This is a genomic window from Natrarchaeobius oligotrophus (assembly GCF_003841465.1).
Taxonomy (GTDB): Archaea; Halobacteriota; Halobacteria; order Halobacteriales; family Natrialbaceae; genus Natrarchaeobius; species Natrarchaeobius oligotrophus.
In genome coordinates this window covers 1-54636 of the sequence record NZ_REFZ01000012.1, presented here as the reverse complement: position 1 = coordinate 54636, position 54636 = coordinate 1, and the positions used below count along the sequence as shown (strand labels likewise).

Here is a 54636-nt window from a genome sequence, read left to right as displayed (position 1 = left end):
TTCCGGAACGGTCCTCGGCATCGACGCCGTCGTCTGGATCGTCGTGCTGGCGTCGACGGTCGCCGTCGCCCCGTTTCTCCTGTTGATCGCGTTCGTCCTGCGGATCGCCACGATGGCCAAACGGACGCTCGCGATCGGGCCGTTCATCCTCCGCGACTCGAGCCGTGGCGAAGAGATCGACTGGGAATGATTCGTTCTCGTCGGACTCGAACGACCGAACGACCGACGGTCAGTCGAGCAGCGCCTCCGCGCGCGGGAAGAGCACGTTGTTCTCCCGGTGGACGTGCAGGTGCGTGTTGCGCTCGAGCCGTTCGAGTCGCTCGAGCATGCTGCGGTAGCTCCCGCAGGCACCCTCGGGAACCGCGTAGCCGTCGGTCAGGTCGACGATGCGCTCGAGCGCGGCCGCCGTCTCGTCGTGGTCGGTCTCGAGGGCGTCGATCTCTCCGCGGAGGCGAGACTCCTCCGCGTCGGTCAGCGGGCGGCCGGCGTCGACCTTCTTTATCAGCGGGAACGCGTCGACCTCCTCGTCGACGATGTGTTCCGACAGCTCCGCGGCGAGGTCGTCGACCGTCGTTTCGAGATCCCGAAGCTCGGGGTGACTCTCGCCGTGGACCCGGGCGACCTTCTCGACGAGCGCCCGAAGCTCCGGCAACTCGTCGCGGAGGTATCCGTGGTGATCCCGGACGATCAGGTTCGCGAGCTCGGTGAGCGAGTTCCAGTCCGGATCGCGGCTCGCCGCGTTCTCAGCCGAGAGCTCGCCAGCGACTCCGCCGTCCCCCCTCGCGCGCTCGAGCCGTTCGAGGACGAACTCGAGGTCGAGGTCGGCCTCGTCGCAAGCGTCGGCGAGCGAACGGTCGCCGCCGCAACAGTAATCGAGCCCGAGGGACTCGAACGCCCGAGCGTACGCGAGGTCGGTTTCGACGAGCGTCGCGAGTTCGGCGTCGGGATCGATTGCGGTCGATTGCATACTCGATCGGTGGACGCCGCGGGGAATGGGAATCGCCCCGAACATGTTCCTGGTGGATCGGTTTGTCTCCGGTCCGTCGCGCTCTTTCCCGTCGCCGTGAAATCGAAATCCGACGACTGTTATACGATCGGCTTCTTCGGCAGACTAGTCCCGTGATCGTCGTCATCTGCGGTCCGCCCGGCGTCGGCAAAACCACCCTCACGGGAGCCGTTCGACGGCGGCTCGAGGACCGTGGGGTCGTCGTCCGGAGCGTTCACTCCGACTCGTTCTCGAGTCGGACCTACGAGCAGCTGTACGAGGCGGTCCGGACGGCGCCGGCGGACGCGCTCGTGTTGGTCGACGGCACCTTCTACCGCCGGGAGTGGCAGCGGCGGTTTCGCGACCTGCCCGACGTCCGCTTCGTTCGCGTCGTCGCCTCGCTCGAGACCTGCCTCGAGCGTAATCGAACCCGGGAGGATCCCATCGAAACCCAGGGCGTCCACGTGGTTCACCGCGAGTTCGAACCGCCCGCGGCGGACCTCGTCCTCGATACGGACGATCTCTCCGTCGAAGCGGCCACGGACCGCTTCGAGCGCGCGCTCGAGGAGTGGGGCGAGTAGTTCGCTCTCGGCTCGCCGGAGCTACGGTCCGAGCAGCGAGAGCTCGTCGGGCGTCCGATCCGGTCTCGCATCCTCCGGCAGGACGGTCCACTCGAGGTCGTCCTCGCCGGGCGTTGCGTCGGTGTCGAAGCCGGGGTCGTCGGCGGGCGCGTCCGGGCGGAACTCGGCCGGCGGTCCGCCGTGGGCGTAGACGCCCTCCGGGTGGTCGACCGTCCAGACGTGCATCATGCAGGGCGTCCGACACGGGAACTCGAGGTCGCGCTCTTCGAAGTCGCGCTCGTACACCTGTCGATAGTACCACCACGCGAACCGTCCCGGAAAGCCGGCGTGGTAGTGCCACGGCGAGCAGCGGTCCGCGTCGCCAGGAGGATGGTCGTGGTCCGGACCGTCGTGGTGGTCGTCGGAGTGGTGTTCTCCCTCCTCCATGTCGGTCGCGTACGCGACGTCGAGTTCGTCCTCGCCGGCGTCGCCGGATTCGTCGTCGGGACCGTCCTCGCTCCGGTCGCCGTCGTCGTTCCATTCGCTCCCATCGCCGTCGTCGTACACCGGCGGCGGCTCGACCGGTTCGCCGCCTCGCGTCGCGATGAACATCACGCCGATCGACCGCCAGGTGGCGTTGTCGACCAGCACCGACTCGGGACGATCCGGGTCGAGCACCTCTCCGTCGCCGATGTACTCGGGGCTCAGCCAGTGGGACCAGCCGTCCTCGTCGGCGACGTCGAACGCGTCGAAGTACGGCTTGAACCCCGCGTCGATCAGCGCGCCGGCGTCGGGGTAGCGTTCGGTCAGCGTCTCGTCGACCGCGGCGCGCAACTCCCGCGTGACCGGGTGATCGTCCGCGCATCCCTCCACGCTCGAGCCCGCGCAGTGGCCCATGCTCGGTTGGGTCGTCGCGTCCGGACAGCGACGGTCGCTCGAGGGTCCGACCTCGAGATCGCTCCAGCGACCCGCGCTCGCCTGCCCGGTGCCGACGACCGAGAGGGTGGTCGCCGCCGCCGACGCGCGCAGCAGACGTCGACGGGAGAGCCTCGAACTGTCGTCGTCTTCGTGCATCAGGCGTCCCACACCGACGATCGTTGTAAACCCCCGGTGACGTCGCGAGGAGGGGCGTCGGCTCCGCGTCGCGACCTCCGCTCGGACCGAAGTGAAGCCCTTATGTGCGGAGGGGCGACACTCCGAGGTATGATCCCCGGGGCCGACGAGTACGGCGTCGAGATCGCGATCGACGAGGCCGACGTCGAAGCGCTGCTGTCGGTCGACCCCGACGACGTCGACGCGCCGCCGTCGCTGACGTTCGCGCGCAACGTGTTCGTTCCCCTGACGACGGCGTGTCGGTACACCTGCACCTACTGCACCTACTTCGACCCGCCGGGGCGGGCCTCGCTGCTCTCGCTCGAGGAGGTTCGCGAGATCTGCCGCCGCGGAGCCGACGCCGGCTGTACGGAGGCGCTGTTTACGTTCGGCGACGATCCCGACGACCGCTACGCCGAGATCAACGTACAGCTCGCGGAGTGGGGCCACGACTCGATTCACACCTACCTGCGCGAGGCCTGCGAGGTCGCCCTGGCGGAGGGGCTGCTCCCCCACGCCAATCCCGGCGATCAGACTCGCGAGCAGATGGCCGCCGTCGCGGACGTCAACGCCAGTATGGGCGTGATGCTCGAGACGACCGCCGAGGTCGACGCCCACGCCGGCCCGCGCAGGAAGGAGCCGGGCCAGCGCCTGCGCACGATCCGGACCGCGGGCGAACTCGACGTCGCGTTCACCACCGGCATCCTCGTCGGCATCGGGGAGACCTGGCGCGACAGAGCAGAGAGCCTGCTCGCCATCGCCGAGATGCACGACCGCTACGATCACGTCCAGGAGGTGATCGTCCAGCCGGTGGTGAACAACGAGCGCTGGTCCGGCGGTTCGCCCGACCTCGAGACGATGCGCCGCGTGACGGCGATGGCCCGCGTCGCCCTCCCCGAGGAGGTGTCGGTGCAGGTTCCCCCCAACCTCGCGCCCGCTCGAGAGCTCATCGACTGCGGGGTGGACGACCTGGGCGGCGTCTCTCCCGTCACCGACGACCACGTCAATCCCGAGTACGCCTGGCCCGCCCTGCGGGAACTCGAGGAGATCGCCGCCTCGGCCGGCCTGCCCCTGCGCGAGCGGCTGCCCGTCTACGAGCGGTTCCTTCCGCCCGATCTGCGTCCCGATGACTTCGACGGCGTCCCGGCCGACGGGGCGGGTAGCGACGAACCGGACGACGCTGCGGCCGGCGAGCGCGAGTGGATCTCGCCGCCGATTCGCGAGGCGCTCTCGGCCGACGACGACGCGGGGCGACGGTACCGGCGCGTGCTCGAGTCGACCGAGCGAGGTGTCTGATCCGAACCGCGTCGCCGAATCGAGGGACGCCCGTCGAGACCGGCATCGGGTAGGTCGAGATGGCCGTCTCAGGTATCGTAACCGGTCGAGACAGTCGTCTCCGGTATCGTGACTCGATTGAGACGGTCGCCCTCAGTCTCGTAACCGGGCGAGACGGCCCTCTCGAGGTGATATTCGCTCGCCGTCCGCTTTTCGCCCCCACTCGTTAGGGACCGTCGCTATCCCCGTTGGGAACCAAGTTCTTCTATGAAACTCGCACACCTCCAGTCGCTCGAGGAGTTCGGAACGCGCTCGCTCGTCGTCCACGGTATCATGGTCGTCGCGTTCGCGAACGCGGTTCTGGCCGGTCTCTTCGTCGCGGGAGAACTCGGCCTCGTCTCGTTCGTCGCCTTGCTCAACTTCACGGCCGGTCTGTGGGTCGCCCACTCGATCCACTCGCTCGGAAACGTCGGCCCCGACGCCGAGTACCGGGGCGTGATCAACGAACTGCTCGAAACGGACGCCGGTCACGACGGCGGGTTCGACGCCGGCCGATTCGGTCGCCTGCTTGCGCTCGTCGCCGCCGTGACGGCCATCGCGCTCCTGACGTCGGCGCAGGTGCTCTCGGGGGCGATCTTCTCGATCGCCGTCGTCGCCGTCGGCGCGGTCGCGGTCGTGACCGCGATCGTCGGCTTCCTCATCGCGCTCGGTGCGGCGTACGACGACGCGGAGGCTGCGTCGATCGTCGACGTCGTCGGCACGCGGGAGTCCGCCGATTCCGACGGCGTTCCGGTCGGCGATCGGTAGCGCATCCGTACGAGCTACTCTTCGAGGCTCGAGCACTGGTACGTCGGCCGAACGTTCTCGAGGAGATCCTCGACGATTTCCCAGAGTATCAGAGAAGGAGTCTCGTGTTCGACTGTGATACCCCATCGGTCCGCTTCATCGGCGACCGAGTACTGAAAATGCGCTCGTCCGAGATCGGGATGGTCGTCGTCCTGGTGCCAGCCAGCGTGAAAGCCCGTGTTTGGGTCGGTGTAGTTGATACGGAACCAGTCGTGCGGTTCCTGTCGATACCACTTGACGGTCAGTTCCGGTGAATTCGGTCCTGTTGGTGGGTCAAGCCGATCCGGATCGAACATCGCTCGAAGGTGCCGGGCCTCAATATCGTCCGGGACGTACTCGACCGCCGTGATCTGTGGCACACGGTCGAGGACGTCCCGCTTCAGTTGCGCGTAAAGATTCGCGTTCGGATCGCCACCCGGGTGCGGAACGGACATCCGTTAGCTGCTGGCCTCAGCGGGCTCTGTCGTTGGAGCGAGGAAGTCCCATTCGCGGATGGCGAATCCGACGATCCGGATTCGCCGCTGAAGCTGCTCCCACTCGCGTGCGACCTCACGACGACGATCTTCTTCGGTGGCGTCGAGGGTATCGTCGGTGAGCGTCCCGCGAAGTTGATTCGGCGACTCGACGTCGAACGCGCCTTTCCACTCCCGGATCTGAGCCTTCATCTCGGCGAGGCGATCCGTGAGTTCCTCGACGGTGTACCCACCGTCCCGCAGACGCATCGCCTCCTGCAACGCTTGTCGACGGTAATCGGGGTAGTACGTGGTGTGAGTGCCGCTGTCGTCACGATGGAGAATCCCGTCGTCGACGAGCCGTTCGAGAACGCGCCTGGTCGGTTCGTGTGACCAGCCCGCTTCGGAGGCGATCCAGTTTGCCGTTCGTGGCTCCGACAGCTGCCGGGCGACCATTCGCACGCGATCTTCGCCGGTGGTCTGGCGTTCCCGACAGCCCTCGTCGGCGGTCGATTCGTCTCCGGTCATACGCTTCAGTTCGCACTCTCACTTAATATATATTGAGGTCTTTCGTCTTATACCGAACTATCGTTCTCGGTGTTCCAGCGACACGACCAACCGGAGCCAGCGCAAACGTGGGCCCGGATTTCGGCGACTCTTCCTCGAGGACGTGTGATCTTTCGTACGGTAAAGGGGGCCAGCACGGCACAAACTTCCAACTACGTGAAAATGAAAATACCGGGTGTATCGCGTTCTGATAACGAGAACTGTTCGCAACTACTCTCGTTCGACGTCACTCCCGCTCGCCGGAACCCAGCGCGCTCTCGCCGACCTTCTCGTGGCCCTCGATGAGCTCCTGGTCGTCCATGTACGGCCGTAGCGCCTCGGGGATCGTCACCGTGCCGTCCTCGTTCTGGTAGTTCCCAGACACAAAAATAAAATTAAACCTAATACTATAACGGAAATATTTATTCACTTATTTCGAATATTGTTGGGAGAAGGCATGAAGAGAAGAAGTGCGCTCAAGAGTATTGTTTCGATGGGTGTAGCAGGTAGTACATTCCCCGCAGCGGCTAGTGCTGGTAATGGCGAAAATAACGACATTCCAGAAGTGATATCGATTGAAGAAGTAAGCTCATCGCAGGTTGAGGTTCAAGGTGATAAGAAGCTGTCCCAAAATGAGCAGCTCTTCGAAGTCGAATTTGAAAATGAAAGTTTAATCGCGCGCGTTGTTGGTCATGATAGTTCCACCCAAGAGGGATTTTCTAAAGGGAAGGTGTATGTCCACAAAGATGAAGTTGATATTGACGATGTTGTCAAGCATAATGCACAGTCAATGGAAGTGATAGAGGACTACAACGTGATACAGACGACGGGTCCGCAATGCAGGTATGTCGGTGATAGTGATTGGGAGGACTACAATCACAGATTAGAGGGGGTTGACGTACTGTTTACCAGATCAATTGAAGGTATCGGATCAACGGCTGCGAGCGCTGCAGTAGCAGCGCTCCTAGGGGCAGCGGGGCTTAGTTGGCCAGTGACGGTATCAGCAGCGGTTATTGTGGGTGTCTGGATTGCGCTTAGCGGACCAAGGTATTACGTTGGTAACATGGATGTTGATAGAGGATGTATTTCTGATCGCTGTGGGTTTAGAACCATTGAACCTCGTTGGGGAGATGGAAGCGTGAAAAATCCGGACTGGAATGAGTTTGATACGCTTACCACCAATGAGCCACCGTATCCGACAGGACCATTGCCTGTTGAATCATTCGCGCCTGGTCATATCGGAAGCCCATAAACACGTCTAGCTTCGTCGTTTGCTTTCTTCTCTTGGAAGTGGCCACAGAACGCCGATAAAAAAACACAATGTCGCTGCAATAGTAACAAGTGCTCTCTCCGGTGGTGGCACAGCTAAAAATTGACCGATTCCAACGATTCCGGAAACTAATAGTGGTGCGAGTACCCACTGTGGAAGCTCTATCGAAAGAACTTCTTTCTTTTCTAAGAACAGTAAAAGAACTACTACCGCTAATATTGCAGTGAACGCTACTAGATAGCTGTTCATACCTGTTTTAATGCCTTATTGATGTTAAAATTTCTCCTTCTGGCGATCGTCTTCTCCTCATATCTGGTGGAATCCCATCATACAAGTGACTTCCATCTGATTAGTCAATCTGACGTAACAGATACGACGTTGCCGTCTTCACCGGCGTCAACTCACGTCGACTAATAGCACCACAAGCGGCTGATAGTTGTTAGATATACAATCATTATTCATATATTAGATTAGTTACACAAGTCGAAAATGTCAAATTTTTAATCTATTATCACACGATCGTGGATATACAAGAGATCTGGTTGGCTGCTATACACGCTACCGTTTGATTACGGAAATTGGTAGTACCAACCCGCTCGAGGTTACTCCCGCTTGCCGGCACCCAGCGCGCTCTCGCCGACCTTCTCGTGGCCCTCGATGAGCTCCTGGTCGTCCATGTACGGCCGTAGCGCCTCTGGGATCGTCACCGTGCCGTCCTCGTTCTGGTAGTACTCGAGGATCGCGACCATCACCCGGGGGAGCGCGAGCCCGGAGGCGTTCAGGGTGTGGAGGTACTCGGCGGACTCGTGGCGCTCGGGTCGGTAGCGCAGGCCGGCGCGGCGGGCCTGGAACTCCTCGAAGTTCGAGGCGGAAGAGACCTCGAGCCAGCGTCCGCCCTCCTCGGGACCGTCGTCCATGTCGTCTGCCGGGGCCCAGACCTCGATGTCGTACGTCTTGGCGGAGGCGAAGGTGAGGTCGCCGGTGCAGAGTTCGAGGATACGGTAGGGAAGGCCGAGTCGCCGGAGAACTTCCTCGGCTTCGTCGAGCAGTCCCTCGAGGCGGTCGTAGCTCTCCTCGGGGCGAACGAAGTTGACGAGTTCGACCTTGTTGAACTGGTGGACGCGGACGATGCCGCGGGTTTCGGTGCCGTGCTCGCCGGCCTCGCGGCGGAAGTTCGGCGTGTAGGCCTGGTGTTTCAGCGGCAGGTCGTCGTCGAGGAGGATGTCGCCCGCGTACATGTTGGTGACGGGAACCTCGGCCGTGGGACAGAGCCAGAGGTCCTCGTCGTCGTAGTCCTCGTCGTTGCTGTCGCCGAGGCGGTAGGCGTCGTCGGCGAACTTCGGCAGCTGTCCGGTGCCCCGCATGGACGCGCTCTTGACCGGAACCGGCGGGAAGAGGTCGACGTAGCCCTGCTCGCGGTGGACGTCCATCATGAACTGGATCAAGGCGTGCTCGAGGCGCGCGCCATCGCCCTTGAGGAAGTAAAAGCCCGCGCCGGTCGTCTTCGCGCCCCGTTCCTCGTCGATGATGTCCATCTCCTCGCCGAGCTCGTAGTGGGGGACGACTTCGCCGGGAAGCTCGCGCAGGTCGTCGAACCCCCAGCGCCGGTCTTCGACGTTGTGGCGCTCGTCGAGCCCCAGAGGAACGCTCTCGTGGGGTACCTGGGGCACCTCGAGCAGTCGCTCCTGAAGCTCCTCCTGGAGGTCGTCCGCTTCGGCTTCGACCTCCTCGATCTCGCCTTTGAGCTCCCGCGATTGCTCGATCGCTTGCTCGCGCTTTTCCTCGTTTCCTTCGGCGACGTACGTGCCGATCTGCTGGGTGATCTGGTTGCGTTCGTGGCGCAGTTCGTCGCCGCGGGCTTTCAGCTCCCGCCACCGCTCGTCGATCGCGAGAATTTCGTCGAGGTCGACGTCCGCCCCCCGGTTCTCGAGGGCGTCGCGTACCTCGTCGGGATTCTCTCGCAAGTAGGTCCGGTCGAGCATTGGCCGTGGCTTCTTTGCGCCCGGCCAAAACCGTGTCGGAAGCCGTCGTTCAGCGCGACTCGGCGGGCTCGCCCGCCGTCGATTCTCGCGCCGCGCGGGAAACGCTTTTTTCACCGGGGCGCACTCTTTCCGAGTATGGACCCGCTCGAGGGTGAAGCGTCGTCTGCATCGGTCGAGTACGAGCCGGTCAGCGTCAAGGACGTGCTCGTCGAGATGAAAGACACCGCGGAGCTGTTGATCGATCTCTCGTACTCCGCCGTGTTACACCGTAACGAGGATCTCGCACAGGAGGTGCTTCGCCTCGAGGAACGGATGAACGTCCTCGAGCTTCGCGCCCGGATGAGCCTGATGCTGGCCGCGCGCAACCCGGCCGACGCAGAACAGCTCGCGCCGGTGTTGGGGATCGTCGCGGCGGCCGACGACATCAGCGACGCCGCCGGCGACATCGCGAAGATCGTCCTCGAGGAGATGGGGCTTCCGGACGCGATGCGGGCGGCGCTTCCGGAGGCGGCCGAAACGCTCGTCCGCGTCGTCGTCGATCCGGACTCGTCGTACGCCGACCGCACCCTCGCCGACATCGACCTCGAGTCCGAGACCGGCGTCCGCGTGATCGCGCTGCGCCGCGGCGACGAGTGGTTGCTCAACCCCGGTCCGGAGACGACGGTCACGAGCGACGACGTCGCGCTCTTGCGCGGCCCCGAAGCCGCGATCGGCGACGTCTGCGAGACGCTCACCGGCGAGCCATACGAGTCGCCGTCGATCGACTCGCCCGGCGTTCCGGATCTCGAGCGCGCGGTCGACACGATCATTCACATGAAGAACCTCTCGGAACTGGCGGTCGATCTGGCCTACAGCAGCGTCCTGTTCGACAGCGCGGCCCTGGCCGAGGAGGTCCGAAACCTCGAGGTCGAAGTCGACGCCATGCAGTCGCGCTTCGAGGCGTGGACGCTTCGGGCGGCCGCCGACGCCGAGGAGCCGATCGCTCTCCGCGGGCTCATCCGGCTGGGCGTCAGTACGGAGGTGATAAGCGACGCGGCGATCGACATCAGCGAAGGCGTACTTCGGGACTTCGACGTCCACCCGGTCGTTCAACTCGCGGTCCAGGAGAGCGACGAGATCATCACCCGCGTCGAAATCGAGCCCGGGAGCGAACTCGACGGCACGACGATGACCGGCGGCGTACCTGACGTCGACTCGACGATGTCGGTGATCGCGATCCGGCGTCCCGACGAGGGCTGGATCCTGGTCGGAACCGCCGACGCCGAGTTGCGAGCCGGCGACGTCCTCATCTCGAAGGGGACCCGAACCGCCGCGGAGGCGTTCGACGCGCTCTCGACATCGTCGTAACGCGTTAGTTTCGCTCGGTAACGTGAGGTTCGCACGCCACAGGCGATCAATTACGTACCGCTCCGCTGTGGCTCGCCGCGCCGACTCGGACGGGTCCCGATCGATCTCGCCCGCCGAACGGCGGCGGTCGGAATAAGACGCAGTTACCGGTCGCCGTGAACCCATAGCGATTTTATACTTTTAGGTTCGGTCGATGGCGTCGTCGCTATGGACCCGGAGCCGCCGACGGTGCTGGTGCTCGACGGCGATTACGATACGTCCCTCGTGATCGCGAGGGAACTCACCGAGGACCTCGAGGCGACCATCGTCGGAGCCGGAACGATGCGCCACAGCAGGCTGTTGCGTTCGACGTACTGTGATTACACCGCCGTCGTGCCTCCGCCGGACGATCCGGCCCACGCCGACGCCGTGCTCGAGGTGATCCGTTCGTGTCGTCCGGGGGTCGTCCTCCCGGTCGGCTACGAATCGATGGCCAGCGTCGACTCGATTCGGTCGGCCGTTCCGGCCGACGTCTCGCTGTGTCTCCCGCCGTCGCCGTCGTTTCGGGTGGCGGTCGACAAACGCGCGACCCTCCAGCGGGCCCGAGAACTCGACATCGACGTCCCGACGGACTACACCGGACTGGTCGCCGACCTCGAGGCCGACGGTCGACCCGACGTCGGCGACCACCTGCCGTTTCCGGTGTTTCTCAAGGCGCGCAAGGAAAACGGCGCGGCGACGACGGCACCGGTCGACGATCCCGCGGCGTTCTGGTCTGCGTACGACCGCATCGCGGCCATCGCCCCGGAGAACGACGTGCTGGTTCAGGAGTACGTCGACGGCTCTCGCTCGACCTACGGCTGTGGGCTCCTCTGTTTCGACAACGAGGTCGCACTCGCGTGCGTCCACGAGGAGCTTCGCTCCGTTCCCCGTCACGGCGGAAGCGGTACCCACCTCCGTCTGTGTGACCAGCCGCGGCTCCAGCGCCACGCGACACGGTTGCTTCGGGAGGTCGGCTGGCACGGAGTCGCGCTGGTGGAGTTCAAACGCCGGCCCGACGGCACGTTCGTTCTGATGGAGATCAATCCCAAGTTCTGGGCGTCCTACGCGCTCGCGAGCAGGTTCGGCCACCGGTTCGCCTCGACGATCGTCGCCGACCGGCTCGATCTCGAGGTGGACGTCCCCGTCGGCTCGCCCGAATCCGGCCGCGAGATGGTCTTTCCCCTGCGGGAGCTGAAGTTCCGGCTCGAGAATCGAGACCGTGATTCGCTGCCGGAGTACCTCGCGACCGTCTGCAACCCCGGCGTCGCGTGGGACGTCGATCCGCGCGACGTCGGGGCCTGGTTGACGCCCCCGCCCGCCGTCGTCGAGAAGCTCCCGGCGATCGAGACCGGAGACTCGCGCGTGAACGCTCCCTCGGGGGGTGGAACGCACGGATGACTCTGGACGACGAATCGATCGATCGACTCCGTCGGAGTACCCTCGCGTACGCGAGCGAGCGCGAGTACACCGGCTGGGACTACGCCGACGGACTCAGCAGCGCGTTCGTCCGTTCGCTGCCGATCGAGAGCAAACTCGTCAACCTCGCCGTCCAGGAGACGATCAAACGGGCTCCCGTCAACCTCCGACCGCTGTTTCTCGTCGAGCAGCGCCGCAACTACAAGGGAGCCGCGCTGTTCGCCCTCGCCACCCTCGACCTGTACGAGCGATCGGGCGAGGATCGGTACGCGCGGGAGGGCCGATCGCTACTCGAGTGGCTGCTCGAGGCCCAAAACGACTGGTGTGCCGGCTTCGGTGGCGGCGGTCATCGCCATCCCCTGCAGGACCTCTCGAGCGACGGCGCGTCGACGCCGGGGGAGGTGTCGGGCGTGGTCTCGACGTCGTACGCGGTCAGGGCGCTGCTCCGGGGAAGCGACGCCCTCTCGGAGCCGCGGTACGCGGACGTCGCGCGCACTGCCAGCGACTTCCTCTTCGAGGACCTCGCGTACGAGGAGGTCGACGAGGGCGCGCGGATCAACTACACCGCCTCGAGGGACGGGTCGACCGACCGCGAGGCGTACACGCTCAACGCGAACGCGCTGGGCGCGCGATTGCTGCTCGATCTGTTCGATCGGTTTGGCGACCGACGGTTGCGCGAAGCGGCGACGGCCATCCTCGAGTACGTGGCCAGCAAGCAGACGGCTTCGGGTGGCTGGATGTACGCCGATCCGCCGACGGCGTCGCACCTCTCGATGGACAACTTCCACAACGGCTTCATCGTCGAATCGTTCCTGCGACACCGGGACGTCACCGGAGACGATCGGTTCGAACCGACGCTCGAGCGCGCTGCGACGTTCTACCGCGAGCGACTGTTCGACGACGACGGCGCGCCGCGGTGGGACGAGTCGAGCGCGTACCCGCGTGACGTCCACGCCGCCGCCCAGGGGATCGTCGTCTTCGCCGAGCTGGGTGATCTCGCCTTCGCTCGACGAATCATCGAGTGGACGAGGGACGCACTCTACGCGGGCGGCGGACAGTTTTACTACCAGCAGCGCCGGTGGTACACGAAGCGGTTCACGCTGATGCGGTGGTGCCAGGCGTGGATGTCCTACGCGCTCTCGCGGTATCTGCGCTGCCGGCGGCTCGGCGCGTCGGGAGAGGCGGCCGCTCGCCCGCGAGTTCCGTCCACGGAGTGAGCGCGAGCCGCCGCGGCGATTCGCCGCGAGCTTCGGTGGACGCCCACTGGAGGCCGATCGTCCGGCGCTGGGACGCGAATCGGCCGTCCGAGTGTGGTCGCTCGAGCCGGCGTTCGATCAGGTTGCTCGAGTCGTCCGTCGCTGTCCATTCGTCGAGTCCCTCGAGACCGGTTGCTCGAGAGTGCCGCTCGGTTTCCGAGCGAACGTCATTCGATGCGCCGGAACGCACCTGGGCCGGGCGGTGTTCGGCCGCTTTCTGTCCGGTACGTTCGTTGTACCTCTCGAAGCCAGTTCGTAATTATGTACGGCGATATCGAACCGAGGTGTAGATGGGGCCCGACGTTCGTCACGTAGAGAGCATCCAGGACGTGAACCGGAACCAGTGGAACAACGTCGTAGACCAGTCCGATCTCAGCTGCGTCTACCACCGATACGAGTGGCTTCGCGCCGTCGAGGAGGCGCTTTCACACGAACCCAGACACCTGCTCGTCGAAAAGAGCGGCAATCCGATCGCGGCGTTTCCCAACTTCGTGACCGAACTCGGCCGGATCAATCGTCTGAGTTCGATCAGACCGGGATACGGCGGACCGATCGCCATGACCGACGAGGAGACCTCACTCGAGTTGCTCCTCGACGCTGTCGGTGATCTCTGTACCGGACGGATCCTGTTCAACGAGCTTCGGACGTACGACCAGAACTACGTCCGCTACCACGAGCTCCTCGAGCAGCGGGGGTACCGGCCGACGATCCTCTCGTGTCGATTCACGCTCGACCTCTCTCTGGGCTGGGACGAACTGTTCGCGGAGATGGACGGCGAACGACGCCGCGGAATCCGGCGGGGCCACGAGTACGACTTCGAGGTCGTCGAGGAGTCGCTCACCGACGGGACCCTCGAGACGTTCTACGCGGATTACGCGACGGTGACCGATCGGGTCGGTCTCCCGACGCTCCCGCGGTCGTTTTTCGACGAACTGCGGGAGTTTAGCGACCGCGTAACCGTGTTTTCGCTGCGGGTGAACGGTGAGACGCGAGGAATGTACATGTACCTCCGCGACGAGGAGCAGTCGACGCTTCAGCACCTCTTTACGGCCGTCACGGAGGATCACTTCGAGTATCACGCGCCCGAGCTCCTCCACGAACACGCCATCAAGTGGGGGATCGACGAGGGGTACGAGACGTACGAACTCAGGGGATCGCCGCCGGATTTCAGAAACGGCGTCTTCCGGTTCAAGGAGTACTTCGGCGCGGAGACGATCCCGCTGCTGGTTTACGAACGGGGTTTCCCCTCGCCCGCGCTGCCGGTGTTGAACGCCGGCCGGTCGATCTCGCGTCGGCTCGAGTCGTAACTCGGGGCGTTCACTCCGCGACGTCTTCGTTTTCGATCGCCTCCGCTTCCGCGACGACGAAGCTCGCGAGCGTTCGCTTTCCGTGATCTCGAAGGAGGTGGCGCTCGAGCGGTTTCCCCTGGGTCATCGGCTCGTGACAGACTGGACATTCGACGGGTGGTCTCGTCGCCATACCGACGAGAGGGTCTTCGTCAGTAAAAGGGCGTAGCTGGCACGTTCTGCGTGGACCGTGAGCGATTTCGATCGGGCCCGAAGCGGGCGCTTCGTTCTCGCGCTCACCGCCGGGCAGCGATTCCCGACGCCGCCCGGTTCGTCGGTACCAGCGTCTCGCCGACGGCTCGAGCGGCGAAGCCGAGGTTACGTCGGGCGCGGTTGAACGCCCACCGCTTCCAGCGTGGGCCGTAGGGGACGAACTCCCGGACCTCGTACTCGTCGGCGAGCGTCCGCTGTGCCGTCGGTCGAACGCCCATCAGCATCTGAATCTCGAACGCCGTCTCGTGGCGGTCGCCCAGTTCCACCGCGTGCTCGAGCATCGCCGGGTCGTGCGTCGCGACCGCGATTCCGCCGTCCAGGCGATCGAACGCCTCCGACAGCAGGGCTCGGTACGCCCGGTCGCGACGGTCGGGATCCGTGTACGCGATGGGGTCGGGACGATCGTACGCGCCGCCTTTGACGAGGCGAACGCGGACGGGTTCGTCCGCCAGTCTCCGCAGGTCCGCCCGGCTTCGCTTCAGGTCGGCCTGGATGCAGACGCCGACGCCGCCGTACTCGCGCGCGAGGTCGACCGCGACCTCGAGCGTCGGCTCGACGGTCCAGTGTTCTTCCATGTCGAGCCAGACCGCGACGTCCCGGCCGGCTGCGCGTTCACAGATGTGCTCGAGCGAAGTTCGAAAGAGCGGCTCGCCGATCTCGAGGCCGAGCTGCGTCGGCTTGACCGAGACCGCGGGATCGCCGTCGAGACGTGCGAGCTCCTCGACGAGCATGACGTACTCGTCGGCGTCGGCGCGCACGCTCGAGAGGTCCCGGTGGTGCGAGCCGAGCCGGTTGAGCATCGCGTTTGGGCCGTCGCCGGACCGGCGACGAGCGTACTCGATCGCTTCGGCCGGCGTCTCGCCGGCGACGAACCGATTCGCGACGGGCGGCAGCATACGACGGTCGACGATCGGTCCGGTGTTAGTTAGGATGTCACTTCGGCGGCGTCCGGGAGTGGAACGCGTTCCGAAACGGACGACGGGAGGCCGACGACGAGCGGGGAGTTCTCGCCTAGAGTCCGAGAACGATCGCCGAGACGCCGATGAAGATCACCATGCCGAAGACGTCGACGACGTTCGTGACGATCGGAATCGTGGTGTCGTCGGGGTCGATCCCGAGGCGGTAGGAGCCGTAGGTCGCGGCGAAGCTGAAGACGACCGCGATCACCGCGACGGACATCCCGCTGACCAGCGAGATGAGAAGCAGCGTCGGCAGCGGAATGACCGATCCGATGAGCATTCCGAGCAGGTACGCGCCGAAGGCGAGCGCCGTGAAGATAGTTACCGCGAGCGCGAGAACGGCCCCGACGTTCGCCCACAGCTCGCGGTCGCTCGGATCGAGTTCCGTCGTTCCCAGGTGAAACCGGGTCGAGAGTCGCGAACTCAAGATCGCGCCGAGATTCCCGCCCATGTCGACCATCGTGGGCACCATCACTGCGAGGATAGCGTACTGCTCAAGCATCTCCTCGGCGTTCTCGAGGGTGATCCCCGCCCAGAGGACGATGATCGAGAGCACGACGAGCAGCGGGAACATGTTCCCGACGATCCGCTTCCAGTTCCAGGTTCCGAGCGAGCCCGCCGCGCTCGGAACGACCATCAGACCACCACCTCGACGAGCGTGATCGAAAGCAGCATGAACAGCATGCCGAAGATGTCGCCGAGCGTGGTGACGATCGGGCCGACGAGGTTGTCCGGATCGTAGCCGTACTTGTAACCGGCGAAGATCAGCGCGAGGAGGCCGAAGATGAGGACGACCGACGTCAACACGCCGGCGATCAGCATGATCCCGACGAGTTCGTACAGCGCCGCGACCTCCCAGCCCAGCAGTAACAGCGCGATCCAGGTGAGCACGCCGATGACGATGGAGATGCCGATTCCGTTGACGAACGACGCGAGCACCGCGTTGACGAGCCGATCGTCCCTACTAAATCGGGGTTCGATCAACCCCTGGTGGAGCCCGCTCGAGATTCGACCGCCGAGTGCCCCGTAGACGTTCCCTCGCGTCGCCAGAAAGACTGGAACCATCACGAGGAGACCGGGGAATCGCTGGACGCTTTCGACGATCCCCTCGAGAACCAGTCCGGCGAAGAGACCGCCGCCGAGTGCGATCAACAGGATCGGAAGCGTCTCGCGGTAGATCGACCAGAACTCACGCCGAACGCTCATACACGTGAATCACTCAGTCGGTTGTTAAGCTTACCGGGACTGAACGAGGCGTGATCGGTCCGGATCGATCGCCCCACCGCTTCGACGTCGTCGACGCGAAAAACGATTTTTACTTCCGAGACGACGGGCGTACTGTTCGATCGGTGACCTGTGTGCGACGATCGACGCCGACCGATCGCGGGCGGACTCCGACTCGAGACGGCCAGTAACTCGCCACGCCAGCCGTCGGTTGACTCGACGTCCCAAACCGTCGCTGAACCCGTGTCGTCGGGCGATATTTGAGGACGGACGCCGTGGAGCGAGTATGTCCGAACACGTACTGGTTCCGGTCGACGGCTCGGCTCCGTCGCGGGCGGCGCTCGAGTACACGCTCGATCGCTTTCCCGACGGACGGCTGACGGCGTTGTACGTCGTGGATCCGATGGCGGACTACAGTCGCCAGCGCGCGTTTCCCGGCTACACGGCCGACGACGAGTACTTGAACGAACGCGAGAAAGGGGAGGCGATCCTCGACTCGCTCCGAGAGCGGATCTCCGACGACTCGTTCGAGACGGTACTCGAGGTCGGCAAGCCCGGACGAACGATCGTCGCCTACGCGGAGGACCACGACGCCGACGGAATCGTCGTCGACAATCACAGCCGCGATGGCGCAGCGCGATACCTGCTCGGGAGCGTCGCCGAACTGGTCGTTCGCCGGGCCGACGTTCCGGTCACCGTCGTCCGCGGCTCCGACTAACGCCGAACCGCCCCGGGTGGATCGGTACGCCGCGTTCGATCGATACGGCGACCACGCGGCATCTCGATGCTTTTCGACGACCCACCCTAGAACGGTCCGACCGCTACCAGTACCCACGCGAGCCCGATTCCGGCGACCGAGAGGACGAGGTTGCCCGCCGCGTTCGCGACCGCGAGCGTTCGATCGCCGCGTTCGTACAGCTGAACCGTCTCGACCGAGAACGACGAGAACGTCGTGAACGCGCCGCAGATTCCGATGCCGACGAACTGGATCGTCGACTCGCCCGCACCGGCGAAGATCGCGAGCCCGAAGAGGAAGCTTCCGATCACGTTCACGGCCAGCGTCGGCCACGGGAACCGCTCGCTCGAGAGTCCCCGGTAGACGCCGTAGCGAAGGAGAGCCCCGATCGCACCGCCGGCTCCGACCAGGTGCGCCGGTTCGGGATCGAACGTGATCCAGTCCGCGAGAAGAACGATCGCGGCGAGTCCGCCCTCGAGCGAGCCCCCGGGAGCGATCACGCCGTTTCACCTCCGGAGGGAAGCCGTGCGTCGTCTGCGACCCACCGTGCGAGCGACCGGCTCGCGAGGACGCCCGCGAACCCGAGCCCGTAGTTGCCCGCGACGACCGCGGCGAGCAACAGCGGCTCTCCCGGCCCCGCCTCGATCGCGGTGTGGACGGCGAACGTGCTGTAGGTCGTCAGCGACGAGAGGAACCCGGTGGTAAAGAGCAGTCGGGACTTCCGCCCGACGACGTCCAGGTACTCGGCCTCGTAGACGAGAAAACCGAGCAGGAAGCTGCCCACGACGTTGACGAGCAGTACCGCCACGACATCCGAAAACAGGCCGAGCGCGAAGAACCGAAGGTTCGCACCGGCGAATCCGCCGATCGCGATCAGGGCGAGCGTCTCGAGTCGAACGAGGGGATGGTCGGGTGCCATGGCGTGGTGATCGATGCTGGTGTCGGTCGCGTGCTCGAGGCGGACCGGACGCGGCGGCCCGGAACCGACGGACGCGCCGGCTCGCGGACAGCCGACGCGTCGGTACCTCGACCGGCTCCGCCGGCCGAGCCGACGACCGACCGGTCGAGACGCCCGTTCTCCCGCCGCACTCGACGAGAATTCTCAAGGAATCATGATGACGTTTTCGGAAACCCGCTCGCGGACGCCAGATCGACCCCACCTCTCGTCCGGCCGAAAGGAAAAGATCCAAGTTTAGACTGGGTCTAAATCACGTCATGGCCACCGCCGACGAGCGAGCCGGGTTCACGCGAGCGTCGGCGGTGAACGTCGTCGGGAACGCGGCCAAGATCGTCGTCGAGGGGGCCGTCGGTCTCGCGTTCGGGAGCGTCGCGCTGCTCGCCGACGCCGCCCACTCCATCGCGGACCTCGTCGCGAGCGTCGTGGTCCTGGTCTGGGGACGAAGCGCGCTCGAGGAACCCGATGCGACCCATCCGCACGGACACGATCGGATCGAACCCCTGACCGCCCTGTTCGTCGGCGCGATCATCGTGTTGCTGGGGCTGAACCTGCTGTACGAATCGGTTCAGGGCGTTCGCCACGGCGTCGAAGTCACGTTCAGCCCGCTGTTGCTCGGCGCGCTCGCGTTCGCGATCGTCGACATGTACCTCGTCTACCGCTACACCGAGTACGTCAACGAGACGCTCGAGTCGACGGCGCTCGAGGCGCTCGCGACGGACTGTCTCAACGACATCTTCACCTCGCTGGCCGCGGTCGTCGGCGTCGTCGGGGTTCTGCTGGGGCAGTCGCTGCTCGATCCCATCGCGGGCGGACTGGTTAGCATCCTGGTCGTCTACCAGGGGGTCGAGATCGCTCGCGAGAACGTCGACTACCTCGTCGGTGCGGCACCCGGGACGGAAAAGCGCGAGCAGATCACGGACGCGCTGCGGAGTCACCCGGACGTCGAAGGCGTCCACGATCTGACCGTCTTCTACGACGGCACCGTACTCGAGGTCGAGGTCCACGTCGAGGTCGACGGCGACATGCCGTTCAGGCAGGCACACGACGTGGAGTCGGATCTCGTCGCCAGCCTGCGGCGGATCGACGACGTCGGCGACGCGCACGTTCACCTCGATCCGTCGGGGATCGGCGAGTGGAAAGATCGGGACGAGACGTACTGACTTCTCCCGCGAGTTCGGTCGTGGGCTTTCGCGCTGGTTCCGCCGTGCCGTTTCGAATCTCGAGCGTCTCGCGGCGCTCGGCCTGCTGTGGCCGTAGAGCGACGATCTGGGCGACGAGCGGGACCGAGAACGAAGGGGACGAGCCTGATGGTCAGGAGCGGGAGGACGTCGGTCGACGGGCGACCGGCTGACCGACGGAGACGAGCGACCGGTCGTCCCGCAGGCTTCGAGGTGCCCGGGGTCGCCGGTTCGTCCCCACCGATTCGACCGACTCCCAGGACGGACGGCCTGCCGTCCGCCGCTGCCGGCGCAACCGCGAGCCGTCCCTGCGATTGTACCTACACTCGGATCAATCCGCATCAGGTTCCGAGGTGGCCGGGACGTCTCGCTTCGATTCGGAATCGTCCGGTCGGTTCGCCGATTCGAAATCGTCGTCGGCCCGCGGCAGCGTCACCGCGACGGTGGTGCCGTCGGGACCCGTCTCGACGAGTTCGACGTCCCCGCCGTACCTGTTCGCTAGGATACGGACGAGGTACAGTCCGAGCCCGTGGTTGCGCGACTTGCGCTGGAACAGCGACCCCCGTCGCTCTTCGGGAATCCCCGGACCGTCGTCGGTCACCCTGAGGACGACGGCGTCGGCGGTCGCCTCCACCCGAAGGTCGATCCTCGGCCGCTCGCCGTCGTGGTGTTCGACGGCGTTTTCGAGCAGATTCCAGACGATCCGTCGCACGCCGGCGTTTCCGACCACGACGGCCGACGCCGGAACGGTGGCGTCGACCGTCGCTCGGTCGTACGTCGAGCGAAACGACGCCACCGTCTCCGCGACGAGATCCGAGAGGTCGACGGCTCCGTTCTCCGTCGGACACTCGTTTGCGTCGAGCATCGTCCGCACGTCGTCGATCACGTCCTCGAGCGATTCGCTCCGGCGTTGGATCGTCTCGAGGTGAGAGCGCGTTCGGTCGTCTGGCTCCTCAGCGAGGAGCAACGATGCGTGGCCGCCGACGATCTGGGCGCTGTTTAGCACCTCGTGACGAAGGAGGTCGTTCAGGTACCGGAGCATCTCGCGTTCGTACTCGAGCTGTTCCGCGCGGACGGCTGCGGCCGTCGCCTCGACCTCCTGCTGGATTGATCGCGCCTCGACGTATCCGATCGCGAACCCGGCGACCGCGCCCATCACGATCGAAAAGTGCACCCAGCCCAACGTCCCCTCGATACCGTACCACGGAAACAGCACCATCGGAGGCACGTTGACTGCGAGAAAACCGACGCTACAGCCGGCCGTCCACGCGACGATACGCCGGTAGCGTTCGGGGGGGACGTCGCCGCGCTCGAGACGGTACCCCGCCCACACCAGCGCGAGCGACGGGACGACGATCACCGCGAACCCGAGCGCTAGCGACACGGCGTCGTCTAGCGAGAGAAACAGGGCCTTCCAGACGAACAGCGCGATCGCCGAGAGAGCGCCGAACGCGCTTACGGTCCACGGTGTCGCGATCGGGTGAGCGTCCGTCGGTTGTGCGTCACCCAGCATAGTTCGATGGGAGACCACCGGTGTACGGTTGGTCCGTCGCTACCAATCCGTCGAACGACAAAGAGCGTAACGGCCGTCACCGTACTGGAACTGTCACTTTTCGGCGCTCCTCGCTACGACGATGGCGGTCGGTAGCGGACGCGTCGAACCGACTTCGAGCGAGGAGTCGGTGGCGAGAATTTTTACTCCGGCGGCCCACCGTAGTGGTATGGGAGTCGGAGACGTCCACGAAGTGACGGCCGGAGACTGTTCGGACATCTACTACGTCGACACGGGCATGTACGACACGAGCGAGTACGGTGCCGCGTACGTCCTCGACGGCGATCGACCCGCCGTCGTCGAGATCGGTATCGGAACGAACGTCGACCTGATCCTCGAAGCGCTCGAGGAGGTCGACGTCGCTCGCGACGACCTCGCCGCGATCGCCGTAACCCACATTCACCTCGACCACGCCGGGGGCGCGGGCTTTCTCGCGGAGGCGTGTCCGAACGCAGACGTTTACGTGTCCGCGGTCGGCGCGGATCACCTGGCCGATCCGTCGGCGCTCGTCGCCGGAACGAAAGCCGCAGTCGGCGATCAGTGGGAGTTCTACACCGAACCCGAGCCGGTTCCGGAAGCCCGCATCGTCGGCGTCGAAGACGGGGACGGGATCGACCTCGGGGACCGAACGCTGCGCGTCCACGGTGCGCCGGGCCACGCGTTCCACCAGGTCGTCTTCGAAGACCCCGAGAATGACGCGGTGTTCACCGGCGACGCCGCCGGAATCTGGGTTCCCGTCCGCGACGAGATCGTCGAGACCTCCCCGCCGTCGGATTTCCACCTCGAGGAGTGCCTCGACGACGTCGAGCGCCTCCAGTCGATCGACCCCGACGTTCTCCTCTACACGCACTTCGGCCCCCGCGAGGTCGGTGACGACGCGCGAGAGGCGCTCGCGGAGTACGCGACGGTCCTCGAGGAGTGGGTCGACGCCGTCGAGGCGAAGCGGGCGGAACTCGGAGACGACGAGGCGGTGATCGACCACTTCGCCGAGTCGGCGGAGGTGGCGGACGTCTGGGGCGAGCGCAAAGCCAGCGCCGAGGCGGCGATGAACGTTCGCGGCGTGCTCGGCTACCTGGACGAGCACCGCTGACGGGTCGGACCGTCGCCGCTTTGCACCGCGACGGCGCTCGATCGTGAATAAACGACCTCGCCGATGGGACGAGTTCCATCACGTTTTATCGTCTGCGACATATTACCATGCGAACATGGACTGGCGGGAGGCCGAACGAGAGTACGACGACGAGGTGATCGGCGAGACGACGCTCGGACGACTGTTCGAGGAGTCGGCCGAACGAAACGCCAACCGACCCGCACAGCGGTACAAAGGCGGCGTCTACGATCGCTCGTTGACCGGCGACGTGGTTCCCGCCGCGGCTCCCGGCGAGTTCGGGACGCTCTCGTACGCCGAATTACGAGGGATCGTTCGCTCGCTGTCGGCCGGATTCCGCGACCTCGGCGTCGAACAGGGAGACCGGGTCGCCATCTTCGCGAACACCCGGATGGAGTGGGCCCAGTGTGACTTCGCGCTCCTCGCGGCGGGGGCGGTCGTGACGACGGTCTACCCGGGTTCGTCCACCGACCAGGTCAGGTACCTCCTCGACGATCCCGGCGCGTCCGGCGTCGTCGTCGAAAACGAGGAGCTCCTCGAGCGGGTGCGTGCCGTCGAGGACGAACTCGACCTCGAGTTCGTCGTCTCGATGGACGACCTCGACGCCGGTGGCGAGCGCGAGGACACCTTCACGCTGGGCGAACTCCACGAGCGTGGGGCGGCGGCGTTCGACCTCGAGAGCTACCAGGAGTGGGTCGACGAGCCGGCGATGGACGACCTCGCGAGCCTGATCTACACGAGCGGAACGACGGGGAAACCGAAGGGCGTCCGGCTGACCCACCGCAACTTCAGGTCGAACGTCAACCAGATCCGCAAACGGTACGGACCCCGGCCGGACAAGGACGAGGATCTCCCCGTCATCGACGAGAACGTCCGTTCGGTGTCGTACCTCCCGCTTGCGCACGTGTTCGAACGCACGGCCGGCCACTTCACCCTGTTCGCAAGCGGCGCGTGCGTCGCCTACGCGGAGGACCCGGACACGCTGCAGGAGGACTTCGCCGCGGTACAGCCGAACACGGCGACGAGCGTCCCGCGCGTCTACGAGAAGATCTACGACGCCATCCGCGAGCAGGCGAGCGAATCCGCCGTCAAACAGCGCATCTTCGAGTGGGCGACCGACGTCGGCGTCGAGTACCAGCGGGCCGATTCGCCCGGCCCGGTCCTCTCGGCGAAGCAGGCGGTCGCGGACAAACTGGTGTTCTCGACGGTTCGAGAGGCGCTCGGCGGGAACATCGACCTCCTGATCAGCGGCGGCGGGAGTCTCTCGCCGGAACTCTGTCGGCTCTACTTCGCGATGGGGCTGCCGATCTACGAGGGGTACGGGCTGACCGAGACGTCGCCGGTCGTCACGGTCAATCCGCCCGAGGAGCCGATGATCGGGACGATCGGTCCAGCCTTGCCCGGCAACGAACTGCGAATCGACGAGAGCGTGGGCGACCAGGACGCCTTCGACGATCCGGGCGAGGTCGGCGAACTGCTCGTCTCCGGTCCGAACGTCGCCGACGGCTACTGGGAGCGACCCGGCGCGACCGATCGCTCGTTCACGAGCGACGGCGACGGCCGCTGGTTTCGCACGGGCGACATCGTCCACCGGCGACCGGACGGCTACCTCGAGTTTCGCGAGCGTGCCAAGCAGATCATCGTTCTCTCGACGGGAAAGAACGTCGCGCCGGCGCCGATCGAAGATCGGTTCGCGGCCAGCGAGGTCGTCGAGCAGTGTCTGGTCGTCGGCGACGGCGAGAAGTTCGTCGGCGCGCTACTGGTGCCGAATACGAAACACGTCCGCGAGTGGGCCGACGAGGAGGGGATCGATCTCCCCGACGATCCGGAGGCGCTGTGCGACGACGAGCGCGTTCGCGAGTACGTCGGCCGGGAGGTCGACCGGATCAACGCGGACTTCGAGAGCCACGAGACGATCAAGCGGTTCGAACTCGTTCCACGGGAGTTCACCGAGGAAAACGAGATGCTCACGCCGACGATGAAGAAAAAGCGCCGCGTCATCCTCGAGCGGTTCGAAGACCGGCTCGATCGGATCTACGCCGACGCCTGAGACGGCTCCCCGTCCCGATCGCCGGTGCAATCGCGGGGTGGTTCGGGGTTTGGCCGGCAGCGACGGACGGCGGATCGGACGCGATCGACCGACGTGTGCCATCTCGGTCGTGGTCGCTCGAACCCGGCCCGACCGCCGATATCCTGCCGTCAGTATATCTCTCCCGGACTCGTAGCGGGCGCGAATGACGTTCATCGCCGAGTTCACGCTCCCGGCCGCCGAATTTTCGTTCGGATCGGTGCTCGAGAACCACGACGATCTCCTGATCGAGTTCGAGAGCGTCGTCCCGACCCACCGCGGATTGCTGCCGTTCGTCTTCATCTGGAACGGCGGCGAGTACGCCGAGATCGAAGCGGAGATTCGGGCGGAACCCGTCGTCGACCGGATCGAAGCGGTCGATCGCTTCGACGACGGTCGACTCTACCGGATCGTCTGGAGCGACTCCGTCGAAGGGGTCGCTGCCGCCCTTCGCGAATTGGACGCGACGCTACTCGAGACGGTCGGCGTCGACGGTCGCTGGACGTTCGAGATCCGATTTCGCGATCAGGACCGAATCGAACGATTTCGGGAACTGCTCGAGGAGTACGGGATCGACCTGGAACTCGAGCGGCTTTCGACCGAACTCGAGGCCGATTCCGGAATGGAGTACGGGCTGACGGACAAACAGTACGAGACGCTGGTCGCCGCCTTCGAGACGGGATTCTTCGAGCACCCCAAACGAACGACGTTCGAGGAACTCGGCGACGAACTCGGCGTTTCGGACGCGGCGGCGATCGGCCGACTGCGGCGCGGGCTGTCGACGCTGCTCTCGCGGACGGTAATGCGCCGCGAAGGCGAGATTTGAGGGTCGGTCATACGGCGAGATTTGAGGGGCGGCCATAGTCACCACAGTGTGGCTTTCCCACCGAACGCGATCGGATGGACGTTCGCCCCGTATTAGCTGAATTGAGGCGCTAAGCCCCCTTCCTCAGCGAGCGCCGACCGAAGGGAAGGCGCGAGCAGGGAGGGGATACAGCGCCGCTCAGTTTTCATACACGTTCGACGCTCGGCCCACAGGCCAACGTCTTGCCAAAACCATTATACGTGTAACGTGCATACCGTGCATTACGGTGAAACGGAAGACAATCACGATTCGAGAGGACCAAGACGAGTGGATTGAGGACCAACACCTCAACCTCTCGTCGTTCGTCCGCGAGCAGTTGGACGAACTGATTGAGGAACGAGAGTAACGGATGTACTACGCCTACAAATACCGCCTCAAACCGTCCGACGCCCACCGCGAGGAGTTGGACCGTCACCGCGATATTTGTAGGCAACTGTACAACCATACACTCTACCGCCTCAACGAGTACCAAGACGAACACGGCGAAATTCCGTCCATGACCACGCTCCGATCGGAGCTACCCGACCTCAAGAAGTGGTGGGACGGTCTCTCAGACGTGTACTCGAAAGTTCTCCAGACCGTCGTCGAACGGCTGTTCGACAACCTCAAAGGACTCTCCAAACTCAAGAAGAACGGCTACGGCGTCGGTCAGCTCAAGTGGAAGCCACCACGGGAGTTCCGCAGTTTCACGTACAGTCAGTCTGGCTTCGAGCTCGACAAGAAGGGCGGTCAGACCGTGCTGTCCCTCTCGAAACTCGCGGACATACCGATTCGACTCCACCGCGCCATCCCCGACGTTCACGAGAGCGACAGCTCTCGTGCAGCCCATCAGAAATCTCCGATTTCTGAGGACGACGCCACTCTCAAGCAGGTCACGCTCAAGAAGGAACCGACGGGCGAGTGGTTCGCCACGTTCGGTGTCAAAATGGACCGTGAACCTCCTGAACTACCCGAAACCCCCGAGAAGTGCGTCGGCATCGACGTGGGGATTCTCAAGTACGCCCACGACACCGACGGCACGGCGGTCGGGTCGCTTGACCTTTCCGACGAGCGTGAACGCTTGGAGCGCGAGCAACGGAAGCTCTCGCGGAAGGAACATGGATCGAACAACTACGAGAAGCAACGCCGTCGGGTCGCGGAGTGTCACACCGACCTCCGACGGAAGCGCCGGGACTTCCTCCACAAGCTCTCGAACTACTACGCTCGGGAGTACGACCTCGTAGCGGTCGAAGACCTGAATGTGAAGGGGATGATGGAGTCGCCGTCGAACAGCCGCAACACAGCGTCTGCCGCGTGGCGAACGTTCCTCTCGTTGCTCGAATACAAGTGTGAACGCGAGGGGACGTACTTCGTGGCGGTCAACCCGAGAGAGACGACCAAGGAGTGTGCGTCCTGCGGCGTCTCGACGGAGAAGCCGTTGTGGGTCCGTGAACACTCCTGTCCCGCCTGCGGGTTTGAGGCGGACAGGGACGCGAACGCGGCGTGGAACATTCTTTCTCGCGGCCTCGAAGATGTAGGAGTGGGATACTCCGAATCACCGCCTGTGGAGACTGCGCTCCCTGTGGATACGCCTGTATCTGCAAAGCGCGTCGTGGAAGCAGGAAGCCCTACCCTCAAGGAGCGAACGGCGTCAACCGTGAGCGAGTAGGGTAGGGTAGTTCACGCACCCAAGTCTGCTAACGGCACAGTTGAGGGCGTCTCACCGAGTACGTGTCCCGTGTTCCCGACCGTCTCCCGAGGGATTCGATGAACAGGCGTCGTTACGAACGCTCGAGCGAGGAGTGTACGGTCCGACTCGAGGTAGCCGATCACGAACGGCCATCGACGGTCGTCGTACGGGCGATCGAACGGGCGTCCGACGAGGACGCGACCGAGATACGTCCGCTGTACGAATCCGTCGCACCCGAATCGCTCGATCGGCTGTTCGCCGAGACGAACTCGACGATCCGGCGGGGAGTCGTCGCGTTTTCCGTCGACGACTACGAGATACGCGTCGTCGACGGCGAGTACGTCGAACTCACGGAGCGACCGCCGGACGCGACGTCGTAATCGAGTCGGCGGACGTCGGAGCTTCCGAACTGCGTCACGGAAAGAGCAGAAAAGCTATCCCGATCTCGGCGGAGGACCCGGTATGACCCTCCACCGACGGAACTCCCTCCGCACGACCGCCGACGCGCTCCGCCCCGGAACCACCGTCCGGTATCGCTACCGATCCGGCGACGAAGCGCACCTCCCGTCGGACGAACGGCGCGTTCTCGAGTGAACGACGCGTCGCGTCCTCCGCGACGAATCACCGGCGCTTCGTTCGGACGGCTTCCGGATCAGCGCTCGCCGGAAAGGATGTCGCTGATCGAGCCGCCGATCGCCATCGCGGTGAAGATCACCGACACCTGACAGAGGTTGACCCACGGCTCGTCCCAGGTGACCCGACCCCACAGCGTCATCATCCCCGCCGCGGTCACGAACGCGATGGCGAGCACCCAGAGCGGCCGGCGCGGCACCACCCCGAAGTACGGATCGGTGATCCTGACGTCGCGAAAGTCCGCCACGTAGAGGATGCCGACGACCAGCGCGACGGCCAGGGCGACGTTGCCCGCGAAGAAGGCCGGCGTCTCCGCCAGAAACTCCCCGATTTCGATGACGCCGTCCTCCACGAGCAGGGGCATCCCGATGACGACGCTCCCCAGAAACGCCTCGGCTTTGTCCTTCCCGGTGAACTCGGTAATGACGCGGTTGACGGTTCCGTTCCGGGAGAGTCGGCCGACCAGCGTCTTCGTCCGTCTAACCTCCGTCCGCTCGTCCGGATCGTCGACCGTCTCCTCCAGGGTCTCGAGTTGCTCGTAGAGATCGTCGATCGTGGCGTCGTTGCTCGATCCATCCATACGCTCTCTTTGTAGCCGAAAAGTAAACACCGTCGACTACTCGATCGCTAGCTCGTCGTCGAAAAATAAACAATGTGCCGAAATAACACGATAGAACGTCCGAAACCGGTACCGTTTTGCGGACGGGCGTGCCAGTGTGTGGCGTATGAAACACGTACGGGGACCGTTGTGTACGGTCGACGTCGAGGACCGGACGATCGAAACCGAATCGATCGATGACGTGCTCGAGTCGTCGATCGGCGGGCGCGCGCTCGGCACCAGGCTCGCTCACGAGCGGATTCCGTTCGACGCCGATCCGCTGGGCCCGGAGAACCGACTCTACTTCGCGACCGGTCCGCTCCAGCACTCGACGATGAGCTTCACCGGCCGGATGTCGGCGACCGGCGTCTCGCCGCTGACCGACGGGCTGCTCTCGTCGAACGCGGGCGGGTTCCTCTCTCGAAACTTCACCGCCACCGGCTACAGCGCCGTCGAGGTGGCCGGCGCGAGCGACGAGCTCGTCATCGTCCACCTCACCGACGAGGGCGTCGAGTTCGAGGCCGTCCCCGACCTCGAGGAGGCGACAGTCTCCGAGACCTGCGAGTACATCGAGGACGAACACGGGCTCGCGTCGGAACACACCGTCGTCGCCGGCCCGGCCGGCGAGAACGAGGTCCGATTCGCCTCGATCATGACCTCGAAAGAGCGGGCGTTCGGCCGCGGCGGTCTCGGCGCGGTCCTCGGCTCGAAGAACGTCAAGGCGATCACGTTCGACGGCGACTCCACCCGCGAGGTCGAGATCCCGCCGCTCCAGATGGAGGTCCACGGCGAGGCGGCACAGGCCGACCACCCGATGAAAGCTCAGGGGACGACCTCGGTCGCGGAGTACGCGAACATGGTCGAGGCGCTGCCGACGTACTACTTCTCGGAGCTGTCGTTCGAACACATCGACTCCGTCAGCGGCGACCGCGTCGAGGAGAAAAAGTACAAGAAGGGGACGTGCTCGGCCTGCGCGTTCGCCTGCAAGCTTCCGACGAGAGACGAGGAGACGGGTCTCGAGACCGAAGGCCCCGAGTACGAGACGCTGATGGCGTTCGGTCCGAACTCGGGCGTCGACGACATCGTCGACGTGATGAAAGCGAACAAACTCTGCGACGAGTTCGGCCTCGATACGATCTCGGCCGGCGACGTCGTCGCCGGCTACCTCGCGAGCGAAGACGAGTTCGGCAACGCCGAGTTGATCCACGAGACCGTCGAGAAGATCGCCTACCGCGAGGGGATCGGCGACACGCTCGCGGAGGGAATCGACCGCATCCACGACGAACTCGGCGTCGAGAACTGGTCGGTGAAGGGAATGGAGTTCTCCGCCCACGACGGCCGAACGCTGAACGGACAGGGACTCGCGTTCGCCACGTCGAACCGGGGTGCAGATCACATGTACGCGGAGTTTTACCCCTACGAGTACCCGCTCGTCGACGCCGACAAAGCGTTCGACAAGGAGGGACTCGAGGGCAAGCCGCCGAAGATCGTCGAACTCGAGAACGCGAACGCGATCAAAGACAGCGCCGTCCTCTGTAAGTTCTCGCGGGACTTCGTCGACGAGGACCGCCTCTCGACGCTGCTCGATGCGAGTTACGACGAACTAATCGAGATCGGCGGCGAGATCGTCACGCTCGAGCGTCACTTCAACAACCAGCGCGGGTTCGACCGCGACGACGACGCCCTCCCGTACGAGCTTCCGGACTTCGAGCAGGGTCTCGAGGAGTACTACGAGGAACGCGACTGGAACGACGACGGGACGGTTCCCGACGAACGGCCCGAGACCGGCGGCGTTCCGGCCGACGACTGAGGCCCTTGGTCCCGATTATCGAGTCGCGGTCCGTCCGCCGTTCGACGCGGATATCGATCGATTCGCCGACGAAACCCCTACACTTACGACGAGGGGTTGAGAACCAACGGCGACGATGACGCCGGCTGCGTTGCTCGTTGGCTTCTGTGCGATCATGGCGTTGCTCGCCGTCGGACGGCTCGTCCACGCCGACGAGCGCGATCCGGTCGACGTCGGAACGACGCTGCTCGTGTTCGCGCTCACGCTCACGGCGACGTGGTGGGTCACGCGCGACGAGCCGTGGCTGTCCGCGGACGAACGGACGCTGGCCGCGGTCGGTGCTCTCGTACTCTTCGGCGTCGGCACGTTTCTCGTCGTCCACTACTGGACGGAGCCGACCGGCTCCGCGCTCGAGCGGCGACCGGACGTATCCGGCGACGCCGATCGGAGTTCCGACCCCGACCGCGAACGGCTAGAACGACCGTGATGCGATCCCGACCGGCTATCTCTCGCGAAGGCGTTCGCCTCGCCATCCGACGAGTCCGTTCCCCGGCTCTGTCCCGGTACGATGGCACGTCGATCGATTTCAGAGGGTGACACACTCGAGAGAAATGGGAGGTCTTTTACCCCCATCGAAGCACCGTACAGACGAGATGAGCTACGAGAAGATCGACGTCCCCGAAGACGGGGAGAAGATCACGCTGAACGAAGATACCGGCGAACTCGAGGTTCCTGACGATCCGATTATCCCGATCATCTACGGCGACGGCGTCGGCAGCGACGTCGGCCCCGCGGCACAACAGGTCCTCGAGGCCGCCGCGAAGGCGACCGGCCGCGAGATCAACTGGATGCGCGTCTACGCCGGCGAATCCGCCCGCGAGCGCTACGACGAGAACCTGCCCGAGGAGACCGTCGAAGCGATCAAGGAACACCGCGTCGCGATCAAGGGACCGCTGACGACGCCGGTCGGTGCCGGCTTCCGCTCGCTGAACGTCGGTCTCCGGAAGCTGCTCGACCTCTATGCGAACGTTCGACCCACCTACCACCTCGACGGCGTGCCGTCCCCCGTCTCCGAACCCGAGAAGATGGACATGGTCACGTTCCGCGAGAATACGGAGGACGTCTACGCCGGCATCGAGTGGGAACACGGCACCGACGAGGTCCAGCAGGTCAAGGAGTTCGTCGAGGAGGACATGGGCTTCGACGACGTCATCCACGACGGCCCCGTCGGCATCGGCGTCAAGCCGATTACGGAGTTCGGCACCAAGCGCCTCGTCCGCCGCGCGATCGACTACGCCCTGGAGCACGACCGCGACTCCGTCACGCTGGTCCACAAGGGTAACATCATGAAGTTCACCGAGGGTCAGTTCCGCGACTGGGGCTACGAGGTCGCCGAAGAGGAGTACGGCGACGAGGTCATCACCGAGGACACCCTCTGGGAGGAACGCGACGGCGAACAGCCAGCGGACGCCGTCGTAGTCAACGACCGCATCGCGGACAACATGCTCCAGCAGTTGCTCACCCGCACCGAGAACTACGACGTCATCGCGACGATGAACTTAAACGGCGACTACCTCTCGGACGCCGCCGGCGCACAGATCGGCGGTCTCGGCATCGCACCCGGTGCCAACTTCGGCGACGGTCGACTGCTCGCCGAACCCGTCCACGGCTCCGCACCCAAGTACGAGGGCCAGGACAAGGTCAATCCGACCGCGATGATCCTCTCGGGTCGCATCATGCTCGAGTACCTCGGCTGGGACGACGCCGCCGACCTCGTCCGCGACGCCGTCGAGGAGACGATTTCGTCGGGCAAGGTCACCTACGACCTCGAGCGACAGCTCGACGACGCGGAGAAGCTCGCCACGAGCGAGTACGCCGACGCCGTCGTCGAGAACGTCGAGAAGCTGTCGTAACGCGTTCGCAACCGCGTCGTCTGCGACGCGATTTCCTTTCTCGAACCTCGATTCGATGCGCTCTCGAGTCCGTACCGGCAACGCGATCGGTACCGCCAGCGGTCGACGACTTCGACGAGCGGATCGCAGCTCTCCGGTCGAACCGTTGCTGGTCGCCCGCGGTTCGGTATCGCCGGTCGTAGACTCGTAACGTTCTCGGTCGCGCGTCCCGTAGCCGCCCGACGATGGTCGACGTACGGCTCGTCGCGGACGAAACCGAACGTGCTGACGCGCTGGCGGTCCGACACGAGGTGTTCGTCGAGGAACAGGGCGTCGACGCGGACCTCGAGTACGACGACCACGACGGCGACGCCGTTCACTTCGTCGCCTACGACGGCGACGAGCCCGTGGGTGCCGCCAGACTGCGGGAACTCGCGGACGACCGCGGCAAGGTCGAACGCGTCGCGGTGCGCAACGAGCGCCGCGGCGAGGGGATCGGCCGACTGCTGATGGACGAACTCGAGCGGCGGGCCGAGTCGCTGGGTCTCTCGACGCTCGTATTGCACTCCCAGACCCACGCCGCCGGGTTCTACGACCGGCTCGGATACGAACGCCACGGACCCGCGTTCGAGGAGGCCGGTATCCCGCACGTCGAGATGCGAAAACGACTGAACGGCTGACGGGGTCGTCGTGACTCCCGGCCGGCGCGGCGACCGTACTCGGATCCATTCCGCTCGAGCGTCCGCGTCCCGTCGAATTTTCCGACAGTACTGTCAATTTCCATTAGTAATCTTTTTTCTGTACCGCGTGCGAGCGAACGAGCATGTCTTCTCGGCCGACTCCCCACGACAGCGTTCCCGAGTTCATCGTCGATCGGTTCGAGGACCACTCGCCGGCGGAGCTTCGAACGATCGTCGAGTACGCCGAATCGCTCGACCCGTCGCTCGACGTGCCGGAGTACGTCGTCCAGGCGTTCGCGATCCAGAACGAGGAGACGCGAACCGTCGTCGCCGTCTACGCCGCCGAACTCGCGACGCACCTCGAGGAACGCGAAGAGCGAGACGACGAGGACGACGAGTCACCGCAGGGTCCCGGACGGATGGGCGGGGCGTTCTTCGGTTGAGGTGTCTCGCTCCACCGCCTGCCGAACCCCGATCGATCTCCCCGGACCCGCCGACGGCCGTCGACGACCGGAAGAGAGCGCCGAACTACTCGTTTAGTCGTTCGCGGCCGTATCTGACCGCGAGCCCGACGATCGCGAGCGCCATCGCGGCCGCGAACGCGACGACGAACGCCGACAGCGGCTCCGTCACCGTCTCGAGTTCCTCGAGGACGAACTCGGCCGCGAGGACGGTCGCGATCGCGACGAGGACGAGACCGCCGAGGTTCGCGAGGTGGGAGTTCGTCTCGGGGACCACCGCCGGATCGTTCAGCAGGTAGAGGATCACCACCAGTGCGAACGGCGTCCCGACGAGACCGAACGCCAGCACGAGAACGAGCAACTCGAAGAACGCGCCCTCGAGAAACGCGCCGACGGCCGAGACGAGCGCGACGACGACGATCGCACCGCGGTAGCGCGGATCCTCGACGGACCGCTCCCAGCCGAGTTTGTCCGCGACGAGGTACGGCGGGACGATCGTGTTCCCGCCGAGCGTCGACACCGCCGCGCCCCAGAGACCGAGCAGGAACACCCAGACGGCGTACTCGCCGGCGACGGGACCGAGCGCGGCCGCCGCCTGAATCTCGTCGATCGAGCCCGGATCGACGCCGGCACCGGGAAGGACGCTCGCCGCGACGAGGAAGACGGCCAGACTGAAGACGCCGAAGGCGACGAGCATCGAACTCACCACGTCGAACGCCGCGATGTCGGCGTCGCGGTCGGTCCACCCGCGGGCGCGCATGGTGTAGCTTTGCATCGTCAACAGCGTGATGTGGACCGCGCCGCCGAGGACGCCGGCCGCGACGACCGCGCCGCCGACGCCCGCCGGTATCGTCGGGACGAGTCCCGTCGCCGCGGCGGTCGGATCGATCGGAACGACGAACGCCGAGACGACGAACGCCAGCACGACCAGCGAGACGAGCAGCTTCGCGCCGATCTCCGCGACGCGGTAGCCGCCGCCGGCCAACCCGAGCGCGAGGATGACCGCCCACGCGATCCCCCAGAGTCGCGGATCGGACAGCGCCGCGATCTCGACGACGGCTCCGCCGACGATCGTCGCGCTGACCTCCGCCAGCGTCTTCATGATGACGAGCTGTGCGAGTCCCGCGGCGAGGACCACGTCCACGACGAGCACCCACGCCCAGAACGAGCCGAGGTGTTCCTCGACGACGGCCACGATTCCGGCTTCGGTCAGCAATCCGAGTCGCATCGCGAGGTACTGTCCGACCGTGCCGAGGATCGCGGAGAGCACGACGACCCACAACAGCGCGTAACCGAAGCTCGCGCCAGCGACCAGCAGGCTGACCATGGTCGCCGGTCCCGCGGCAATCGCGCCGGCGAGCCAGGTGGGCCCAAGTCGTCTGACGAACCCGCCGATACGTCCGACCGTCCTGCCCTCCACTTCGTGCGATGTCTTCATTGGGATCCCGTACGAGCGCCAACATATAACTGCGTGGTATTCTCGAGTGCTACGGTCGACCTCGAGCGTTCGGACGAGCCCTCGCCCGCGGACCGGACGCGTCGCCCGGTGCCGATCGGTTCGAACCACCCCCGGCCACGGTACTGCGGCGTCGCCGACCACGTTCGTCGCAGCGATGCGAGGAGGAAACCCACGATTTCAGTCGTGGATAACTGACACGGGGCGAAGCTTCAACTACCGTGAGCGATCACCTCGAGACATGTACGCGGTCGTCGGCTGTAGCGAGTGTTCGAACCTCTGGATCATCGAGGGCCGGTCGGAGACGACTCGGTGTCCCCGCTGTGGCTCGCGTCGTCCCTACGAGCGCCGAAAGAAGTTCGTCGAGACGGACGACGCGGACCACGCCCGCGAGGTTCGCGCGTCGATGCTCGCGAACCGACAGGGCGAGGGCGACGCGTTCGCGGCGATCGATTCCTTCGCCGACCTCGAGGCGGACGTCGCCGACGGCGTCGTCGACGACGCGGAGTACCTCGAGGGAGCGGGCCTCGACGCCGAGGAGATCGACGCCGCGGGCGAGCGCGACCCGCGCGGACCGAGCCGAACCGGGAGCAAGAAAGCGATCGTCGAGCGAGCGCTCGACGACCTCGAGACGCCGACCGAAGACGAAATCGTCGCCTACGCGAGCGATCGAGACGTTTCGGCGTCGTACGTCCGCGACGCGCTCGAGAAACTGGTTCGTCGCGGGGCGGTCAGCGAGAGTCGCGGTCGATATCGAAAGCTGTGACGCCTTTTCTGGCGTGAACGCCGGTGTCGTACCGACCCGAAGCGGTTCGTTCCGACCCGGAACGGCAGGACTTTGAATCGAGCGCCGAAATCTCGAGTCGATGACCGAGCAGGTGGACGTCCAGGAACTCACGATCGGCGTCGGGACGGTTCTCGCGTTCGTCCTCTACGGGTACGGGAGGTTCGTCAGCGAGACCGTTTTCGGCGTCGAGACCACCGACCTCGCGGTGCTTTCGTTCGCCGGCACGTTCCTCGCCGTCGCGGCGCTTCACGGCGCGTACGGTCGTCGAGACTTCGCGCTCGCACACGCCGCTGCGGGGCTCGGGCTGGTGTTCGTGGCGGTCGCCTCGAGCGGGCTCCAGGTGCTGATCGGTATTCTGCTGCTCGCTGTGGGCGGTGCGTACGTCGCGGTCGAGACGGTACGCGCCCGGCGGGAGGGTGCCGACGCGGCCGGCTAATCGTCTTCGCGATCGGCGTCGTTCGATCCGCCTTCGACGCCGCGGTTTCGATTCGGTCGCGTCCAAAAGAAACAGAATTGACACCTACTGGAGTTACTCGAACCTCGACACCTGATTCACACACCCTTAACTAAACTCCGTTACGTGCGTAACAGGATACATGTGCGGCGATCTGCAGGAATCAGCGCAAAACGTCGTCGTTCCGGCGATCGATGCGGCGAGTAGCGTCGCTTGCATGCGTTCGCTGGGAAAACGGGGTATTCGAACGATCGCGATCTCCGAGCAACCGTCTCCACCCGGTTTCGAATCCAAATTCTGTACCGAATCTCACGGGGTTCCCGATCCCGCGAGCGAGTTGGGTGCGTACGAGGAGGCGCTCTGTGGGCTCGCCCGGCGGGACGACGTCTGTACGGTCATCCCCGTTCGCGAGGCCGACGTCTACGTGCTGGCGCGGAATACGGACGCCCTAACCGACCACGTGGCCACCGTATGGCCGTCCATACCGACGCTCGGCTCCGTCCAGGATCGCGTTCGACTGTTCGACGCTGCGCGGGCGGCGAACGTCTCGATTCCGGAGACGACGGCCCTCGATGACTGGTCCGACTGGACCGACGACCTGGTCGTCAAACCCCGCTATACGGTTCACGCGCCGGAGTACGGGAGCGACTTTTCGGACTTCCGCCCCCAGGAGCAATCCGCTCGGTACGTTCCCGCGGGGATCGAACCCGACCGAGACGCCCTCGTCGACGACTTCGGACACGCCCCGCTCGTCCAGGAGTACGTCCCCACCTCCGACGAGTACGCGTTTTTCGCGCTGTACCGCGACGGGGAGGCGGTCGCGACGTTCCAGCACCGACAACGACGTGCCTGGAAGTACGCCGGCGGGCCGAGCGCCTACCGCGAATCGGTCGACATCCCGGAGCTGGACGCCGCGGGTCGCCGCCTGCTGGACGAACTCGAGTGGCACGGACTGGCGATGGTGGAGTTCCTCCGCGATCCGACCACCGGCGAGTTCAAACTGATGGAAGTCAACCCGCGCTTTTGGACGTCGCTTCCGTTCACCGTCCAGGCGGGCGTCGACTTTCCGTACCTGTACTGGCAGCAGGCCACCGGCTACTCGATCCCTCGAGAGCCGACCTTCGAAGTCGGCATCGGCGGTCACCTGCTCCGGGGGGAACTTCTCCACCTCCACAGCGTTTTCAGCGAAACGTACCCGGCCGTCGAGCGGCCGTCCCGTGTGAAAACCGTGATCGACGTCGCCGCGTCGCTGGTTCGCCATCCGCGCTTCGATTACCTCGACCCGGACGATCCCGGGCCGTTTCTCCGGGACAGCCGGAACCTGATCGGCGAGCTTCGGTCCCGCGAGGCCGAGTCGGGAGGGGGGAGAGACCACCGCCCCGAGCAGTACGAACGACGGACGGTCGAGCCCTGATCGTCTCCCGACATCCTCGGTCGGGCCGTCGCGTCGCAGTATTCGACGTTCCGTTCGCGAGTGGACCGTCGCACCGCGTTCGGCCACCGAGTGCGGACGCCGTCGAATACACGTTCGCTCTACCGTAGTTTCCGGACGCGCCCGCCTCCCGCGCTCACGTCGTGTCTAGATCGAGTCGGGTGAACCGCCAGTCCGACGGCGAGCTTTCCTCAACGACGGTCGCGTCACCGATGTCGCGTGCCAACAGCGTTCGCGACGTCGGGTTGGCGAAAAGCGACAGCGGCAGCCGGGTGTCGGGATAGAACCGATTTCGGACTGGATTCGGCACTCCGATTCCGAACGCCGTGACGTAACTCCTGTCCGAATACTCGGCGACCACGCTCCTGAGGAGGTGCTCGATCGCCGTTCGGCTGACGTCGAACTCGCGCGGCTCGACCTCGACGATTCGGACGCAACCGTCGACGCACGATACGACGAGCGCCGCGACCGCGGTTCCATCGCGTCTCGCGACGTAGGTGCCGTACTCGTACAGCGGATTGTCGAGTCGCCAGCGATAGAATTCGGCCGACCGATTCGCGTGGATGCTGTCGGACCGCCGATCGTGTACCGACGCCAGCAGTTCGTCGGGCGGCGTTTCGTACCGTTCGATCCGAACGTCGCCCGCACTCGAGTTCGCGAGCCAGCGCTCGGACTGCGAGGCGGATCGCGCGAGTACGGTCGCGATCGCGGACACGGCCTCCGTCACGTCCACGTACTCGGTAGCGACCGCTTTCGAACGACCGGTTTCGATCCACCGCTCGACGAGCGGAGCGGGGTTGTGCAACCGATAGTACATCGGTACGGTTCGAACCTCCTGCCAGCCGTGTTTGAGATTTCCCCGCTTCGAGTGTTCGTTGGGGAAATTGAAGAAGAAGTCGGGACGACGATCCGCGTAGTACTCGAGCGCGCGTTCGTTCATCCGGCTAAAGAGCCCCTGTCGCCGGTGGTCGGGGTGGACCATCGTATCGCACGGCTGTAACCCGACGCGCGTTACGTCGCCAACTCGCATCTCGAGTGCGAAAAACGCCCGACAGCCGACGATTCGGTCGTCTCTCGTCGCCACGATGATCGAAACGTGATCGACGTACGGGTTTCGCTCGTACTTCCACTCGAACCACTCGGGCCCCCAGCCGTGTCCGAATACCTCGTCGTGTAACGCGAGTAACTGCCCTCTATCACCCGCTCGAAAGTGCCGAATTCCGTACTGCTTCGGCGTCTGAGAGATATATTGACTCACGGGCGAGTCGGAAATAACACCTGTGCGTTCGTATAGCTGTCACCTGAGAGAGCAAGCCGAACTCGATTACTGTGGGAAATTAAACACGTTTATCGTTACAGTAATCGGCGCGTGACACTCGTACGGTGTGTCTCCGAGATCGATACGATCTCCTTTCCGGGAGTAGTCCGACGAATCGCCCCCGACTGGCATTCCTCGGTCCCCGGAACTCGCCGGCCCCCGCTCGAGTTATCGTACCGACCGAACCCGTTCACACGCCGATCGCACGATAGCGGTGCGATCGGGCGTACACCGACTCTCAGCGGCTACTATCCGGTTCGCGGTCTTCCGGCGCGTCGTCGATCACCGCCCGAGGTCCTCGTGTGCGCTCGCGAGGTGGCGCGACGCGAGCGCCGCCAGCAGCGAGAGTTCGCCGGCGAGCGCGCCGACCGCGACGATCTCCGCCAGCGCGTCGGCGTTCGACCCCGGCGGATCGCCGCCGCCGCGAACGCCGAGAATCTCGAGCGCTTCAGCCTGCGTCGGCAGCTTCGTGCCGCCGCCGACGGTCCCGACCTCGAGCGAGGCCAGCGAGATCGAGGCGTACAGATCGGACGGGTCGTCGGAGTCGCGGACGTCCATCGTCGTGATCGCGTTCGCCCCCTCGACGACCTGGGCTTCGTCCTGGCCGGTCGCGAGGAAGGCAGCGCCGACCACGTTGGCGGCGTGGGCGTTGAAGCCGAGGCTACCGGCTTTCGCGCTGCCGATCAGGTTCTTTCGCGTGTTCGCCTCCGCGATCGCCTCCGGAGTCGTGTGGAGGCGTTTTTCGACGATTTCGCCGGGGATCACGACGTCGGCGGTCACCGACCGTCCGCGTCCCTCGACGGCGTTGACGGCGGCGGGTTTCTTGTCCGAACAGAGATTCCCCGAGAGCGCGACGAGGGAGGCCGGCGTCTCGCGCTCGACGACCGAGCAGGCCTCGCCCGTCGCGATGGTGGCCATGTTCATCCCCATCGCGTCCTTGGTGTCGTAGGCAAAGCGCAGGTAGACCGCGTCGCCGACCACGTAGGGTTCGACGCCGAGTAACTCGCCGTGGCTCGTCGTCGACTCGGCGGCCTCGGCCAGGGCGTCGACGTTCTCCCCGACCCACTCGACCGTCTCGGCGGCCTCGACGACGCCGTCGACCCGGAACACCGGCGCGCGAGTCATCCCCGTTTTCGTCACTCGGGCGTCCGCGCCTCCCGCGGCGTCGATAACGGAGAGGCCGCGGTTGACCGACGCGAGCAACGCGCCCTCGGTCGTGGCGAGCGGCAGGTAGTGTTCGCCGTCGGCCGCGCCGCCCGAGACTGCGACCGGACCGACGACGCCCAGGGGCACCTGGGCCGCGCCGATCATGTTCTCGACGTTCGGCTCCGCGCGCTCGGCCGGGAAGGCGTAGTCGCCGATCGTCTCGAGGTCGGCCCCCGTCTCGCGCTCGACGAGCAGCCGCCGGGCCGCGGCGGCGGTGTCGTGGTCGACGTGCTCTTCGAGTTCGTGAATTCGAAGCTCGCCCTCGCGAACGCGGTCGGCGAGGTCCTCGGCGCTGGTCATGGCTCAGTGCAGACGTCGGGCCGCCCTAAGGGTTGCTGATTCGCTCGCGTTGGCGTCGAATGCGCGGTCGTCCGCGCTCGAACCGATCAGCGGGAGACGATCGTCGACCCACCGTCGGCGTGCGACCGGTAGCCGGCGACGAACTCGTAGCAGACGAGCGCGACGAACCCCCCGCCGCCGATCGCGGCGATCGCCAGGTGCTGGAGCGCCTCGCGTTCGACGATCGAGCCGGTCGCCAGCCCGCGCTCGACCGCGGAGACGTCGGCGAACAGGAGCGCGAACGCGCCGAGTGCGATGGCCGCGAACCGAACGCGGGTCCGCGGCGAGACGTCGTCGTCGGTCGCGGCGAGATACAGTTGCGGTCCGACGATCGCGAGTCCGGTGACGAGGAGGTACGCGACGAGCGGTTGCTCGGTCGGCATGACGCCCGTCGCGGCGTTCAAGACGACGAGTCCTGTGGCGACTGCGAGGAGAAGGACGACCGAGCCGGCGATGACGCGATCTTCGCGAGAGACCATCGTCTCGATTTCGTATCCGGCGACGGTAACGTTTTCGACGCCCATTCGAAACGGGCGGGCGAGCGGCGGCGATTCGACGATACCGGCGGGACGCCGACTCGCGGCGGCTCCGTTGTCGGTCTCGAGGCCGCCGCCCCGACTCCCGTCTCTCCCGTCCGCTCGAGCCCCCTCCACAATCGTTTTGGCGCTCGCCCGCGCGACCTCTCGCATGACCGAGGCCGCCGACCGGCTGTTCACGAACGCGGAGGTCCACTCGCTGACGGAGCCCGATCGGGTCTACGAGGCGATCGCGGTCCGCGACGGCGAGATCGCTCGGCTGGGCAGCGACTACGAAATCCGGTTCCTCGAGGGCGTCGAGACCGAGGTGATCGACTGCGAGGGGCGGGTCGTCCTCCCCGGCTTCGTCGACGCCCACACCCACCTCGAGAACCTGGGTCGGCACCTGGTGCACGCCGACCTCTCGGACGCTCGAAGCGCCGACGAGTGCCTCGAGCGCCTCTCGGCGCGGGCGGCGGAGACGGACGACGAGTGGATACAGGGGTTCGGCTACGACGAGAGCGAGTGGGACGAAGATCGCGACTACCTCACCCGGACGGATCTCGATCGGGTCGGCGACGAGCGGCCGGTCGTCGCGCTTCGGGTGGACATGCACGCCGCGTCGCTCAACTCGGTCGCGCTCGAGCGGTTCGGCGACGATCTGCCCGACGGCGACGTCCGCCGCGGGGCCAACGGCGAGCCGACCGGCGTCGTCGTCGAGGACGCGGCGGAGGCGGTTCGAGCGGGGATCGCCCCCGACTACGACGAGACGCGCACGCTCGTGGCCGCCGCCCTCGAGTACGCGGTCGAACGCGGCGTCACCGGCGTCCACGACATGGTCCGGAACTCGGTCGCGCCGCGGGTTTACCGGGATCTCGAGGCGGCTGACGAACTTCCGATCCGAGTGCGGATCAACTACTGGGCCGACCACGTCGAGGCCGTCTCCGAGGTCGGCCTCGCGACGAACGCGGGCGGCGACCGCGTGCGCACCGGGGCGATCAAGAGCTACACCGACGGCAGCATCGGCGCGAAAACCGCGAAACTCTCCGCGCCCTACGCGACCGCCGACGAGGGCGACGGCGCGTTCGACGGCGAGTGGTCCCCGTCGGGGGCCGAATCCACCGGCGAGTGGGTCGTCGCCCCCGCCGAACTCGAGGCGCTGGTCGACCGGGCCGACGACGACGGGTTCCAGGTGGCCGTTCACGCGATCGGCGACGAGGCGATCGAGGCGGCGCTGTCCGCCCTCGAGACGACTGCCGATCCGGGCGAGTCGCGCCACCGGATCGAACACGTCGAATTGGCGACGGACGACCAGTTAGCGCGGATGGCCGACGCGGGCATCGTCGCCTCGGTGCAGCCGAACTTTCATCGCTGGGCTGCCGACGGCGGCCTCTACGATCGGCGTCTGGGCGAGAAACGCCGTCGACGAACGAACCGGCTCCGGCGAATGCGCGAAGCCGGCGTCCCGCTCGCGTTCGGCTCGGATTGCATGCCGCTCGGCCCGCTGTTCGGCGTCCACCACGCGGTCAACGCACCGACGGAGTCACAGCGACTCGAGGTGACCGAGGCGCTACGGGCGTACACCCGCGACTCCGCCTTCGCCGGATTCGACGAGCGACGCTTGGGGACGCTCGAGGTCGGCAAGCGGGCGGACCTCGTCGTGCTCGAGGAATCCCCGTGGGCGGCCGCCGACCGGATCGACGCGATCGACGTCTCGATGACGGTCGTCGACGGGACGGTCGTCTTCGACGGCTGCGACGGTTGATCCGGGTTTTCGCTCTTTCGTAAGCGCTCGTGACTGACGTCAGTCGTGTTAGCTCCAAAACACTATCGTGGTGATCGTGGTAGCCCGCGTCAGGGATGGCCCAGAAACTCGAGTCGACGTCGGTGGCGGTCGTCGCCGAGGACGTTCGACGGACGTACTTTCTCGCGGAGCCGGTCGACGCGGTCGACGGTATCTCGCTGTCGCTGGCGGACGGATCGTTCACCGCCGTGATGGGACCGAGCGGATCCGGAAAGAGCACGTTGTTGAACCTGATCGGCTGTCTCGATACGTCCGACGAGGGACGGATCGAAGTCGGCGGACGAGCCGTGGCGGCGCTGTCCGACGCCGAGCGGGCGCGACTTCGCGGCACAGCGATCGGGTTCGTCTTCCAGACGTTCGACCTGCTGTCGCGGCTGACCGCGGCGGAGAACGTCGCGCTTCCGATGGTGTTTCACGATTCGGTCCGCGAGAATCGCGACCAGCGAGCGCGGACGCTGCTCGAGCGCGTCGGACTCGGCGATCGGATCGAACACAGGCCCAGCGAACTCTCGGGCGGCCAGCGCCAGCGCGTCGCCATCGCTCGAGCGCTCGCGAACGATCCGACGCTCCTGCTGGCCGACGAGCCGACGGGGAACCTCGACACGGAGACGGGTGCCGAGATCATGGATCTGCTGGTCGACCTCAACCGCCAGGGAACGACGATCCTCCTCGTGACACACGAGCGCACGATCGCCGAGTACGCCGACCACGTCGTCCACCTGCTCGACGGACGGATCGAATCGCTCGAGCACCTCGGCGACGCCCGCGACGTCGCGGTCGCGACCGACGACCGATCGCCGATCGCGGAGGGGGGAGACGACCGATGAACCTCCGGGAGAGCCTCCGGATCAGCTGGCGGTCGATTCGTTCGCACAAGCTCCGGTCGGCGCTGACGACGCTGGGCGTGATCATCGGCGTCGCCGCGGTGATCACGTTCATGGTGCTCGGGACGGGCTTTTCCCAGAGCATCGTCGGCGACATCGAGGCCGATCAGGAGCCGGTGATGACCGTCCACACTCAGACCGTTCCCGAGGACGGCTTCGGTATCATGCCGGTCGACACGCCGATCTACACGGAGACCGACGTCGAGGTGCTCGAGCAGGTGGAGGGCGTCGAGTTCGTCGCGCCCGACGGTTCGCTGGATCTCGTCCAGACGTCGACCGACGACGAACAGGTGACCGGCGTCGTCGACGCCCACGCGACGACGTCGGACCGGTTCGAACACGAGCCGCTCGTCGAGGGCGAGACGTTCGACGCGGAAGACGAGGCGATCGTCAACGAACGCGTCAGCCAGCTGTTCGAGGGCAACGTCTCGGCCGGGGACGAACTCACGCTCGCGTTCGACGACGGGGAGTCGGCGACGGTGACCGTCGCCGGCGTCGCGGAGGCGGAACTCGGCGAGCAGACGCCACCGCGGGTGTTCCTCCCGGTCGATCCGTACTACACCACGACGGTCGAGACGCCGGACGGAACCGAAGAGCGCGCGTACCCCACGCTACACGTTCGCGCGGGGAGTCTCGACGACGTGGAGCCGGCCCAGGAGTCGATCGTCGACTACCTCGAGAACGACTCGCACGCCGCCGAACTCAAACAGGACGACGACGAAATCGAGGTGCAAACCGTCGAGGACGCGATCGAGCAGTTCATGGATCTCGTCGATCAGCTCACGGTGTTCATCGGCGCCGTCGCCGGCATCGCGCTCGTCGTCGGCTCGATCGGCATCGCGAACATCATGATCGTCAGCGTCACCGAGCGGATCCGCGAGATCGGTATCATGAAAGCCGTTGGCGCCACGCGGCGGGACGTCATGCAGCTCTTTCTCGTCGAATCCGTCGTGCTCGGCGTGATCGGCGCGGCCGCCGGCGTGGCGCTCGGACTCGGCGTCGGCTATCTCGGCGTGACGTTCCTCGAGTGGCCGATGGCGTACCCGCTCGACTGGATCGCCATCGCCATCGCGATGGGCGTCGGCGTCGGCGTCGTCTCCGGGCTGTACCCGGCCTGGCGAGCCGCCCGCGTCGATCCGATCGAGGCGCTTCGACACGAGTGAGCGATCGCCCCGTCGATCGACGCGGCGTGTCAGCTTCTTTATCGTGGGCGGTGAACGTCGAGTATGGCTGACACGAGGCTCATCGCCGAGATCACGCTCGTTCACCCGGAACTCGTGTTGACGCCGACGATCGAAGCCGTCCCCGAGGTGACCGCGGAACTCGAGTACCAGACGTTCGCCGGACCGGGGTCGTACTACCTCTTTTTCGAAGTCCACGATGACGACGATTTCGAACGGTTCGATCGTGCGATCGAAGCGGATTGGACGGTTTCGGAGCCGTCGGTCGTCATCGAGGGCGACGATTTTCGAGTGTATCGGATGCGATTGACGTCGGCCGAGCGCCTCGTCTTGCCGCGGGCTGCGGAACTCGGCATGCGGATTCTCCGGGCCGAAAGCGGAAGGGGCGGCTGGATCGTGACGCTCGAGGTTTCGGATCGCGAAGCGCTACAGGCGTTTCGTCGCCACTGCGAGCGCATGGACGTCTCGTTCGCCGTGGATCGGCTCTATCACGTCGACGAGAGGGGCCGGGCGGGTAAGTACGGACTGACCCCGATCCAGCGCGAGACGTTGCTCGCCGCCTACGACGAGGGGTACTTCAACGATCCGCGGGACGCCTCCGTGGCGGATCTCGCCGAGACGCTCGGCGTCTCGTCGTCGGCGGTCAGCGCACGACTTCGACGGGCGATGGCCGCCCTCGTCGAAAACACGATGCGGTGAGATGGCCAGAGTTATGAACCTCGTGCGACTTACGAACTGGATGTGGAACTGAGTTCGAACACTGGGGGACCTGGCTTATAAAACCCGGAATATGCCATCGAACGACTCACTCCATTCGCACTCGTAGGAACAACATGACTAATCTACTCACACGCCACGATCGCGGGCCGATTCACCGCGTTCACTTCGATCCGACCGCCGTCGACGGACTCGCGAGTACGATCATCAGCGCCCTTTCGACCGTCGAGGACGAACCCGCCACGGAGCTACCGCCGCTGTACGAGACGATCGACGTCGAAGCGGTCGGACGGCTCCTCGAACACGCGGTCGCCGCGGGTTCGAACCGGGAGCTCGTCCTCGAGTTCACCGTCGACGACTGGGACGTGACGATCGTCGGCGACGGACGGGTGCTCGTGTACGACCGCGAGGAACGCGGCGACGAACGCGTTCAGTGACGCGCCAGCGCCACGCCACGAGCGGCAATTCTCGATTTTCGAGGGGGCGCCGCCGCGTTTCGGGAGCGATCAGACGATCTCCTCGTACACGCTCGTTAGCTGGTCGATCGCGTGTTCGACCGAGAACATCGACCGCCGCCCCAGACAGAGATTCGAGAGGCGGTCGTTTTCCGCGATCGCGAGCCGTAGCGCGGTTCGAAACGCCTCGAGATCCCCCTCCGGATACCGATATCCCGTCTCACCTTCGATCACCGAGTCCCTGAGCGCACCGGCGTCGACCGCGACGACGGGCGTTCCGCAGGCGGCCGCCTCGAGCGCCACCAGCCCCTGGGTTTCGACCGGGCTCGGAAAGGCGAAGACGTCGATCGCCGAGTAAAAGGCGGGGAGCTCGTCCCGGTCGAGAAAGCCGAGAAAGCACACGTCGGTGTCCGCGGTGGCGGCCCGCGCCTCGAGATCCGTGCGCGCGGGACCGTCACCCGCGAGGACGACCGTCACGTCCATGCCGTCGACCGCCTCGAGCAGTTCCTCCAGATTTTTCTCGTAGCCGTGTCGACCCGTGTAGCCGATCGTCGGCCGGTCGTCCGAAAGCGCGTGACGGTCCGCGAACGAATCGGCGGCGACCGGGTGGAAGAACTCCGTGTCGATCCCGTTGGTGACGATCCGGACGTCCGCGTCGGCGCGCACGGTCTCGAAGAAGTATCGTCGCGCGTACGACGTCGGGACGATCACGCGGTCGACGTCGTCGAAGAACCAGCGCTCGTAGGAACGCGTAACTCGTTTTACTCCCTCGACCAGCGGTGGCGGAGCGACGCGATCCGCACGCGCCTGGAGCACGGTGTGGTAGGAGGCGACGACGGGGAGATCGTGCCGACGAGCGAACCGCATCCCGGCGTATCCAACGGTAAAGGGCGTGTGGACGTGGACGACGTCGGGCGTCGCCAGCCCGTCCGGAGTTTTCGGGACGCCGAGTCGATAGCGCGGAAACAGCGGCGCGCGAACGCTTCGCACCGGAAACTCGTCGTCGGAGGGATCGTGGTCGGGCGCCGACGGATAGACGATCGACATCCGATCGCGGTGGCGCGACCAGCGTCGCCGCCAGAGATCGATCGTGTACGTGACGCCGTTGATCGTCGGCAGGTAGAGGTCGGTGAACGCGGTGACGTTCTCGACGCGCGTCATTACCGATCGATTATCGTCCGTCCATATCTCATTACCGGATTGACACGACTTCCCGGTCCGTTCACTCGAGGTCGATCCGTCGACCCGCTCGCGCCGACTCGTAGACGGCCTCGATCACGGACAGGTCCTCGAGACCGTCGCGCCCGTCGGGCTCGGGATCGGTTCCGGACAGCACGCAGTAGCCGAAGTAGTCGAACTCCTCGCGGACCTCGTCGACGGGCGGTCCGGTGTACTCCATGCGAACGTCGCCGCTTTCGACGACCATCTCGTGGGGAACGATGCCGCCGAACGGCGACGCGATCGAGATCATCCCGTCGGTTCCGACGAGCTGGAGCCGACTGCCCGCGTGGGCGTCGAAACTCGCCGTACACGAGGCCGTCGCTCCGTTCGGAAACTCGAGCTGGAACGCGACGTGCTGGTCGACGTCCGCGAAGGGGTCGTCGCTCGAGTGCGTCGTCGCGTAGACGCCGACCGGATCGCAATCCAGGACGAACCGCGTGGTGTTCAGGGGATAGATTCCGAGGTCGACCATCGCGCCGCCGCCCGCGAGATCCGGATCGAGCCGCCACGTGCCAGCGGACGCGTGCTCGAGTAGCGGATTCGAAAAGCCGCCGTGGACCTGGACCACGTCGCCGACGACGCCGCCGCGGACCAGTTCGCGCGTCCGACGAACGGCCGGCTCGGCCTGCAACCGGTAGGCGGTCATGAGCGTCACGCCGGCGTCGTCGCAGGCGTCGACGACGTTCCGCGCCCGGTCGACGGTGATCTCGAGGGGTTTCTCACAGAGGACGTGCTTTCCGCGTTCGGCCGCCGCGATCACACACCCGCCGTGTAAGGCGTTCGGCGTCGCGACGTACACCGCGTCGTACGCGCCGGCGTGGTCGCCCGCGAGGTAGGCGTCGTGATCGACGACGTGGTCGACGCCGAACGACTCCGCGGTGGATCGCGTCCGGTCGGGTGATCGCGTCACCAGGAGGCTCGCCTCGCAGTATCGGCTGTCGGCGATTCCGGGGAGCGCCCGCTGACGGGCGAATCCGCCGACGCCGATGATCGCCACCCGAACCGTCCCGTCCACCGACTCGCGCTCCCAGTCCCGTCGCGTGAAGTTCGCGAACGCGCTCTCGAGGGCCATATCCGTCGTACGACGGCCACCACAAAGTGATCATTCCATCCAGTACCGACGTTCACAGGCGCGGACGAATTTCGTCCGGAACGGGGAGCCGGCGCTTCGGTCGATCCGGTATCAATCAGTGTGAATCCGTCGATCGTCGGTATCGAAGGAAAAAGTTATTCAATAGGTGCCTGTGATATGTGAATACCTACTGGTGACGAGACATGGTCAAAATGGAAACGGCAGAGCTGGAAACTGATTTAAGTCTGTTCAAATACGACAATCTCGAGCAGCTCCCGCCCCGATACCGGGACCTCGACGGTGCCGAACGAACCGAACGCATCGAGGCGGCGCTCGAGGAACTCGGCGACGACGTGGTGATCCTGGGCCACAACTACCAGCGCCGGGAGATCGTCGAACACGCCGACTTCGTCGGCGACTCCTACCAGCTGTCGAAGCAGGCGGCGGAAGCCGACGCCGAGTACGTCGTCTTCGGCGGCGTGACGTTCATGGCCGAATCGGCCGACATCATCACCGACGACGACCAGACGGTGATTCTCCCGAGCATGGAGGCGTCGTGTCCGATGGCCGGGATGGCCGAAGCGCTCCAGGTCGACAGCGCGTGGGCCGAGATCACGGCGGCCGCGCCCGACGCGGACATTATTCCGATCACCTACATGAACTCCTACGCGGATCTGAAGGCCTTCTGTGCGAGCCAGGGCGGGCTGGTCTGTACCTCTTCGAACGCTCACAGAGCCTTCGAGTACGCCTTCGAACGGGGGGACAAAGTGCTCTTTCTGCCCGACAAACACCTCGGCGAGAACACCGCCTACAGGATGGGCATGGAGGATCAGATCGTCGAGTGGGATCCGTGGGACCCCGAGGGCAAAGACGCCGACGAGGTCGCCGAGCACGACGTCGTCCTCTGGGACGGCTACTGCCAGGTTCACGAGCGTTTCCGTGTGGATCACGTCGAACAGATTCGCGCGGATCACCCCGACGCGAACGTGATCGTCCACCCCGAGTGCCGCCGCGAGGTCGTCGAGGCCGCCGACAAAGCGGGATCGACGGCGACGATCTGCGAGACGATCGAGAACGCAGCGCCCGGCGACACCTGGGCGATCGGCACCGAGATCCACCTCACGAACCACCTCCAGCGGTGGCATCCCGAGGTGAACGTCCTCCCGCTCTGTGGCGACGCCTGCATGGACTGCAACGCCATGCGCCAGATCGATCCCAACTACCTCACCTGGGTCTTAGAGGAACTCGTCGAGGGTCGCGAACGCAACGTGATCGAGGTCGCACCCGAGGAGAAAGACCTCGCGAAGGTCGCACTCGATCGAATGCTCGAGATCTGATCATGACCGAGCGATCAGACGCGACCGACGTTCTCGTCGTCGGCAGCGGAATTGCGGGCTGTTCGGCCGCGCTCGCCGCGGCCAGGGCGGGAGCCGACGTCGTCCTCATCACGAAAGCCGAACGACCCGACGGCGCGAGCACCGACTGGGCCCAGGGCGGCATCTCGACGACCCGAGGCGATCCGGAGTCGCTCAAAGCCGACGTTCTCGAGGCCAGCGACGGCACCGCCGATCCCGAGGCGGTCGACGTCCTGGTCGAAAACGCCGACGACGCCGTCGAAGACGTCCTCGTCGACACCCTCGGTATCGACTTCGACGAGACCGACGAGGGCGGGTTCGACTACGCCCGCGAAGCCGCCCACTCCGAGCACCGGATCCTCCACGTCGACGCCGCGACGGGGACGCACATCCTCCGGCCGTTCCTGAACTACGTCGACGATCACCAGCGAATCGAGGTTCGCCAGGACGTCGCCGCACTCGAGTTGCTCACTCACGAGGGACGGGTTCACGGCGTCCTCACCGACGAGGAGCCGACCGGCCGACCGGTCTTCGCCGGCGCGACCGTCCTTGCGACCGGCGGCGTCGGCGCGCTCTACTCCCGCTCGACCAATCCGGACGACGCCACCGGCGACGGCATCGCGATGGCGGCGCTCGCCGGCGCGGACGTCGCCGATCTCGAGTACGTGCAGTTTCACCCGACGGCTTACGATCCCGGTCAGTCGGATCGCGGCGTCGACGGGGGAGACGACACGTTCTTGCTCTCGGAGGCGCTGCGCGGCGAGGGTGCCGTCCTGCGCAACGCCGACGGCGAGGCGTTCGCGACCGACTACCATCCTCGTGGCGACCTCGCGCCGCGTGACGTCGTCGCCCGGGCGGTCGCGGCCGAACGCGAACGCACCGGCGGGGTCGTCCTCGACGTGGGTCCGATCGAGTTCGCGTCCGAGTTCCCCTCTCTCGCCGAGACGTGTCGCGATCACGGCGTCGACGGCGACCAGATTCCAGTCGCACCCTGTGAACACTTCCTCTGTGGCGGCATCGACGTGGACGAGGAGGGACGAACCTCGCTCGACCGCCTCTACGCCGTCGGCGAGTGCGCCCGAACGGGCGTTCACGGCGCGAACCGGCTGGCGAGCACCAGCCTGCTCGAGGGACTCGTCTGGGGACTGCGGGCCGGCGAGGACGCAGCGACGAACGGAGCCGAGCCCGAGCGAGTCGAGGCTCCCGCGCTGTCGAATCGCGATCCCGAGCTTCCCGAACGCTTCGCCGCCGAGAAGTTCGTCCGCCTCCAGCGGACGATGGACGAGTACCTCGGCCTGCGCCGCGACCCCGACGAGATCGCCCGCGCGAGCGCCGTCCTCCGTCGCCTCAAAGGCGAGGTGGACGCCTACGTCCGCACCCGGACCGCTCGCGACCTCTACGAACTGCGTAACGCGAGCGTCACGGCGCTGTTGATCGCGCGCGCGGCCAGCGAGAATCGAGAGTCGATCGGCTGTCACTACCTCGTCGACGAGTCGACGGACGCCGAACCGAAGCCGCCCGCGGCGACCGACCCATGATCGCCGACTCGGACGTCGAACGCTGGCTCCGCGAGGACCTCGGCCACCACGACGTTACGAATCAGGTCCCCGGCGAGACGACCGGTCGCCTCGTGGCGAGAGAGCCCGGCGTCGTCGCCGGCCTCGACGCCGCGAGCCGCGTCTTCGACTACCTCGGCGTCGACGTCGTGGATTCGCTCGAGGCCGGCGCGAGCGTCGAGGCGGACGAGACGCTACTTCGTGTCGACGGCCCCGCGCGCGACGTGCTTCGCGGCGAACGTCTCGCCGTCAACCTCGTCGGGCACGCCTCGGGCGTCGCCACGAAAACGCGCGCGGCCGTCGAGGCCGCTCGAGCCGCGAATCGCGACGCCGATTCCGAGACGAACGGGGACCGACGGGTACGTGGCCCCTCCGACGAGGTTCGCATCGCCGCGACCAGAAAGACCACGCCCGGTCTCCGCGGGCTCGAAAAGCGCGCCGTCGTTGCGGGCGGCGGCGACACCCACCGGCTGGACCTCTCGCACATGGTGATGGTCAAGGACAACCACGTCGCGGAGATGGGTCTCGAGGGCGCGATCTCGCACTTCCGCGAACGGATCTCGTTCGCGACGAAAATCGAAGTCGAAGTCGAAGACGTCGAGGATGCACCGCGGGCCGCCGAGGCCGGCGCGGACGTCATTTTGCTCGACAACATGACGCCCGAGGAGACGCGCGCGGCCGTCGAGGCGATGGCACCCCACGAGGGCGTTCTCCTGGAGGCCAGTGGCGGCATCACCGTCGAGAACGTCGGCTCGTACGCGGCCACGGGCGTCGACGTGATCTCGATGGGATCGCTCACCCACTCCGCGCCGTCGCTGGACCTCTCGTTTCGAACCGGCGAGTAGAACCACCGTCCGGGCCACCGACCGTCGTTGCCGCCGACTCGCGTATCAGTTCGGTTCCACCTCGAGCCCGAACCGCTCGCACAGGACGTCCGCGACGTCGCCGTCCGCAACGTCTCGTTTCTCCCGCGTTTCTCCCTCGCGAACGGTGAGCGAGGTGTCCGAGAGTGTGATCCGGCCGGTTTCGGTCGCGATCGTCGCGAGGAGGTCGCCCGTGAACGGCGAGTCGGGCGAACTGGCGTGGTGGCGACACATCTCTTCGAACTCGCTCGCCTCACGCGGCGTCGGATCGAACCGATAGGTCGCCTCCCAGCCGTCGTCCGTTCGCTTCTCGACGACGTGATCCTCCTCGCGGACGACGCGGTAGGTTCCGGACGGATCGCTTCGAGGCTCGCCGTCGAGCGGGAGCGGCCGACGGGCGAACTCTCCGAATCCGACGTCGACGAGATGGCCGTCGACCGTGAGCGCGAGGTGGTCGTACTCCGGACCGCAGGAGCCGTCGTCGCGAACCGGCCGTGCGGAGACGAGCGCGACGTCGTAGCCAAACTCCTCGAGCAGCCAGGCGAATCCACCGTTGAGGTCGTAACAGAGTCCGCCGCCGCCCGACGCGATTCGCGGGACGGCCCGGTCGGGCCGAAGCGTCGTTCCCGTTCCCTCGAGGACGAAGCAGTTGGTAAACGGAACGGTTCGGAGGTGACGCCGCTGAAGGGTAGCGAGCAGTTCGAATCGGTCTTCGGTCAGTCGATCGCCGTCGACGCCGATTCGCTCGAGATAGCGGTCCCGATCCATACGAGTTCGACGTGACCGGACGACAACTCGTTATCGACTCAGGCGTCCGCCCGACTGCTCGGTTCGCTCGGAACGGGTCTCGGGGCGACCGCGACGAGCGTCGAGGGTCGCGGTCACCTGTTCGACGGCTTCGAGCGCCGCGCGAGTTCGCTCTTCGGGCGTAAAGTCGGTCATTAGCTCGATCGCTCGCTCACTCGCCAGGTCGTCGCGGACGTGTACGACCACTTTTCGATCTCGAGGTCGTCGACCGCTCCCTGCAGTTGCACCATCAGCGCGCCGATCTCCTTCGGAGAGAGGTCGACGTCGTTGGCGATGAACTTTCCTTTGACGTAGAGGTCGCCCGACTGGCGCTCGAGTTCGTCTCTGAAATACGAGACGAGTCGCTGTGCTTTCGGGGAGCCGTACTGTCCGGAGGGCGTCGCGTTCGTGCTCATGATTAGTGTGGTGTGTGGTTGTGACCGGCGATCGCGCACGCACCGTAGGCGGCGAGAAAGCCGGCGATAGTTGGCAGTGAAACCGATGCGATACCTGTGACCAGCAGCGCGAGCGCGACGATCGGGAGGAGGATCGTCGTCCAGAAGGCGCTCGCGCGAACCGGCGAGACGACGGACGTACCCACGACGGACGCGAGTCGTCCAACCGCGGTGTGCGTCTGGGGATCTGTGTTCGGGGTCGGCAGCATGCCTCTTACCTCATCACACCCTTCCTTCCCCACCCCCATATAAAGGAGAGATCATTAGTCGTGATTTACACGTTTTCGCGACTTTCAGCACGATCCGATCGTTTTCCGTCATTTCACGTCGCGTAGAAAACCGTTTAGATCGCCGTAGACTTTTCAAAACCGCTTCTGAAGCAGTATTGTCAACCTCTGAACCGAGCGACGATACGCGAAACTCGACCCGGGTTCTGGCGACCGATTCCGGCAAATCGTTCTCGACCGTCGTGAATCGGGCGATCCGGACCGCCGGTTACCCGCGATTGAAGTCGTGAGCGTGGCCCTCGTACCCGTGTGAATCGTTTCGGGACCGTGCGGCCCGTTCGACTCGAATTTCACTCCGTTTACAAGCAGTATAGGGGAATGCCCCGGGGCTTGACCCCGAGGCGATTCACGGTTCGCGGTGGCGATTCCCGGGTCGACGCTCGACCGTAACGCGAAAGGCTCCTCGCACCAACTCGAGAGTGATGAGCGACGACGGCATACAACGTGCGAGCGACGTCGGCTCCGCGGACGCACCGCCGGTGTCCGAAAAGCCCTACAAGATCGTCTTCGAGGCGAACAAGTGCTTCGGGGCGGGCAAGTGCGCCGAGGTCAGCGACAACTGGGAGATGTCGCTCGCGTCCGGCATCGCGAAACCGAACGCCTACTTCTTCGACGAAGCGGACCTCGAGCACAACGTCCGAGCGGCGGAGGTCTGTCCGGCGAAAAAAGACGACGGCTGCATCCACATCATCGACCGGCGAACGGACGAGGAGATCGCGCCGGACCCACACGGCGACGGAACGCTGAGCGTCGACTGGTAGCCGCGGTTTTTCGGTCGGCTGTGACTCGTCCCGCGACCGCACCGGGTCGCTTGCCGCCGCTCGCTCGCAGAGCGCTCGTTCGGTGGCGCAATCGGCGTCGACCCTCCGTGCTCGTGGATCGACCCGGAGAGACCCAGCGTGCGCTCGAGTTACACCGAAACGCACATCCTCCCGTACGAACAACGGTCGACTGCCGTTCGGCGAGGGTAGCCAAGCAGGCCAACGGCGGTGGGCTTAAGACCCGCTCCCGTAGGGGTCCTTGGGTTCAAATCCCAACCCTCGCATACCAGGGGTTCGCCCTGTTGCGGTTTTCAGGCGTCCGAGCAACGTGTGCGTCAAACAACTACTGCCCACTGCGGTTCGACGCACTTCTGTCGGAAATTGTTGATCGCTCTTGTGAAGGACATTGTTGGTCAGTCAGAGAACAGTTCGAATAATCTCTTTCAGGGCGTCTCGCCCGGGTTTGCGTAGGATTTCCCGACGAAGTTCGAAGAGTCTGAGATACGCAGTGAGATTGTTCTTCGAGATGCCTCGATGAGGCGAGAGCCACCGTCGCGCCAGCGACGCGTGGCTCTCGCACGTATTCACGTGTGCGTCTCCATCAACGTACTCGCATTCGCCATGAATAACCGCTTCTCGCTGGTACGTTTCGTCCTTCTCTAATGGGTCGTAGGCACGAAATCCGTCGGTATAGACTGTCAGCGACTCCTCCTCGTGGTTATCGAGGAGGAGTCGCACGGTTGATTCGTCGGCGG

General features: G+C 65.4%; 60 protein-coding genes and 1 tRNA gene (1 of these 61 only partly in view). 35 read left to right on the top strand and 26 right to left on the bottom strand.

Features of this window, described 5'->3' with window-relative positions:
* Positions 1-190, top strand: the end of a protein-coding gene (locus EA472_RS15965) for a hypothetical protein (RefSeq protein ID WP_124192511.1). It extends 848 nt beyond the left edge of the window; only the last 190 of its 1038 coding nucleotides appear in the window; its start codon lies beyond the left edge, outside the window; it ends in the stop codon at positions 188-190.
* Positions 191-229: 39 nt separating this feature from the next.
* Here the strand turns inward: EA472_RS15965 and ric are convergent, their stop codons facing one another.
* On the bottom strand, positions 230-967 hold the full coding sequence (gene ric, locus EA472_RS15960; RefSeq protein ID WP_124192510.1) for an iron-sulfur cluster repair di-iron protein: 738 nt from the start codon (positions 965-967) through the stop codon (positions 230-232).
* A 101-nt stretch (positions 968-1068) separates the two neighbouring features.
* On the opposite strand from ric, the gene EA472_RS15955 reads away from it, so the two are divergent.
* Entirely contained in the window at positions 1069-1566 is a 498-nt protein-coding gene (locus EA472_RS15955) for an ATP-binding protein (protein WP_124192576.1), read from the top strand.
* A 21-nt stretch (positions 1567-1587) separates the two neighbouring features.
* Here the strand turns inward: EA472_RS15955 and EA472_RS15950 are convergent, their stop codons facing one another.
* On the bottom strand, positions 1588-2619 hold the full coding sequence (locus EA472_RS15950) for a hypothetical protein (RefSeq protein ID WP_124192509.1): 1032 nt from the start codon (positions 2617-2619) through the stop codon (positions 1588-1590).
* 129 nt (positions 2620-2748) lie between these two features.
* On the opposite strand from EA472_RS15950, the gene cofG reads away from it, so the two are divergent.
* Positions 2749-3933 (top strand): 7,8-didemethyl-8-hydroxy-5-deazariboflavin synthase subunit CofG, encoded by a 1185-nt coding sequence (gene cofG, locus EA472_RS15945; RefSeq protein ID WP_124192508.1) that lies wholly within the window; start codon positions 2749-2751, stop codon positions 3931-3933.
* 246 nt (positions 3934-4179) lie between these two features.
* Positions 4180-4719 (top strand): hypothetical protein, encoded by a 540-nt coding sequence (locus tag EA472_RS15940; RefSeq protein ID WP_124192507.1) that lies wholly within the window; start codon positions 4180-4182, stop codon positions 4717-4719.
* 14 nt (positions 4720-4733) lie between these two features.
* Here the strand turns inward: EA472_RS15940 and EA472_RS15935 are convergent, their stop codons facing one another.
* The 3 genes from EA472_RS15935 to EA472_RS22580 all read right to left on the bottom strand — a co-directional run bounded on the left by EA472_RS15935 (position 4734) and on the right by EA472_RS22580 (position 6141).
* The gene (locus EA472_RS15935; protein WP_124192506.1) at positions 4734-5192 is read right to left on the bottom strand and encodes a hypothetical protein; all 459 of its coding nucleotides are present in this window, start codon (positions 5190-5192) and stop codon (positions 4734-4736) included.
* Between the two features lie 3 nt (positions 5193-5195).
* Positions 5196-5738, bottom strand: coding sequence for a DUF7342 family protein (locus EA472_RS15930; RefSeq protein ID WP_124192505.1), 543 nt, complete (start codon positions 5736-5738; stop codon positions 5196-5198).
* 265 nt (positions 5739-6003) lie between these two features.
* Positions 6004-6141, bottom strand: a complete 138-nt coding sequence (locus tag EA472_RS22580; RefSeq protein WP_165874917.1) for a hypothetical protein — start codon at positions 6139-6141, stop codon at positions 6004-6006.
* 60 nt (positions 6142-6201) lie between these two features.
* On the opposite strand from EA472_RS22580, the gene EA472_RS15925 reads away from it, so the two are divergent.
* Entirely contained in the window at positions 6202-7008 is an 807-nt protein-coding gene (locus EA472_RS15925) for a hypothetical protein (RefSeq protein WP_124192504.1), read from the top strand.
* Between the two features lie 6 nt (positions 7009-7014).
* On the opposite strand, the gene EA472_RS15920 is transcribed toward EA472_RS15925, so the two are convergent.
* Positions 7015-7275, bottom strand: a complete 261-nt coding sequence (locus EA472_RS15920; RefSeq protein WP_124192503.1) for a hypothetical protein — start codon at positions 7273-7275, stop codon at positions 7015-7017.
* Positions 7276-7628: 353 nt separating this feature from the next.
* A complete protein-coding gene (serS, locus tag EA472_RS15915; protein WP_124192502.1) occupies positions 7629-9008 on the bottom strand; it encodes a serine--tRNA ligase in 1380 nt (459 codons plus the stop codon).
* A gap of 135 nt (positions 9009-9143) precedes the next feature.
* On the opposite strand from serS, the gene EA472_RS15910 reads away from it, so the two are divergent.
* From EA472_RS15910 to EA472_RS15895, 4 genes are all read left to right on the top strand, one after another.
* The gene (locus EA472_RS15910; protein ID WP_124192501.1) at positions 9144-10355 is read left to right on the top strand and encodes a potassium channel family protein; all 1212 of its coding nucleotides are present in this window, start codon (positions 9144-9146) and stop codon (positions 10353-10355) included.
* A 207-nt stretch (positions 10356-10562) separates the two neighbouring features.
* Positions 10563-11774, top strand: a complete 1212-nt coding sequence (locus tag EA472_RS15905) for a carboxylate--amine ligase (RefSeq protein WP_124192500.1) — start codon at positions 10563-10565, stop codon at positions 11772-11774.
* Complete coding sequence (locus EA472_RS15900) at positions 11771-13009, top strand: antibiotic ABC transporter permease (RefSeq protein ID WP_124192499.1); 1239 nt, start codon at positions 11771-11773, stop codon at positions 13007-13009. The genes EA472_RS15905 and EA472_RS15900 overlap by 4 nt, the downstream gene beginning before the upstream one ends.
* A 329-nt stretch (positions 13010-13338) precedes the next feature.
* Positions 13339-14355: a GNAT family N-acetyltransferase gene (locus tag EA472_RS15895; RefSeq protein WP_124192498.1), complete on the top strand. Its 1017-nt coding sequence runs from the start codon at positions 13339-13341 to the stop codon at positions 14353-14355.
* A 10-nt stretch (positions 14356-14365) separates the two neighbouring features.
* Here EA472_RS15895 and EA472_RS22575 read toward each other — a convergent pair whose 3' ends face one another.
* The 4 genes from EA472_RS22575 to EA472_RS15880 form a co-directional block, all read right to left on the bottom strand.
* Entirely contained in the window at positions 14366-14527 is a 162-nt protein-coding gene (locus EA472_RS22575; RefSeq protein ID WP_165874921.1) for a hypothetical protein, read from the bottom strand.
* Between the two features lie 103 nt (positions 14528-14630).
* The gene (locus tag EA472_RS15890) at positions 14631-15503 is read right to left on the bottom strand and encodes a proline dehydrogenase family protein (protein ID WP_124192497.1); all 873 of its coding nucleotides are present in this window, start codon (positions 15501-15503) and stop codon (positions 14631-14633) included.
* A gap of 115 nt (positions 15504-15618) precedes the next feature.
* Entirely contained in the window at positions 15619-16203 is a 585-nt protein-coding gene (locus EA472_RS15885) for a magnesium transporter (protein ID WP_124192496.1), read from the bottom strand.
* Entirely contained in the window at positions 16203-16772 is a 570-nt protein-coding gene (locus EA472_RS15880) for a magnesium transporter (protein WP_124192495.1), read from the bottom strand. The genes EA472_RS15885 and EA472_RS15880 overlap by 1 nt, the downstream gene beginning before the upstream one ends.
* Before the next feature lie 304 nt (positions 16773-17076).
* On the opposite strand from EA472_RS15880, the gene EA472_RS15875 reads away from it, so the two are divergent.
* Positions 17077-17508, top strand: coding sequence for a universal stress protein (locus EA472_RS15875; protein ID WP_124192494.1), 432 nt, complete (start codon positions 17077-17079; stop codon positions 17506-17508).
* Between the two features lie 86 nt (positions 17509-17594).
* On the opposite strand, the gene EA472_RS15870 is transcribed toward EA472_RS15875, so the two are convergent.
* Both EA472_RS15870 and EA472_RS15865 read right to left on the bottom strand, forming a co-directional pair.
* Positions 17595-18023 (bottom strand): fluoride efflux transporter FluC, encoded by a 429-nt coding sequence (locus EA472_RS15870; protein ID WP_124192575.1) that lies wholly within the window; start codon positions 18021-18023, stop codon positions 17595-17597.
* Positions 18023-18445: a fluoride efflux transporter FluC gene (locus tag EA472_RS15865; protein WP_124192493.1), complete on the bottom strand. Its 423-nt coding sequence runs from the start codon at positions 18443-18445 to the stop codon at positions 18023-18025. The genes EA472_RS15870 and EA472_RS15865 overlap by 1 nt, the downstream gene beginning before the upstream one ends.
* Before the next feature lie 296 nt (positions 18446-18741).
* Between EA472_RS15865 and EA472_RS15860 the strand changes: the two genes are divergently transcribed.
* The gene (locus EA472_RS15860; protein ID WP_124192492.1) at positions 18742-19644 is read left to right on the top strand and encodes a cation diffusion facilitator family transporter; all 903 of its coding nucleotides are present in this window, start codon (positions 18742-18744) and stop codon (positions 19642-19644) included.
* Positions 19645-19993: 349 nt separating this feature from the next.
* On the opposite strand, the gene EA472_RS15855 is transcribed toward EA472_RS15860, so the two are convergent.
* The gene (locus tag EA472_RS15855) at positions 19994-21175 is read right to left on the bottom strand and encodes an ATP-binding protein (RefSeq protein WP_124192491.1); all 1182 of its coding nucleotides are present in this window, start codon (positions 21173-21175) and stop codon (positions 19994-19996) included.
* A 208-nt stretch (positions 21176-21383) separates the two neighbouring features.
* Between EA472_RS15855 and EA472_RS15850 the strand changes: the two genes are divergently transcribed.
* The 6 genes from EA472_RS15850 to EA472_RS23250 all read left to right on the top strand — a co-directional run bounded on the left by EA472_RS15850 (position 21384) and on the right by EA472_RS23250 (position 27518).
* Complete coding sequence (locus tag EA472_RS15850; RefSeq protein ID WP_124192490.1) at positions 21384-22304, top strand: MBL fold metallo-hydrolase; 921 nt, start codon at positions 21384-21386, stop codon at positions 22302-22304.
* A gap of 115 nt (positions 22305-22419) precedes the next feature.
* The gene (locus EA472_RS15845) at positions 22420-24372 is read left to right on the top strand and encodes an AMP-dependent synthetase/ligase (protein ID WP_124192489.1); all 1953 of its coding nucleotides are present in this window, start codon (positions 22420-22422) and stop codon (positions 24370-24372) included.
* A gap of 184 nt (positions 24373-24556) precedes the next feature.
* Complete coding sequence (locus EA472_RS15840; protein ID WP_124192488.1) at positions 24557-25216, top strand: helix-turn-helix domain-containing protein; 660 nt, start codon at positions 24557-24559, stop codon at positions 25214-25216.
* Between the two features lie 388 nt (positions 25217-25604).
* Positions 25605-26903, top strand: a complete 1299-nt coding sequence (locus tag EA472_RS15835) for an RNA-guided endonuclease InsQ/TnpB family protein (RefSeq protein ID WP_124192487.1) — start codon at positions 25605-25607, stop codon at positions 26901-26903.
* A gap of 98 nt (positions 26904-27001) precedes the next feature.
* Complete coding sequence (locus tag EA472_RS15830; protein WP_124192486.1) at positions 27002-27304, top strand: HalOD1 output domain-containing protein; 303 nt, start codon at positions 27002-27004, stop codon at positions 27302-27304.
* An 82-nt stretch (positions 27305-27386) separates the two neighbouring features.
* Complete coding sequence (locus EA472_RS23250) at positions 27387-27518, top strand: hypothetical protein (RefSeq protein WP_279387181.1); 132 nt, start codon at positions 27387-27389, stop codon at positions 27516-27518.
* A gap of 58 nt (positions 27519-27576) precedes the next feature.
* Here the strand turns inward: EA472_RS23250 and EA472_RS15825 are convergent, their stop codons facing one another.
* A complete protein-coding gene (locus EA472_RS15825) occupies positions 27577-28137 on the bottom strand; it encodes a DUF2391 family protein (RefSeq protein WP_124192485.1) in 561 nt (186 codons plus the stop codon).
* Positions 28138-28282: 145 nt separating this feature from the next.
* On the opposite strand from EA472_RS15825, the gene EA472_RS15820 reads away from it, so the two are divergent.
* From EA472_RS15820 to EA472_RS15800, 5 genes are all read left to right on the top strand, one after another.
* Positions 28283-29965 carry an aldehyde ferredoxin oxidoreductase family protein gene (locus EA472_RS15820; RefSeq protein WP_124192484.1) on the top strand — a complete coding sequence of 561 codons (1683 nt, stop codon included), beginning with the start codon at positions 28283-28285 and terminating at the stop codon, positions 29963-29965.
* Between the two features lie 115 nt (positions 29966-30080).
* Positions 30081-30431, top strand: coding sequence for a hypothetical protein (locus EA472_RS15815; protein WP_207891171.1), 351 nt, complete (start codon positions 30081-30083; stop codon positions 30429-30431).
* 166 nt (positions 30432-30597) lie between these two features.
* On the top strand, positions 30598-31857 hold the full coding sequence (gene icd / locus EA472_RS15810; RefSeq protein ID WP_124192483.1) for an isocitrate dehydrogenase (NADP(+)): 1260 nt from the start codon (positions 30598-30600) through the stop codon (positions 31855-31857).
* A 224-nt stretch (positions 31858-32081) separates the two neighbouring features.
* Positions 32082-32516, top strand: coding sequence for a GNAT family N-acetyltransferase (locus EA472_RS15805; protein ID WP_124192482.1), 435 nt, complete (start codon positions 32082-32084; stop codon positions 32514-32516).
* A 143-nt stretch (positions 32517-32659) separates the two neighbouring features.
* Positions 32660-32959, top strand: coding sequence for a hypothetical protein (locus EA472_RS15800; protein WP_124192481.1), 300 nt, complete (start codon positions 32660-32662; stop codon positions 32957-32959).
* An 85-nt stretch (positions 32960-33044) separates the two neighbouring features.
* Here the strand turns inward: EA472_RS15800 and EA472_RS15795 are convergent, their stop codons facing one another.
* Positions 33045-34415, bottom strand: coding sequence for an NRAMP family divalent metal transporter (locus tag EA472_RS15795; RefSeq protein WP_124192480.1), 1371 nt, complete (start codon positions 34413-34415; stop codon positions 33045-33047).
* 259 nt (positions 34416-34674) lie between these two features.
* Between EA472_RS15795 and EA472_RS15790 the strand changes: the two genes are divergently transcribed.
* The 3 genes from EA472_RS15790 (at position 34675) to EA472_RS22570 (ending at position 37088) form a co-directional block, all read left to right on the top strand.
* Positions 34675-35199 carry a DUF5817 domain-containing protein gene (locus tag EA472_RS15790; RefSeq protein ID WP_124192479.1) on the top strand — a complete coding sequence of 175 codons (525 nt, stop codon included), beginning with the start codon at positions 34675-34677 and terminating at the stop codon, positions 35197-35199.
* Positions 35200-35299: 100 nt separating this feature from the next.
* On the top strand, positions 35300-35656 hold the full coding sequence (locus EA472_RS15785; RefSeq protein ID WP_124192478.1) for a hypothetical protein: 357 nt from the start codon (positions 35300-35302) through the stop codon (positions 35654-35656).
* Positions 35657-35816: 160 nt separating this feature from the next.
* Positions 35817-37088: a carboxylate--amine ligase gene (locus EA472_RS22570; protein WP_165874920.1), complete on the top strand. Its 1272-nt coding sequence runs from the start codon at positions 35817-35819 to the stop codon at positions 37086-37088.
* A 154-nt stretch (positions 37089-37242) separates the two neighbouring features.
* Here EA472_RS22570 and EA472_RS15775 read toward each other — a convergent pair whose 3' ends face one another.
* The 3 genes from EA472_RS15775 to EA472_RS15765 all read right to left on the bottom strand — a co-directional run bounded on the left by EA472_RS15775 (position 37243) and on the right by EA472_RS15765 (position 40658).
* Positions 37243-38364 (bottom strand): GNAT family N-acetyltransferase, encoded by a 1122-nt coding sequence (locus EA472_RS15775; RefSeq protein ID WP_243637871.1) that lies wholly within the window; start codon positions 38362-38364, stop codon positions 37243-37245.
* Positions 38365-38706: 342 nt separating this feature from the next.
* Positions 38707-39930, bottom strand: a complete 1224-nt coding sequence (hmgA, locus tag EA472_RS15770; protein ID WP_124192477.1) for a hydroxymethylglutaryl-CoA reductase (NADPH) — start codon at positions 39928-39930, stop codon at positions 38707-38709.
* Between the two features lie 86 nt (positions 39931-40016).
* A complete protein-coding gene (locus EA472_RS15765) occupies positions 40017-40658 on the bottom strand; it encodes a hypothetical protein (RefSeq protein WP_243637870.1) in 642 nt (213 codons plus the stop codon).
* Between EA472_RS15765 and EA472_RS15760 the strand changes: the two genes are divergently transcribed.
* The 5 genes from EA472_RS15760 (at position 40657) to EA472_RS15740 (ending at position 45507) form a co-directional block, all read left to right on the top strand.
* Entirely contained in the window at positions 40657-42249 is a 1593-nt protein-coding gene (locus EA472_RS15760) for an amidohydrolase (protein WP_124192476.1), read from the top strand. The two genes, EA472_RS15765 and EA472_RS15760, sit on opposite strands and share 2 nt — an antisense overlap.
* 95 nt (positions 42250-42344) lie before the next feature.
* The gene (locus EA472_RS15755; protein WP_124192475.1) at positions 42345-43115 is read left to right on the top strand and encodes an ABC transporter ATP-binding protein; all 771 of its coding nucleotides are present in this window, start codon (positions 42345-42347) and stop codon (positions 43113-43115) included.
* A complete protein-coding gene (locus EA472_RS15750) occupies positions 43112-44335 on the top strand; it encodes an ABC transporter permease (protein ID WP_124192474.1) in 1224 nt (407 codons plus the stop codon). The genes EA472_RS15755 and EA472_RS15750 overlap by 4 nt, the downstream gene beginning before the upstream one ends.
* A gap of 63 nt (positions 44336-44398) precedes the next feature.
* Positions 44399-45052, top strand: coding sequence for a helix-turn-helix domain-containing protein (locus EA472_RS15745; RefSeq protein ID WP_124192473.1), 654 nt, complete (start codon positions 44399-44401; stop codon positions 45050-45052).
* Between the two features lie 134 nt (positions 45053-45186).
* The gene (locus EA472_RS15740; RefSeq protein WP_124192472.1) at positions 45187-45507 is read left to right on the top strand and encodes a HalOD1 output domain-containing protein; all 321 of its coding nucleotides are present in this window, start codon (positions 45187-45189) and stop codon (positions 45505-45507) included.
* A 69-nt stretch (positions 45508-45576) separates the two neighbouring features.
* Here the strand turns inward: EA472_RS15740 and EA472_RS15735 are convergent, their stop codons facing one another.
* Positions 45577-46686 carry a glycosyltransferase gene (locus EA472_RS15735; protein WP_124192471.1) on the bottom strand — a complete coding sequence of 370 codons (1110 nt, stop codon included), beginning with the start codon at positions 46684-46686 and terminating at the stop codon, positions 45577-45579.
* 61 nt (positions 46687-46747) lie between these two features.
* Positions 46748-47818, bottom strand: a complete 1071-nt coding sequence (gfo6, locus tag EA472_RS15730) for a D-xylose 1-dehydrogenase Gfo6 (protein WP_124192470.1) — start codon at positions 47816-47818, stop codon at positions 46748-46750.
* Between the two features lie 203 nt (positions 47819-48021).
* Between gfo6 and nadA the strand changes: the two genes are divergently transcribed.
* Genes nadA through nadC form a run of 3 tightly spaced genes read left to right on the top strand, consistent with a single transcriptional unit; the run spans position 48022 to position 51574 of the window.
* Positions 48022-49155 carry a quinolinate synthase NadA gene (gene nadA, locus EA472_RS15725; protein WP_124192469.1) on the top strand — a complete coding sequence of 378 codons (1134 nt, stop codon included), beginning with the start codon at positions 48022-48024 and terminating at the stop codon, positions 49153-49155.
* Positions 49156-49157: 2 nt separating this feature from the next.
* The gene (locus EA472_RS15720; RefSeq protein ID WP_124192468.1) at positions 49158-50711 is read left to right on the top strand and encodes an L-aspartate oxidase; all 1554 of its coding nucleotides are present in this window, start codon (positions 49158-49160) and stop codon (positions 50709-50711) included.
* Positions 50708-51574: a carboxylating nicotinate-nucleotide diphosphorylase gene (gene nadC, locus EA472_RS15715; protein ID WP_124192467.1), complete on the top strand. Its 867-nt coding sequence runs from the start codon at positions 50708-50710 to the stop codon at positions 51572-51574. The genes EA472_RS15720 and nadC overlap by 4 nt, the downstream gene beginning before the upstream one ends.
* 45 nt (positions 51575-51619) lie before the next feature.
* Here nadC and EA472_RS15710 read toward each other — a convergent pair whose 3' ends face one another.
* Genes EA472_RS15710 through EA472_RS15700 form a run of 4 tightly spaced genes read right to left on the bottom strand, consistent with a single transcriptional unit; the run spans position 51620 to position 53081 of the window.
* Complete coding sequence (locus EA472_RS15710; protein WP_124192466.1) at positions 51620-52360, bottom strand: arylamine N-acetyltransferase family protein; 741 nt, start codon at positions 52358-52360, stop codon at positions 51620-51622.
* Positions 52361-52390: 30 nt separating this feature from the next.
* Entirely contained in the window at positions 52391-52534 is a 144-nt protein-coding gene (locus tag EA472_RS22565; RefSeq protein ID WP_165874919.1) for a hypothetical protein, read from the bottom strand.
* Complete coding sequence (locus EA472_RS15705; RefSeq protein WP_124192465.1) at positions 52534-52794, bottom strand: DUF7123 family protein; 261 nt, start codon at positions 52792-52794, stop codon at positions 52534-52536. The genes EA472_RS22565 and EA472_RS15705 overlap by 1 nt, the downstream gene beginning before the upstream one ends.
* Positions 52795-52796: 2 nt before the next feature.
* Entirely contained in the window at positions 52797-53081 is a 285-nt protein-coding gene (locus EA472_RS15700) for a hypothetical protein (protein ID WP_243637869.1), read from the bottom strand.
* Between the two features lie 461 nt (positions 53082-53542).
* Between EA472_RS15700 and EA472_RS15695 the strand changes: the two genes are divergently transcribed.
* Positions 53543-53881, top strand: coding sequence for a ferredoxin (locus EA472_RS15695; RefSeq protein ID WP_124192463.1), 339 nt, complete (start codon positions 53543-53545; stop codon positions 53879-53881).
* Between the two features lie 200 nt (positions 53882-54081).
* A tRNA-Leu gene (locus EA472_RS15690) sits at positions 54082-54165 on the top strand.
* Between the two features lie 133 nt (positions 54166-54298).
* On the opposite strand, the gene EA472_RS15685 is transcribed toward EA472_RS15690, so the two are convergent.
* The coding region (locus tag EA472_RS15685) for a transposase (RefSeq protein WP_165874918.1) at positions 54299-54636 on the bottom strand (338 nt) is incomplete at its 5' end.

Excerpts from the sequence above, each read along its gene's own strand:
- ric (WP_124192510.1), bottom strand. The coding sequence starts at position 967 with ATGCAATCGACCGCAATCGATCCCGACGCCGAACTCGCGACGCTCGTC.
- EA472_RS15950 (WP_124192509.1), bottom strand. The coding sequence starts at position 2,619 with ATGCACGAAGACGACGACAGTTCGAGGCTCTCCCGTCGACGTCTGCTG.
- cofG (WP_124192508.1), top strand. The coding sequence starts at position 2,749 with ATGATCCCCGGGGCCGACGAGTACGGCGTCGAGATCGCGATCGACGAG.
- EA472_RS15940 (WP_124192507.1), top strand. The coding sequence starts at position 4,180 with ATGAAACTCGCACACCTCCAGTCGCTCGAGGAGTTCGGAACGCGCTCG.
- EA472_RS15935 (WP_124192506.1), bottom strand. The coding sequence starts at position 5,192 with ATGTCCGTTCCGCACCCGGGTGGCGATCCGAACGCGAATCTTTACGCG.
- EA472_RS15930 (WP_124192505.1), bottom strand. The coding sequence starts at position 5,738 with ATGACCGGAGACGAATCGACCGCCGACGAGGGCTGTCGGGAACGCCAG.
- EA472_RS15920 (WP_124192503.1), bottom strand. The coding sequence starts at position 7,275 with ATGAACAGCTATCTAGTAGCGTTCACTGCAATATTAGCGGTAGTAGTT.
- serS (WP_124192502.1), bottom strand. The coding sequence starts at position 9,008 with ATGCTCGACCGGACCTACTTGCGAGAGAATCCCGACGAGGTACGCGAC.
- EA472_RS15910 (WP_124192501.1), top strand. The coding sequence starts at position 9,144 with ATGGACCCGCTCGAGGGTGAAGCGTCGTCTGCATCGGTCGAGTACGAG.
- EA472_RS15905 (WP_124192500.1), top strand. The coding sequence starts at position 10,563 with ATGGACCCGGAGCCGCCGACGGTGCTGGTGCTCGACGGCGATTACGAT.
- EA472_RS15900 (WP_124192499.1), top strand. The coding sequence starts at position 11,771 with ATGACTCTGGACGACGAATCGATCGATCGACTCCGTCGGAGTACCCTC.
- EA472_RS15895 (WP_124192498.1), top strand. The coding sequence starts at position 13,339 with ATGGGGCCCGACGTTCGTCACGTAGAGAGCATCCAGGACGTGAACCGG.
- EA472_RS22575 (WP_165874921.1), bottom strand. The coding sequence starts at position 14,527 with ATGGCGACGAGACCACCCGTCGAATGTCCAGTCTGTCACGAGCCGATG.
- EA472_RS15890 (WP_124192497.1), bottom strand. The coding sequence starts at position 15,503 with ATGCTGCCGCCCGTCGCGAATCGGTTCGTCGCCGGCGAGACGCCGGCC.
- EA472_RS15885 (WP_124192496.1), bottom strand. The coding sequence starts at position 16,203 with ATGGTCGTTCCGAGCGCGGCGGGCTCGCTCGGAACCTGGAACTGGAAG.
- EA472_RS15880 (WP_124192495.1), bottom strand. The coding sequence starts at position 16,772 with ATGAGCGTTCGGCGTGAGTTCTGGTCGATCTACCGCGAGACGCTTCCG.
- EA472_RS15875 (WP_124192494.1), top strand. The coding sequence starts at position 17,077 with ATGTCCGAACACGTACTGGTTCCGGTCGACGGCTCGGCTCCGTCGCGG.
- EA472_RS15865 (WP_124192493.1), bottom strand. The coding sequence starts at position 18,445 with ATGGCACCCGACCATCCCCTCGTTCGACTCGAGACGCTCGCCCTGATC.
- EA472_RS15860 (WP_124192492.1), top strand. The coding sequence starts at position 18,742 with ATGGCCACCGCCGACGAGCGAGCCGGGTTCACGCGAGCGTCGGCGGTG.
- EA472_RS15855 (WP_124192491.1), bottom strand. The coding sequence starts at position 21,175 with ATGCTGGGTGACGCACAACCGACGGACGCTCACCCGATCGCGACACCG.
- EA472_RS15850 (WP_124192490.1), top strand. The coding sequence starts at position 21,384 with ATGGGAGTCGGAGACGTCCACGAAGTGACGGCCGGAGACTGTTCGGAC.
- EA472_RS15845 (WP_124192489.1), top strand. The coding sequence starts at position 22,420 with ATGGACTGGCGGGAGGCCGAACGAGAGTACGACGACGAGGTGATCGGC.
- EA472_RS15840 (WP_124192488.1), top strand. The coding sequence starts at position 24,557 with ATGACGTTCATCGCCGAGTTCACGCTCCCGGCCGCCGAATTTTCGTTC.
- EA472_RS15835 (WP_124192487.1), top strand. The coding sequence starts at position 25,605 with ATGTACTACGCCTACAAATACCGCCTCAAACCGTCCGACGCCCACCGC.
- EA472_RS15830 (WP_124192486.1), top strand. The coding sequence starts at position 27,002 with ATGAACAGGCGTCGTTACGAACGCTCGAGCGAGGAGTGTACGGTCCGA.
- EA472_RS23250 (WP_279387181.1), top strand. The coding sequence starts at position 27,387 with ATGACCCTCCACCGACGGAACTCCCTCCGCACGACCGCCGACGCGCTC.
- EA472_RS15825 (WP_124192485.1), bottom strand. The coding sequence starts at position 28,137 with ATGGATGGATCGAGCAACGACGCCACGATCGACGATCTCTACGAGCAA.
- EA472_RS15820 (WP_124192484.1), top strand. The coding sequence starts at position 28,283 with ATGAAACACGTACGGGGACCGTTGTGTACGGTCGACGTCGAGGACCGG.
- EA472_RS15815 (WP_207891171.1), top strand. The coding sequence starts at position 30,081 with ATGACGCCGGCTGCGTTGCTCGTTGGCTTCTGTGCGATCATGGCGTTG.
- icd (WP_124192483.1), top strand. The coding sequence starts at position 30,598 with ATGAGCTACGAGAAGATCGACGTCCCCGAAGACGGGGAGAAGATCACG.
- EA472_RS15805 (WP_124192482.1), top strand. The coding sequence starts at position 32,082 with ATGGTCGACGTACGGCTCGTCGCGGACGAAACCGAACGTGCTGACGCG.
- EA472_RS15800 (WP_124192481.1), top strand. The coding sequence starts at position 32,660 with ATGTCTTCTCGGCCGACTCCCCACGACAGCGTTCCCGAGTTCATCGTC.
- EA472_RS15795 (WP_124192480.1), bottom strand. The coding sequence starts at position 34,415 with ATGAAGACATCGCACGAAGTGGAGGGCAGGACGGTCGGACGTATCGGC.
- EA472_RS15790 (WP_124192479.1), top strand. The coding sequence starts at position 34,675 with ATGTACGCGGTCGTCGGCTGTAGCGAGTGTTCGAACCTCTGGATCATC.
- EA472_RS15785 (WP_124192478.1), top strand. The coding sequence starts at position 35,300 with ATGACCGAGCAGGTGGACGTCCAGGAACTCACGATCGGCGTCGGGACG.
- EA472_RS22570 (WP_165874920.1), top strand. The coding sequence starts at position 35,817 with ATGTGCGGCGATCTGCAGGAATCAGCGCAAAACGTCGTCGTTCCGGCG.
- hmgA (WP_124192477.1), bottom strand. The coding sequence starts at position 39,930 with ATGACCAGCGCCGAGGACCTCGCCGACCGCGTTCGCGAGGGCGAGCTT.
- EA472_RS15760 (WP_124192476.1), top strand. The coding sequence starts at position 40,657 with ATGACCGAGGCCGCCGACCGGCTGTTCACGAACGCGGAGGTCCACTCG.
- EA472_RS15765 (WP_243637870.1), bottom strand. The coding sequence starts at position 40,658 with ATGCGAGAGGTCGCGCGGGCGAGCGCCAAAACGATTGTGGAGGGGGCT.
- EA472_RS15755 (WP_124192475.1), top strand. The coding sequence starts at position 42,345 with ATGGCCCAGAAACTCGAGTCGACGTCGGTGGCGGTCGTCGCCGAGGAC.
- EA472_RS15750 (WP_124192474.1), top strand. The coding sequence starts at position 43,112 with ATGAACCTCCGGGAGAGCCTCCGGATCAGCTGGCGGTCGATTCGTTCG.
- EA472_RS15745 (WP_124192473.1), top strand. The coding sequence starts at position 44,399 with ATGGCTGACACGAGGCTCATCGCCGAGATCACGCTCGTTCACCCGGAA.
- EA472_RS15740 (WP_124192472.1), top strand. The coding sequence starts at position 45,187 with ATGACTAATCTACTCACACGCCACGATCGCGGGCCGATTCACCGCGTT.
- EA472_RS15735 (WP_124192471.1), bottom strand. The coding sequence starts at position 46,686 with ATGACGCGCGTCGAGAACGTCACCGCGTTCACCGACCTCTACCTGCCG.
- gfo6 (WP_124192470.1), bottom strand. The coding sequence starts at position 47,818 with ATGGCCCTCGAGAGCGCGTTCGCGAACTTCACGCGACGGGACTGGGAG.
- nadA (WP_124192469.1), top strand. The coding sequence starts at position 48,022 with ATGGTCAAAATGGAAACGGCAGAGCTGGAAACTGATTTAAGTCTGTTC.
- EA472_RS15720 (WP_124192468.1), top strand. The coding sequence starts at position 49,158 with ATGACCGAGCGATCAGACGCGACCGACGTTCTCGTCGTCGGCAGCGGA.
- nadC (WP_124192467.1), top strand. The coding sequence starts at position 50,708 with ATGATCGCCGACTCGGACGTCGAACGCTGGCTCCGCGAGGACCTCGGC.
- EA472_RS15710 (WP_124192466.1), bottom strand. The coding sequence starts at position 52,360 with ATGGATCGGGACCGCTATCTCGAGCGAATCGGCGTCGACGGCGATCGA.
- EA472_RS22565 (WP_165874919.1), bottom strand. The coding sequence starts at position 52,534 with ATGACCGACTTTACGCCCGAAGAGCGAACTCGCGCGGCGCTCGAAGCC.
- EA472_RS15705 (WP_124192465.1), bottom strand. The coding sequence starts at position 52,794 with ATGAGCACGAACGCGACGCCCTCCGGACAGTACGGCTCCCCGAAAGCA.
- EA472_RS15700 (WP_243637869.1), bottom strand. The coding sequence starts at position 53,081 with ATGGGGGTGGGGAAGGAAGGGTGTGATGAGGTAAGAGGCATGCTGCCG.
- EA472_RS15695 (WP_124192463.1), top strand. The coding sequence starts at position 53,543 with ATGAGCGACGACGGCATACAACGTGCGAGCGACGTCGGCTCCGCGGAC.